At 65.1% G+C, this 57,671-nt stretch carries 52 protein-coding genes (2 of these 52 cut by a window edge); 34 read left to right on the forward strand and 18 right to left on the reverse strand.

The genetic code is table 11. The features are described from left to right. Positions 1-592, forward strand: the 3' end of a protein-coding gene (locus QCE63_RS15535) for an ABC transporter substrate-binding protein (protein ID WP_404990126.1). The gene continues 656 nt to the left of window position 1, outside the view; the window shows 592 of its 1,248 coding nt (coding positions 657-1,248); its start codon lies off the left edge, out of view; the stop codon is at positions 590-592. A gap of 34 nt (positions 593-626) precedes the next feature. On the opposite strand, the gene QCE63_RS15540 is transcribed toward QCE63_RS15535, so the two are convergent. From QCE63_RS15540 to QCE63_RS15560, 5 genes are all read right to left on the reverse strand, one after another. Next, positions 627-917 (reverse strand): hypothetical protein, encoded by a 291-nt coding sequence (locus QCE63_RS15540; protein ID WP_309834202.1) that lies wholly within the window; start codon positions 915-917, stop codon positions 627-629. A 115-nt stretch (positions 918-1,032) separates the two neighbouring features. After that, positions 1,033-1,713 (reverse strand): DUF4148 domain-containing protein, encoded by a 681-nt coding sequence (locus QCE63_RS15545; RefSeq protein ID WP_309834204.1) that lies wholly within the window; start codon positions 1,711-1,713, stop codon positions 1,033-1,035. After that, positions 1,713-1,946: a hypothetical protein gene (locus tag QCE63_RS15550; protein WP_309834206.1), complete on the reverse strand. Its 234-nt coding sequence runs from the start codon at positions 1,944-1,946 to the stop codon at positions 1,713-1,715. Before QCE63_RS15550 ends, QCE63_RS15545 begins: the two co-directional genes overlap by 1 nt. 19 nt (positions 1,947-1,965) lie before the next feature. After that, positions 1,966-2,940 carry a ferritin-like domain-containing protein gene (locus QCE63_RS15555; protein ID WP_309834208.1) on the reverse strand — a complete coding sequence of 325 codons (975 nt, stop codon included), beginning with the start codon at positions 2,938-2,940 and terminating at the stop codon, positions 1,966-1,968. Between the two features lie 288 nt (positions 2,941-3,228). Further along, positions 3,229-4,365, reverse strand: a complete 1,137-nt coding sequence (locus QCE63_RS15560; RefSeq protein WP_309834210.1) for an epoxide hydrolase — start codon at positions 4,363-4,365, stop codon at positions 3,229-3,231. 254 nt (positions 4,366-4,619) lie between these two features. On the opposite strand from QCE63_RS15560, the gene QCE63_RS15565 reads away from it, so the two are divergent. Beyond that, complete coding sequence (locus QCE63_RS15565) at positions 4,620-7,931, forward strand: PAS domain-containing protein (RefSeq protein WP_309834211.1); 3,312 nt, start codon at positions 4,620-4,622, stop codon at positions 7,929-7,931. Positions 7,932-8,468: 537 nt separating this feature from the next. Here QCE63_RS15565 and QCE63_RS15570 read toward each other — a convergent pair. Together QCE63_RS15570 and QCE63_RS15575 are read right to left on the reverse strand one after the other, a co-directional pair. Then, entirely contained in the window at positions 8,469-8,867 is a 399-nt protein-coding gene (locus tag QCE63_RS15570) for a hypothetical protein (RefSeq protein ID WP_309834212.1), read from the reverse strand. 164 nt (positions 8,868-9,031) lie between these two features. Further along, positions 9,032-9,574 (reverse strand): low affinity iron permease family protein, encoded by a 543-nt coding sequence (locus QCE63_RS15575; protein WP_309834213.1) that lies wholly within the window; start codon positions 9,572-9,574, stop codon positions 9,032-9,034. A 240-nt stretch (positions 9,575-9,814) separates the two neighbouring features. Between QCE63_RS15575 and QCE63_RS15580 the strand changes: the two genes are divergently transcribed. Beyond that, complete coding sequence (locus QCE63_RS15580) at positions 9,815-10,063, forward strand: hypothetical protein (protein WP_309834214.1); 249 nt, start codon at positions 9,815-9,817, stop codon at positions 10,061-10,063. A gap of 11 nt (positions 10,064-10,074) precedes the next feature. Here the strand turns inward: QCE63_RS15580 and QCE63_RS15585 are convergent, their stop codons facing one another. Beyond that, positions 10,075-11,295 carry an MFS transporter gene (locus QCE63_RS15585; RefSeq protein WP_309834215.1) on the reverse strand — a complete coding sequence of 407 codons (1,221 nt, stop codon included), beginning with the start codon at positions 11,293-11,295 and terminating at the stop codon, positions 10,075-10,077. Between the two features lie 110 nt (positions 11,296-11,405). On the opposite strand from QCE63_RS15585, the gene QCE63_RS15590 reads away from it, so the two are divergent. Next, positions 11,406-12,344, forward strand: a complete 939-nt coding sequence (locus QCE63_RS15590) for a LysR substrate-binding domain-containing protein (RefSeq protein ID WP_309835463.1) — start codon at positions 11,406-11,408, stop codon at positions 12,342-12,344. On the opposite strand, the gene QCE63_RS15595 is transcribed toward QCE63_RS15590, so the two are convergent. Further along, on the reverse strand, positions 12,326-13,264 hold the full coding sequence (locus QCE63_RS15595; RefSeq protein ID WP_309834217.1) for a LysR family transcriptional regulator: 939 nt from the start codon (positions 13,262-13,264) through the stop codon (positions 12,326-12,328). The genes QCE63_RS15590 and QCE63_RS15595 overlap by 19 nt on opposite strands. 126 nt (positions 13,265-13,390) lie before the next feature. Between QCE63_RS15595 and QCE63_RS15600 the strand changes: the two genes are divergently transcribed. Beyond that, the gene (locus QCE63_RS15600; RefSeq protein WP_309834219.1) at positions 13,391-14,590 is read left to right on the forward strand and encodes a M20 aminoacylase family protein; all 1,200 of its coding nucleotides are present in this window, start codon (positions 13,391-13,393) and stop codon (positions 14,588-14,590) included. Further along, entirely contained in the window at positions 14,587-15,894 is a 1,308-nt protein-coding gene (locus QCE63_RS15605; RefSeq protein ID WP_404990128.1) for an MFS transporter, read from the forward strand. Before QCE63_RS15600 ends, QCE63_RS15605 begins: the two co-directional genes overlap by 4 nt. 4 nt (positions 15,895-15,898) lie before the next feature. Here QCE63_RS15605 and QCE63_RS15610 read toward each other — a convergent pair whose 3' ends face one another. After that, positions 15,899-16,897 (reverse strand): ABC transporter substrate-binding protein, encoded by a 999-nt coding sequence (locus QCE63_RS15610; protein ID WP_309834220.1) that lies wholly within the window; start codon positions 16,895-16,897, stop codon positions 15,899-15,901. Between the two features lie 113 nt (positions 16,898-17,010). Here QCE63_RS15610 and QCE63_RS15615 point away from each other — a divergent pair, with 113 nt between their 5' ends. Next, complete coding sequence (locus QCE63_RS15615; protein ID WP_309834221.1) at positions 17,011-17,508, forward strand: MarR family winged helix-turn-helix transcriptional regulator; 498 nt, start codon at positions 17,011-17,013, stop codon at positions 17,506-17,508. Between the two features lie 10 nt (positions 17,509-17,518). Here QCE63_RS15615 and QCE63_RS15620 read toward each other — a convergent pair whose 3' ends face one another. The 4 genes from QCE63_RS15620 to QCE63_RS15635 all read right to left on the reverse strand — a co-directional run bounded on the left by QCE63_RS15620 (position 17,519) and on the right by QCE63_RS15635 (position 22,806). Further along, on the reverse strand, positions 17,519-18,892 hold the full coding sequence (locus QCE63_RS15620) for an efflux transporter outer membrane subunit (protein ID WP_309834223.1): 1,374 nt from the start codon (positions 18,890-18,892) through the stop codon (positions 17,519-17,521). A gap of 7 nt (positions 18,893-18,899) precedes the next feature. After that, positions 18,900-20,897 carry a MacB family efflux pump subunit gene (locus QCE63_RS15625; protein WP_309834224.1) on the reverse strand — a complete coding sequence of 666 codons (1,998 nt, stop codon included), beginning with the start codon at positions 20,895-20,897 and terminating at the stop codon, positions 18,900-18,902. Next, on the reverse strand, positions 20,891-22,078 hold the full coding sequence (locus tag QCE63_RS15630; protein ID WP_309834226.1) for an efflux RND transporter periplasmic adaptor subunit: 1,188 nt from the start codon (positions 22,076-22,078) through the stop codon (positions 20,891-20,893). The genes QCE63_RS15625 and QCE63_RS15630 overlap by 7 nt, the downstream gene beginning before the upstream one ends. A gap of 95 nt (positions 22,079-22,173) precedes the next feature. Beyond that, positions 22,174-22,806, reverse strand: a complete 633-nt coding sequence (locus tag QCE63_RS15635; protein ID WP_309834228.1) for a nitroreductase — start codon at positions 22,804-22,806, stop codon at positions 22,174-22,176. A 7-nt stretch (positions 22,807-22,813) separates the two neighbouring features. On the opposite strand from QCE63_RS15635, the gene QCE63_RS15640 reads away from it, so the two are divergent. From QCE63_RS15640 to QCE63_RS15665, 6 genes are all read left to right on the forward strand, one after another. After that, a complete protein-coding gene (locus QCE63_RS15640; RefSeq protein WP_309834229.1) occupies positions 22,814-23,167 on the forward strand; it encodes an iron chelate uptake ABC transporter family permease subunit in 354 nt (117 codons plus the stop codon). After that, entirely contained in the window at positions 23,128-23,298 is a 171-nt protein-coding gene (locus QCE63_RS15645; RefSeq protein ID WP_309834230.1) for an iron chelate uptake ABC transporter family permease subunit, read from the forward strand. The genes QCE63_RS15640 and QCE63_RS15645 overlap by 40 nt, the downstream gene beginning before the upstream one ends. 365 nt (positions 23,299-23,663) lie before the next feature. After that, positions 23,664-25,847 carry a TonB-dependent siderophore receptor gene (locus tag QCE63_RS15650; RefSeq protein ID WP_309834231.1) on the forward strand — a complete coding sequence of 728 codons (2,184 nt, stop codon included), beginning with the start codon at positions 23,664-23,666 and terminating at the stop codon, positions 25,845-25,847. A 60-nt stretch (positions 25,848-25,907) separates the two neighbouring features. Then, complete coding sequence (locus QCE63_RS15655; RefSeq protein WP_404990150.1) at positions 25,908-26,588, forward strand: ATP-binding cassette domain-containing protein; 681 nt, start codon at positions 25,908-25,910, stop codon at positions 26,586-26,588. An 88-nt stretch (positions 26,589-26,676) separates the two neighbouring features. Then, positions 26,677-29,109, forward strand: coding sequence for a penicillin acylase family protein (locus tag QCE63_RS15660; RefSeq protein ID WP_309834232.1), 2,433 nt, complete (start codon positions 26,677-26,679; stop codon positions 29,107-29,109). Positions 29,110-29,652: 543 nt separating this feature from the next. Beyond that, complete coding sequence (locus tag QCE63_RS15665; protein ID WP_309834233.1) at positions 29,653-30,960, forward strand: MFS transporter; 1,308 nt, start codon at positions 29,653-29,655, stop codon at positions 30,958-30,960. 30 nt (positions 30,961-30,990) lie between these two features. Here QCE63_RS15665 and QCE63_RS15670 read toward each other — a convergent pair whose 3' ends face one another. The 4 genes from QCE63_RS15670 to QCE63_RS15685 form a co-directional block, all read right to left on the reverse strand. Continuing rightward, complete coding sequence (locus tag QCE63_RS15670; protein WP_309834234.1) at positions 30,991-31,194, reverse strand: hypothetical protein; 204 nt, start codon at positions 31,192-31,194, stop codon at positions 30,991-30,993. 192 nt (positions 31,195-31,386) lie between these two features. Then, the gene (locus QCE63_RS15675; RefSeq protein ID WP_309834235.1) at positions 31,387-31,992 is read right to left on the reverse strand and encodes an HAD family hydrolase; all 606 of its coding nucleotides are present in this window, start codon (positions 31,990-31,992) and stop codon (positions 31,387-31,389) included. A 7-nt stretch (positions 31,993-31,999) separates the two neighbouring features. Continuing rightward, entirely contained in the window at positions 32,000-33,028 is a 1,029-nt protein-coding gene (locus QCE63_RS15680; RefSeq protein WP_309834236.1) for a sensor domain-containing diguanylate cyclase, read from the reverse strand. 102 nt (positions 33,029-33,130) lie between these two features. Then, positions 33,131-33,424: a hypothetical protein gene (locus QCE63_RS15685; RefSeq protein ID WP_309834239.1), complete on the reverse strand. Its 294-nt coding sequence runs from the start codon at positions 33,422-33,424 to the stop codon at positions 33,131-33,133. Between the two features lie 118 nt (positions 33,425-33,542). Here QCE63_RS15685 and QCE63_RS15690 point away from each other — a divergent pair, with 118 nt between their 5' ends. The 21 genes from QCE63_RS15690 to QCE63_RS15790 all read left to right on the forward strand — a co-directional run. Beyond that, positions 33,543-34,508, forward strand: a complete 966-nt coding sequence (locus tag QCE63_RS15690; RefSeq protein ID WP_309834240.1) for a helix-turn-helix domain-containing protein — start codon at positions 33,543-33,545, stop codon at positions 34,506-34,508. Positions 34,509-34,730: 222 nt separating this feature from the next. Beyond that, a complete protein-coding gene (locus QCE63_RS15695) occupies positions 34,731-35,519 on the forward strand; it encodes a hypothetical protein (protein ID WP_309834242.1) in 789 nt (262 codons plus the stop codon). Positions 35,520-36,757: 1,238 nt separating this feature from the next. Further along, on the forward strand, positions 36,758-37,267 hold the full coding sequence (gene tssB, locus QCE63_RS15700) for a type VI secretion system contractile sheath small subunit (protein ID WP_309834244.1): 510 nt from the start codon (positions 36,758-36,760) through the stop codon (positions 37,265-37,267). Positions 37,268-37,363: 96 nt separating this feature from the next. Further along, on the forward strand, positions 37,364-38,869 hold the full coding sequence (gene tssC / locus QCE63_RS15705) for a type VI secretion system contractile sheath large subunit (RefSeq protein ID WP_309834245.1): 1,506 nt from the start codon (positions 37,364-37,366) through the stop codon (positions 38,867-38,869). 63 nt (positions 38,870-38,932) lie between these two features. Beyond that, positions 38,933-39,424 (forward strand): type VI secretion system tube protein Hcp, encoded by a 492-nt coding sequence (locus QCE63_RS15710; RefSeq protein ID WP_309834247.1) that lies wholly within the window; start codon positions 38,933-38,935, stop codon positions 39,422-39,424. Between the two features lie 74 nt (positions 39,425-39,498). Next, positions 39,499-39,930 carry a type VI secretion system baseplate subunit TssE gene (gene tssE, locus QCE63_RS15715; protein ID WP_309834249.1) on the forward strand — a complete coding sequence of 144 codons (432 nt, stop codon included), beginning with the start codon at positions 39,499-39,501 and terminating at the stop codon, positions 39,928-39,930. 1 nt (position 39,931) lies between these two features. Continuing rightward, positions 39,932-41,689, forward strand: a complete 1,758-nt coding sequence (gene tssF, locus QCE63_RS15720) for a type VI secretion system baseplate subunit TssF (protein ID WP_309834251.1) — start codon at positions 39,932-39,934, stop codon at positions 41,687-41,689. Continuing rightward, positions 41,644-42,726: a type VI secretion system baseplate subunit TssG gene (gene tssG, locus QCE63_RS15725; protein ID WP_309834253.1), complete on the forward strand. Its 1,083-nt coding sequence runs from the start codon at positions 41,644-41,646 to the stop codon at positions 42,724-42,726. The genes tssF and tssG overlap by 46 nt, the downstream gene beginning before the upstream one ends. Before the next feature lie 5 nt (positions 42,727-42,731). Further along, positions 42,732-45,419 carry a type VI secretion system ATPase TssH gene (gene tssH, locus QCE63_RS15730; protein ID WP_309834256.1) on the forward strand — a complete coding sequence of 896 codons (2,688 nt, stop codon included), beginning with the start codon at positions 42,732-42,734 and terminating at the stop codon, positions 45,417-45,419. Between the two features lie 4 nt (positions 45,420-45,423). After that, positions 45,424-47,343 (forward strand): type VI secretion system tip protein TssI/VgrG, encoded by a 1,920-nt coding sequence (tssI, locus tag QCE63_RS15735; protein ID WP_309834257.1) that lies wholly within the window; start codon positions 45,424-45,426, stop codon positions 47,341-47,343. Between the two features lie 8 nt (positions 47,344-47,351). Next, a complete protein-coding gene (locus QCE63_RS15740; RefSeq protein WP_309834258.1) occupies positions 47,352-48,044 on the forward strand; it encodes a toxin-antitoxin system YwqK family antitoxin in 693 nt (230 codons plus the stop codon). Between the two features lie 30 nt (positions 48,045-48,074). Then, a complete protein-coding gene (locus QCE63_RS15745) occupies positions 48,075-48,461 on the forward strand; it encodes a DUF4280 domain-containing protein (RefSeq protein WP_309834260.1) in 387 nt (128 codons plus the stop codon). Between the two features lie 9 nt (positions 48,462-48,470). Next, entirely contained in the window at positions 48,471-48,701 is a 231-nt protein-coding gene (locus QCE63_RS15750) for a hypothetical protein (RefSeq protein WP_309834262.1), read from the forward strand. Positions 48,702-48,712: 11 nt separating this feature from the next. Then, entirely contained in the window at positions 48,713-49,642 is a 930-nt protein-coding gene (locus tag QCE63_RS15755) for an ABC transporter substrate-binding protein (protein ID WP_309834264.1), read from the forward strand. Positions 49,643-49,690: 48 nt separating this feature from the next. Continuing rightward, entirely contained in the window at positions 49,691-50,965 is a 1,275-nt protein-coding gene (locus QCE63_RS15760; protein ID WP_309834266.1) for a cation:dicarboxylate symporter family transporter, read from the forward strand. 12 nt (positions 50,966-50,977) lie between these two features. Continuing rightward, entirely contained in the window at positions 50,978-51,679 is a 702-nt protein-coding gene (locus QCE63_RS15765; protein WP_309834268.1) for an amino acid racemase, read from the forward strand. Further along, positions 51,676-53,100: a cation:dicarboxylate symporter family transporter gene (locus QCE63_RS15770; RefSeq protein ID WP_309834270.1), complete on the forward strand. Its 1,425-nt coding sequence runs from the start codon at positions 51,676-51,678 to the stop codon at positions 53,098-53,100. The genes QCE63_RS15765 and QCE63_RS15770 overlap by 4 nt, the downstream gene beginning before the upstream one ends. Next, complete coding sequence (locus QCE63_RS15775; protein WP_309834271.1) at positions 53,097-53,558, forward strand: hypothetical protein; 462 nt, start codon at positions 53,097-53,099, stop codon at positions 53,556-53,558. The genes QCE63_RS15770 and QCE63_RS15775 overlap by 4 nt, the downstream gene beginning before the upstream one ends. After that, positions 53,555-54,889, forward strand: a complete 1,335-nt coding sequence (gene tssK, locus QCE63_RS15780; RefSeq protein WP_309834272.1) for a type VI secretion system baseplate subunit TssK — start codon at positions 53,555-53,557, stop codon at positions 54,887-54,889. The genes QCE63_RS15775 and tssK overlap by 4 nt, the downstream gene beginning before the upstream one ends. Before the next feature lie 49 nt (positions 54,890-54,938). Then, positions 54,939-55,691, forward strand: coding sequence for a DotU family type IV/VI secretion system protein (locus QCE63_RS15785; RefSeq protein WP_309834273.1), 753 nt, complete (start codon positions 54,939-54,941; stop codon positions 55,689-55,691). A 55-nt stretch (positions 55,692-55,746) separates the two neighbouring features. Beyond that, a protein-coding gene (locus QCE63_RS15790; RefSeq protein WP_309834275.1) for a type VI secretion protein IcmF/TssM N-terminal domain-containing protein crosses the window boundary here: on the forward strand, positions 55,747-57,671 show its 5' end (the start). 2,200 nt of this gene lie beyond the right edge of the window; 1,925 of the gene's 4,125 nt are visible here — the first part of the coding sequence; the start codon lies at positions 55,747-55,749; the stop codon falls past the right edge of the window.

Genomic DNA, 57,671 nt, shown 5'->3' on the forward strand with positions numbered 1-57,671 from the left:
GCCACAGATGGTGCAGGTCTTCGAAACCGTGCAGAAGATCCGCGGCTACTTCGACAAGGCCTATCACGGCCGCGACTGGAACCTCGCGACGGCCATGGTGATCTCCGGCTCGGGCGGCATGCAGTTCATGGGCGACTGGGCCAAGGGCGAGTTTCTGAACGCGAACAAGAAGGCGGATGTCGATTTCGTGTGCGCGCCTGCGCCGGGCACGGCGCAGTCCTTCACGTACACGGCGGATGCCTTCGTGTTCTTCCAGCAGAACGGCAAGAAGGACGCGACGCCGGGACAGCTCGCGATGGCCCGGACGATCATGTCACCGGGGTTTCAGGAGCAGTTCAGCCTGAACAAGGGATCGATTCCGGTCAGGCTGGATGTGCCGATGGACAAGTTCGACAGTTGCGCGAAGAAGTCCCGCGCCGACGAGCAGGCGACGCTCAAGTCGGGCAGCTTCTTTCCGTCGCTTGCGTTCGGCGAACTGCAATCGCCGGTGACGGCGGGCGCGATCACCGACGTCGTGACCACCTTCATGAACTCGAACGAGGATGCGAAGGAGGGCGTGCGAAAGCTGGCCGCTGCGGCGCAGGTGAAATAGCGGCCTCGGGCGTTCGGCTCGCGCGCTGGTGCACTTACTCCGTGGACTTCGGCATCTGGCGCGTGTCGCGGCTTGCGGTTGTCGACGCATCGTTCTCACGCGGGCGTGCATTGCTGCTCATGCTCATGTCGCCCGGTACGCGATTCCACGGACTCGAAACGGGCTCGCTGTGATAGGTCATGCCGGCCGTGGCGGCGCCGTGCGAGCCGCCGCTGCCGTTTCCACCATTGCCGTTCCCGCCCGCAACAGCGACGGATGAAGCAAGCGCGATCAATGCGCCCGCACCGATGATAAAGACCTTGCTCGAAGCGGTTGACTGATTCATGGCGATCTCCTGATGGTGTTCCTGTGACCGATCCCAAAGCAGTGAAAGAGCGCCTGGGTTCTTCACTTGAATACGGACGGGCGCGCGTGCCGGATGCAGGAAGCCTGGCCTTCGCTTACTCGGACGATCGGTTCAGGTTGCCCGGCGAACCGCCGGGTCCAGCCGGATCCGGATTGCCGAAGCGAGGCAGGGCGCCGTTGCTTCTTGCGGCGCGCAGTTCGTCTTGCACTTGCTTGCGGGTTTTTGGACCGGTCGATGTATCGGCTGATGGAGTTGATCGAACCGGTTCGGGCGCCGTCGTGTTGGACAGCGGTGGCTCGCTTGGCAACACGGCTGGCTTCGCTGTCTCGGCCGCTTGGGGTTCATTGACGGGCAGCGGGTCAGCCTCACGCGCCGGAGGCGGTTGAGAGGCTGTCGTCGGCTTGTGAGCCTGCGCTACGTCATCGCGAAGACGCGCGGATCGTTTGGCTTGTGCTTTCGCGCTCGACGGGCGGTCCGAACGGACGCTCTTCGCCGCCGGAGCCGGTCTGGCTTCTGCATCGGGCCGATTGGCTTCGGGTGTGCTCTTGCTCTCGTCCTGCACTGCACTCGCCACACTGGGCGTTTGTACAATCGGAGCCGCAGGAACGGGCTGCTCCCGTACCGGCCCGGCGGACACCAGGTCGCGTTGCCGTGCGGATTGCATTTGATCGTCCACGCGCGGCGCATCATGTTTGAGCCACAGGCCCGCGAGCGCAACGGCCAACGCCGCAACGCTCACACCGACAAGCACGGATCGATCGAATAGCCGGATCATCAAAACGTGTTTTCCTCCTGATAAATGGATTCAAGTGAAGATTGAAAAACGATCAGTGCAACAAGGTTCACCGTAAGTGAAGCAATTGCAAAGCCACGCCCGTGAGCAGGAATGAAACGCCCATCACGAGCCGGATTCGGACACGCCATGCACCCGCGGACAAATCGCGCATGAAGAAACTCCAAAGGTTTGTTGGCCCGATCGCGAGCCTTGAAGCCCTCGCGACCGGTCATCCAGGTGATTGAATCCGTTTTAGGCGAAAGCGCTGCTCATGTGAAGCGTGCCATTGACGCCGGCAGGAAAGAACCCGCCCTGCGTCACCGCGCCCTTGTTCAGATAGACGATGTTGAGCACGTCGTCATAACTTCTGCTGAAGGCGATGCCGTTGTTATCGAGCGGCACGATGTTGGAGATATCCGCGTTCACGCCGGCGATGCCCTGATCGACATCACTGGATGAATCGAGCGAATCGCGTGCATCGGAAATGGCCTGCGTTGCAGTCACCAGACTCGGCGTCTGGATGCCTTTCGAATAGAGCACGGTCCTGACGAGGCTCGCATGATAGGCCTCGGCTGCCAGAATGCCGGCGGCCGCTTCGAGATAGGTCTTGTTGGTGATGAGCGGCGCAGCGCCTTTATAGGCAGTGACGCCCACGTCTTCAAAGATAAAGGCGCCGAGCAGAAAGTTATTGTCATTCAGATAGGGATTGAACGGCGTGCCGGCGGGCGCAAGGCCCGCAGCCTGAGCCGCGAGGGAGAACGCGCCGTTGGGATCGGTGCCGCCTACATCGAGCGCAGGCATGGCCACGGCTGACGTGCCCAGCGCCGTGCGCAGAAAGGCCACGTGCTCGAGTTCATCCTTCGCGATCTCGCGTGCATAGGCGGCCACGACGGGATCGGAGAAGGTCACCTGCTGACCCGGAATCACCTTGCCGGGCGTGCCGGTTCCGCTCATGAGATTGGCGGGCAGGCCGGCGCCAGTGGTCGCATAGGCGTAGAAGGTCGCTTCGAGATACTCCAGGTTCAGCGCGAAGTTGAGAATCTCGGCATCGGTCGGGCCGGTCGCTGCGTTGGCGTTATCGCCCGAGCCTCCCCCGCATGCGCCGAGAATGGTCCCGCCTACCAGCCCTAAACCAAGACCGCCCGCGCTGCGAAAAAACTGGCGGCGCTTCTCGCGGCGTTCGACGCGCCGCTCGAGCACGTGGGTGATTGAAGCATTGTCTGCCATGTCCGTCTCCTTGCGTGTGAGAGTTGGACGGTGTTTGCCAGCCTGTGTCGGGCTGAGCAGGAACACCGCGGAGAGCGGACGTGTTGGATAGAGCCTTCCCGATCAGCTCGTACCGCTCATTCGGCGATACGGGAAGCCGTGGCAAGCCGGATTCGCGCCGTAACAGATGCTTTCACTTCCTCCATCGCTTCGCGCATCTTTACCGGGCGGGGATGCGGCGGTCGGTATTGCGCGCCAATTCAAAAAGGCGTTCGGCACACAATGAGGCAGCTGCGCCTCGACCGTCCGCTATCGGCGTGACTCGCTCAGCCAGCCGCGCATGTCCTCGACAAAGAACGCTGGCGCTTCCATCGCGGCGAAGTGTCCGCCTTGCGGCGCCACGTTCCAGCGCCTGAGATCGTAGCCCCTGCGCACCCAGCTCTGCGGCGGCGCCGGCATGCGTGGATCCGGATAGCAGGTCACGGCCGTCGGGACATCGACGGTGTGCCCGGACGGCATCTGCCGGACGCCTTCCATCCGGCTGCCGAGATAGAAGGTCGTCGCCGATGCGAAGGCATCGTTCATCAGGTAGACCAGAATGTTGGTCAGCAGTCGCTCTTTCGAGAAGATTGCTTCAAAGCCTCTCTCCCGCCGATCCGACCAGTCGTGGAAGCGTTCGAGTATCCATGCCGCCTGTGCCGCCGCGTTGTCATGCATGGCATAGGCAAGCGAAGCGGGCTTGCTCTGCTGAAGTTGCGCGTACGCGCCGAGTGTCTGTTGCGTGCGCTCGACCTTGATTCTCCATTCGCGCTCTTCGTCCGTTTGCGGCTGGGTATCGGGATGGACGAGCACGTAGTTCAAGTGGATGCCCTCGATGGCGGCACGATGCTCGATACCCAGCCACGCTGCGATGCCTGATCCCCAGTCGCCGCCTTGCGCCCGATACCGGTCATAGCCCAGTTGCCGCATGAGCGCGTTCATGATGCGGGCGGTCGTCCGCGCGCCGATGGGAGAAGCGGGCTTCGCGCTGAAGCCGAAACCCGGCAGCGAGGGAATCACGAGATCGAATGCGTCGCTTGCGCTGCCGCCGAACCGCGACGGAAACGCCAGCGGTTCGATGACATCGCGGAACTCGACGATCGAGCCAGGCCAGCCGTGAAGCAGCAGAAGCGGATTGGTTCCGCGCGCCTCGCCGACGACATGAATGGCGTGGATATCCAGATCATCGACCCGGGCCATGATTTGAGGGAAACGGTTCAGTTCGCGCACACAGGCGTCGAGGTCGAACTCGTTGACCCAGAAATCGAGGAACGATCTCAGGTAGGCTGGATCGCACCCGTAAGACCAGCCGTCCTCGGGTGGAAGAGAAGGGACAGTGAAGTTCCTGACGTTGTTGCGGAGTTGATCAAACTGTGCTGCGGTCCAGTCGACCTTGAATGCGTTCATCTGAGCCTCCTTTTGAAAATGCGGTCAAGCGCCTCGCGCTCCAGTTGCATGAAAACACAGAAGCGCCTAGATTGACGTGGTCTCCTCCATGTCTCCAGTGACGTGGCTTGGCCCGCTGACCACGCGGGCTTTTGTTTGCCGTCTTGGCGGGGCGCAGGCATCGCGGATTTCGGCCAAAAGTGCCCGGACCGTGCTGCAGTCGCGTCGTGGGCAAGGCACTTTTTGCCAGCGAGCGTCACGCCGGATCGAACCACATGCATAACGACGAACTCACCACACTGCGTCAGCGGATCGCAGAACTCGAAGCGCTTCTGCAAGAATCCGGCGACGCGATGAGTCCCACCCCCGGCAGCACACAAACCGTTGCGGAGCAGCGCCTTCGCGCGATCTTCAGCAGCAGCGTGAACTTTGCGATCATCGCGACGGATCGGGCCGGCATCATCACCGACTGGAACCGGGGTGCAAGCCAGATCTTCGGCTGGTCCGCCGAGGAAATCCGCGGCGACGCTGCGCGACGCCTCTTCACGCCGGAAGACTGCGCAGAGAGGCGCGTCGAACAGGAAATGAGCGACGCGCTGGCCCATGGCCGCGCCGACGATGAGCGCTGGCATTTGCGCAAGGACGGCACGCGCTTCTGGGCGTCCGGCGAGATGATGCCTTTGCGCGCCGATGACGGCGCGCATCTCGGTTTCGTGAAGATCGTCATGGACCGGACGGCCGAACATCGCGCGGGCATGGCGCTCGATGCCGCCGAGCAGTCCAGACGGCGCACGCAGCACATGCAGCTCGCGCTTGCCTTGCTCAGCGAGCGCATTCGCGATCTCGCGTCGCCCGACGACATTTCATTCGCGGCAGCCGAAGTGCTCGGCACGACGCTCGAGGTATCGCTCGTCGGTTACGGCATTGTGGACAGCACGGCGGAAACGGTCACGATCGAACGGCACTGGGTGGCCGGAGATGCGCAGAAGCTGCACGGCCCGCTTCAGTTTCGCGACTACGGTTCGTATATCGACGATCTCAGGAACGGCGTGACCGTCGTGATCGACGATGTCAGGCTTGACAGCCGCACGGGCGCGCACGCGCAGGCGCTCATCGACAAGCACGCCGCGTCGTTCGTGAATGTGCCGATTCACGAGCGGGGGACGTTCGTCGCCATGCTGTTCGTCCTGAATGCGCAGCCGCGCGACTGGCGCGACGACGAGCTGATGTTCATTCGTGAAGTCGCTTCCCGGGTGCGCGTGGCGGCCGAGCGCTCGCGCACCGAACGCGCACTGCGCATCAGCGAAGCTCAGTTCGGCGCTTTTGCGCAAGCCATGCCGAATCACGTATGGGCGGCGCGCGCCAACGGTGACTTCTACTGGTTCAACGAACCGGCCTTGCTCTATACGGGCAAGACGGCAGGCAGCCTGTTAGGCCCGGCCGCATGGTTCGACATCATCCATCCCGACGACCGGCAGAGCGCGCGCCATGCATGGCAGCGGTCGCTCGAAGCCGGTACGCCGCTGCAGGTGGAATGTCGCGTGGCCCGTTTCGACGGTGCGTATCGATGGTTCCTGGTGCGGGCGAGACGGGTCATGAACACGGCGCTCGAAGTCGAAGGATGGGTTGGCACCAATACGGACATCCATCAGCAACGGCAGCAGTCTTCGGATCTCGAACGGCTGGTCAGCGAACGCACCGAGGACCGGAACGCGCTTTGGCAATTGTCATCGGACATCATGCTGCGCTGCACGTTCGAAGGCCGGATCACGGCCGTCAATCCCGCGTGGGAAGAAGTGCTTGGCTGGACCGAAGGCGAGCTGCTCGATTCGAATCTGTTCGATCTCATTCATCCCGACGACCTGGTCCGCACCGAGCAGGGCGCCCGGACCTTGTCCGAGGGCGGCGCGCACAACCGATTCGACAACCGCTACCGGCATCGTGACGGAAGTTATCGCTGGATCAGCTGGTCGACGAGGCCGGGCGGAAACCTGATCAACGCCGTCGGGCGCGACATCTCATCCGACATGCAGCAAAGCACGGCCTTGCGCGATTCAATGGATTTCACGCGCCTGGCCTTGAGCGCCGTGGGTGGCGTGGGCGTTTGGACCTATGACGTGGCGAGCGACGAGTTCACCTGCGACCGCAACATATCGGCTCTCTATGCCATCGATGCCGATGAAGGCGCGGCCGGTATCAAGCGCGAGCGCTTCCTGGCGAATGTCCATCCCGACGACCGCAAGACGCTTGCGGCCACCATGGCGGGAGGGCTCGTCAACAGCGGCGATCTGGAACTCGAATATCGCATCTGCCACCCGGACGGATCAGTTCGATGGGTGCTGTCGCGCGGTCACACTTATTTCGACGGCGACAAGAAGCCGCTGCGGCGCACCGGTGTCGGCGTTGAGCTGACGCGTCAGCGGCATCTTGAAGATCAGCTGCGGCAATCGCAGAAGATGGAAGCGGTGGGACAACTCACCGGCGGCCTCGCGCACGATTTCAACAACCTTCTGATGGGCATCACCGGCAGCCTCGACTTGCTTCGCCTGCGCATGCAGCAAGGCGATTTGAAGCACACGGAGCGTTATCTCAGCAACGCGCTCAGCGCCGCGAAGCGGGCCGCGGCGCTGACGCACCGGTTGCTGGCCTTCTCGCGGCGCCAGACGCTCGACCCGAAGGCAACCGACGTCAACCGGCTCGTCTCGGGCATGGAAGAACTGATCAGACGCACGGTGGGACCGGGAATCGTGATTGAAGTCGCCCCCACGGCGGACCTCTGGACCACGCGAGTCGATCCGAACCAGCTCGAAAACGCGCTGCTGAATCTGTGCATCAACGCCCGCGATGCAATGCCGGATGGTGGCCGGGTGAGGATTGAAACGTCGAACCGTTGCTTCGATGACGAAGCAGCGCGTGCGCAAGACGTGACGCCCGGCGAATACGTATCGCTGTCGGTCGCGGATACGGGCGTCGGAATGACGCCGGAGGTCATCGCGAAGGCTTTCGAACCGTTCTTCACGACCAAGCCGCTCGGCGCGGGAACCGGTCTTGGGCTCTCGATGACGTATGGCTTCGCGCGTCAGTCCGGCGGACAGGTCCGCATCCTGTCCGAACCGGGGCAGGGCGTGACGGTCTGCATCTATCTGCCGCGGCACGTGGCGGCGCCCGTCGAGGAAGAGCCGGCAACCATGCTCGACGAAGTACCGAAAGCGCGCACCGGCGAGACGGTGCTCGTCGTCGACGATGAGCCGGCGGTGCGCATGCTCGTCATCGAGGTTCTGCGTGAGCTGGGCTATGTGGCGCTCGAAGCGGGTGACGGTGCGGCCGGGCTCGCCGTGCTGCAATCCGGCGTGCCGATCGATCTCGTGGTGAGCGACGTCGGCTTGCCGGGCGGCATGAACGGCCGCCAGATGGTGGACGCGGCACGTGTGAACTACCCGACGCTCAAGGCATTGTTCATCACCGGTTACGCCGAGAATGCCGTGATCCGCGACGGCTATCTCGAACCCGGCATGCATGTGATGACCAAGCCCTTTGCACTCGATCACCTGGCGGCGCGGATTCGCGAAGTAATCGAGTCGACGTGAACGCGGCGCGGCCGGGCGGCGGTTTTGCGCTGTTGCGGAATCTCGTCGATGCCCGAAGGGTTCTGCGCAGTGACGCCGTTCTGTTCGTGACGGAACGTCGATAGCGCGCGGTACACCTGGAGCCGCGCCCGCATGACCGAAGCGAGCGGGCAGTAAGCGGCGAGGCCATAAGCGGCCCGACGCGGAATGCGCAGCGTCGCAATCGTTCGATACGGGCTTCCTCGACCGGCCATTCCACGGATGCGTCCTTGAACGGCTGCGTCTCCGCCTGGGTCCACCATTGCGCGTGCAATTCGAAGATCGCATCGCGCCCGGCGAAGTACGCCACGGCGGCGTGCCGGAAGCCGTCTTCGTCCTCGTGCGGATCGAGTGTCCAGTCCTTCAGTTCATCCTGCGCCGCCGGGACAGGAAACGCGCCGAGCTTCGCCACGTAGTCGCCGACGCGCACCGGCGCCTGGCTGATGTACGCATCGACGAGCGGATGGCTGTACGGGTGGCCGAAGACGTCTGTTTTGGCGCTCGGCTCCGCGACCTTTGTCAGCAGGCGGTTGAGATTGCGCGCGAGATTCGACACCGCGCTCTTCGCGCGTCACGCAAGAAGCCTTGCGCGGTGCCCGAGGGAAAGGTCGGGCCGGTCGCGAACACGAAGTCCTGCGTGTCGTCCATATGGCCCGGCAGCTTCTCGCCCTTGACGTCGAACCCCTTGACTGCAATACCGCGATGCGTCGAGACGCGAGCGCCCAGTGTCTCGCCCGGACCTTGCGCGAACCGTATCGCGACCGCATGGGTGCCCGGCGTGGCGAACAAGCCCTGCGCCAGCTCCGGCGGCAACTCGGGCATATAAAGCTCACCGGTCACGCACGCCGAACTCTTCGCGTGACTGACGCCCACCGCGTGGCCTTCGCGCTTTTCCACCGTGCTGGTCTGTTGCGTCATGCCTTGAATGATGCCGTCGATCTATTCCTGTTCGTCCGGCTGAATCTTCTCGATGTTGTCGCTATAGGGAAGGTAGGTCATCGTGTTCTCGTTTGAATGGAAAGGCATTGCGTACAGACATGGTCGTACGCAATGGCCGTTTCCACGACGAGAGCCGGGACGCTTCAGTGCTTGTTCTTTGCGGAGCGGTGCTGCGCGTCGGCCAGGCGGCGAGCGATGTCGGCGGCGGCATTGACATCGGGGTCCGCGGCGCGCGGCGCGCCGTTTTCGCCGGAGGCCAGCTTCAGGTACGCTGCCGCCAGCTTGCGCAGCTCGTCTTCGGATGCGTCCTCGATCCCGATCAGCTGATTGTTGGCCTTGCGGTTCGACGCCAGCAACTCGTTGAGTTTCAAATGGACAGCGACGCTGTCCTTGTTGGCGCTCTGCTGAATGAGAAAGACCATCAGGAAGGTCACGATCGTGGTGCCGGTATTGATGACCAGCTGCCAGTTTTCGGAATAGTGGAATACGGGCCCGGTGACGATCCAGGCCACGACCGAGATGACCGCAAGCGCAAAAGCGAGCGGCGACCCGGCCCAACGCGTGACCGCGCTGGCGAAGGTGTCGAAGGCGCGCGTGAGCGGATGACGGCCCGCGTAGGCCGGCGTAGAGGTTGAGGGAACCGTGTCGATGGGATCGGCTTCTACGAGGTGCGGCTTGCTGTTCAAGGCTGCGTCGAAAGTGGAGATTCAGGCAATAATTTAAGCTGTCCAGCTTTCGACTAACCTACGTCGACAAGTGCGCTTCGTGTTCGAGGGAAGCCACGGTCTGACGGTCGGAGCGGGCGAACAATTGATCAACGCTTCAAGAGTGTCGAGCTTTTGCTGAATGCCCAACGGAAAAAATGCGTGAGCTTTGATAAAAGTAGTATCTGGCCTTCCTGAAGACTCAGGCGAACGAGCCTCGCCATGGCACAATCACCCGCCTTGGCAACACTTTTCTTCATTGGAACGACCGTGGTCACCTCCGAAGGCTTTGACTTCTCCGAGACGGTAGTTCGCCCCCGTTCCTGCGCGGGATGGCGCATCGAATTTCCGCACGGCGACGGCTGCTTCGCGGTCGTCACGGCGACTCAGGCCGAAGCGCTGCGCCTGGCTGTGCGAGTCCGGCCCGATGTCCCCGTTCGAATGCTCCTCGACGCTTCGGCGTCGCTCTGAATCTCTTCGTTTCAGCTGCCTGTCTCGCGCAGATGCCGTCCCAGCATCAGCGCAATCGGCACGATGACCAGCGCCGTCAGCGCGGTCGCGATCGTGGCGTCCTGCACGCCGATCCTGTCGCCAAGCAGCCCATAAGCCACCGGCGCGAGCGCACCTGACGCAATGGTGCCGGTATAGAACAACGCGAAGGCGCGCTCGGTGCGTTCCACCGGCGTCAGTTCCGGCACCGTTCCATACAGCACGGACGATGTGCCGTTGAGCATCAGCCCCAGCAGCGGCAGCACGGCGAGCGCAGGCGCGAGCGGCAGATGGATGACGGCGAGAATCAGCGCCGCCGTGCCGCCTTCGGTGACGAGAACGGTGCCGATCGGACCCATGCGCGCACCGAGCCAGCCGCACGCGAACTTGCCCGCCGCGCCGCCGATGAAAACCAGCGCCAGCGCCGTGCCCATCATCGCGGGGGAGATGCCTTTGGCTTTCAGCAGGAAGGGCAGGAAGGTCAGCAGACCCATGCGCACGGCGGTGTCGAGCACGCCGATCGTGAGCAACAGCGAGAAGCCGGAACGCGCGCCTTGGGCGGCCTGCTTCGAGGGCGCGTCGTCAACGGTGGCGCTACGCGGGATCGACGGGAAAAAAAGTGCAATGACCGCCGCGATCAGCATGCCGATGCACGACATCGCCCACAGCGCGTGGCGCCATGGCATGACGGTGATGAGCAATGAGATGGTCGCGGGCAGCGCCGACTTGCCGAGGTCGCCCGCGAAGTTGTAGACGCTCAGCGGGCCGCGCGCCTGGCGTCCATACGCGCGCGAGACGGCGCCCGAAGCCAGTGGATGTTGGGTGCTCGAGCCGCTCCCGGAGATGGCCAGCGCCACGCACAAGCCCAGCAGGGTTCCCGACAAGCCCGCGACCGCATACCCCAGCGCAGCCAGCAGCGTGCCGCAGGCGAGCGTCGCGCGCGTGCCCCACGTGCGCGCGAGACGTCCGGCGGGCAACTGGAGCGTCGCCATGGTGCCCGCGTACACGCCGCGCAGGATGGCCAACGCGCCGTAGCCCAGGCCGAAGTCCGACTGCCAGACGGGCAGCAGCGCGTAGATCATGTCGGTGTAGCCGTCGTGCAGCGCATGGGCCGTGCAACAGAGCCACAGGACGCGCTTGCGCGTTTCGACGCCCGGCTGGCCGCGCTCGTCAGCCACGGGCGTGGCCGGGGAAGAAAAAGAAAAGAGTCGCATGCCTCGATAAGCGTGATGGTTCTGAGCCTCCGAGTCTAGGTCGCCCTGAAATGCACGTCACCTGACGTAAAATCGGGTGAGACGGGAGAAAAAGTCACCTCATGAGCCTGATGAGTACACGCGGACGCACCTCGAACGAGCCCGACAGGCTGCCGCCCCTGAACGCGCTGCGGCACTTCGAGGCCGTGGCGCGCCTGGGCAGCTTCGCCGCCGCGGCGGAAGACCTGCACGTCACGCACTGGGCGGTCGGCAAGCAGATCCGCCTGCTGGAAGACTGGTTCGGCGTGCCGCTGTTCGAGCGCCGTTCGCGCGGCGTCGTGCCCACCGACGAAGGCGCCGCCTTGCTCAATGACGTCAATGGCGCCTTCGCGCGCCTGAGCAGTTCGGTCACGCGGCTGCGCCACGAATCGATCACGCGCCGGATCACGGGCGTCGTGCGCGTGAATGCGCTGGCGAGCTTCGCGCTGTGCTGGTTGATCCCGCGCCTCGCCGACTTCCAGGCGCGCTATCCGGATATCGATGTGCGGCTGTCCACCACGTCGCGCAGGCTGCGTTATGTCGGCGATGCCTTCGACATCGGCGTGCGTTCGGGTCCGGAAGAAGCCAGCGGCCTGCTCTCGAAGACGCTGATGCCCGACGTCCGTCTGCCCGCGTGCAGTCCGTCCATGCTGCTGAGCCATCCGATTCATACCGTCGCCGATCTGCGCCACCACACGCTCCTGCATTCCACGAGCACGCGCACGGCGTGGTCCGACTGGCTGCGCGCGGCGGGCGCACCGGGCATGCAGGGCGCACGCCATCTCGACTTCGACCATGTTTTTCTGCAACTGGGCGCGGCGTCGGAAGGGCTTGGCGTGACGCTGGCGTCGCTGCCGTTGATCGAACGCGACATGGCGGCCGGACGTCTCGTCTGTCCGCTTGCGGGGCCGGTGTGGCGCGGACCGGATTACACGCTGGTCGTGAATGCCGAGCGCGCTGACGATGACGCCGTGATGGCCTTCGAGCGCTGGATCGGGGAGCAGGCGTCACATCACGCCGTGGAGCCGTGACGCGTTTTCTCTTCCAGAAAGCTCTGCGCAAGCTGCTTCCATAGGTGATCCGCCGCAGGCGACAAGCGACGCCCGACGCGCGTCATCATCTGGCTCGCGAAGCCCGCCGCGATCGGATGATCGATCGGCACCGCCACCAGTTCGCCCAGGTCGATGCCGCGCCGCGCCGTGATCGACGACATGAACGCCACGCCCAGTCCCGCCGCCGCGAGCGTCTGCGCCGTGTTGAACAGATCCACGCGATACGCCGGGATCACGGTGAGGCGCACGTCGTCGAGCAGGGACTGCACGAACTGCTGCACGCCGAACGCCTCCGTCATGAAAATGAGCCGCTCGCCGTCCAGCTCGGCGGGCGGCACCTTCGGCATCGAGGCGAAACGGTGCGTCGGCGCCACCACCGCGCACAGCGGGCGCGCGGCGAACGGATGGATGCGCATCGCGGGGTCGTCGGCGGAACGGGCGGAAAGGCCGATGTCCACGGCATCGTCGCGCACCATCGAGAGCACGGCGGGCGTCGGCCCCGAGCGGATCTCGACCAGAATGTCCGGATATTTCATCGAGAAGCGCTGCAGCGCGCGTGCAATCAGATTGCCGATGAATCCTTCGCCGACGCCTAGCGCCACCCGGCCGCGCCGCAGGTGGCGGTATTCCTCCAGCCGCGCGGCGAGGTCGCGCTGACGCCGCTGGCCGTCGCGGTAATGCTCGATCAGCACCTGTCCGATTTCCGTCACCACCACCTGCCGGCCGCGCCGCTCGACCAGCGGAAAGCGCAGCCGCCGCTCCAGCGCCGCAATCTGCCGGCTGATCACCGATGGATTCACGCCCAGCGTTTCCGCCGCCATCCGCATGCCGCCGGTCGCGGCGATTTCGGCGAGATAGCGCAGCGGGCGCTCGCCGATGTCCTCGATCGAATCGCTCACTTCATCCGTCCATTGTTGACCTGAAAGCAACATTCTGGATGCGTTGCAGTCATCGGTCGAGTTTTTCGTCGGTGCAATACTCGCCGTATGACTTCCGCGCAGCCATAACAGGAGGAGCCCCGCGCCATGAATCACGCCCACGAACCGCATTTCTGCCAACTCGCCGATCTCGCCGACGCCCGCCCGCAACTCGACGAAATCCGTCATCACATTCACCAGCATCCCGAGCTGTCGTACGAAGAAGCGGCGACGTCCCAATTCGTGGCCGAGAAGCTCGAAGCCTGGGGCTATGCGGTGACCCGCAATGTCGGCGGACATGGGATCGTGGCGTCGCTGACGGCCGGCACGAGCAAGCGCACGGTCGGCGTGCGCGCCGACATGGACGCGCTCCCGATCAAGGAGCTGACCGGCCTGCCCTACGCGAGCGTTCACGACGGCAAGATGCACGCGTGCGGCCATGATGGTCACACCACCGTCCTGCTGGGCGCGGCGCAGCATCTTGCGAAGACGCGCAACTTCGACGGCACCGTCCACCTGATCTTCCAGCCCGCCGAGGAAGCCGGTTCGGACAGCGGCGCGGAACGCATGATCGCCGATGGCCTGTTCGAGCGGTTCCCCTGCGAAGCCATTTTCGGTCTGCACAATCATCCGGGCGTCGCGACCGGCACCTTCGGCTTTCGCGCTGGCCCGCTGATGGCGGCCTGCGATACGGTCAAGCTGCGCATCGTCGGCCGGGGCGGTCACGCGGCGCGTCCGCATCTCGCCGTGGACCCGATCGTGGTCGGCAGCAGCATCGTGATGGGCTTGCAGACTATCGTCGCGCGCAATGTCGATCCGAACGAGGCGGCGGTCGTCACGGTCGGCGCGTTCCGTTCGGGCTTCGCGGCCAACGTGATTCCCGAAGACGCCACGCTCGAAATGAGCGTGCGCTCGTTCTCGCCCACGGTGCGCGCGACGCTGGAGCAGCGCATTCGCGCATTGGTCGAAGCGCAGGCGCAGGCGTATGGCGCGACGGTCGAGATCGATTTCATTCGCGGCTATCCGGTGCTCGTCAACAGCGTGGCCGAGACGGAGTTCGCGCGTCAGGTCGCGGAAGAACTGGTCGGGCCGGAGAAGATCATCTCGCCGTTTCCGCCGATTGCAGGCAGCGAGGACTTTGCGTTCTATCTGCAGAAGGTGCCCGGCTGCTTCGTGCGGCTCGGCAACGGCGAAGGCCAGCCGATGCTGCACAACGCGCGCTACGATTTCAACGACGACAACCTGACGGTTGGCGCGGCCTTCTGGACGCGGCTCGTTGAACGTTTCCTGAGCCAGGACCGCGCATGAACGCCACGACGCAATCGCTTTCCGGCGCGGGCGCGCACGACGTGCAGATGTCGCCCGCGCAGCAGCGCAAGATCGTCTTCGCGGCGGTCATCGGCAATCTGCTCGAATTCTTCGACTTCACGGTCTACAGCTACTTCGCGCTGACCATCGGCCGGCAGTTCTTCCCGTCGAACGATCCGGTGACGTCGTCGCTGCTCGCGTTCGCGGTGTTCGCGGTCGGCTTCGTGATGCGTCCGCTCGGTGGCTTCGTGCTCGGCCGTTATGCCGATCGCGCCGGCCGCAAGCCCGCGCTCACGCTGACTATCCTGCTGATGGCAATCGGTTCGGCGTCCATCGGCCTTGCGCCCACGTATGCGCAGATCGGACTGGCGGCGCCGTTGCTGATCGTGGTCGCGCGTCTGGTGCAGGGCTTCGCGCAAGGCGGCGAGTTCGGCGCGGCCACGGCCACGCTGCTCGAAATGGGCGGCACGGCGAGCCGCGGCTTTCGCGCGAGCTGGCAGCTGGCGAGCCAGGGCGCGGCGGCGCTGCTCGGCTCGGGTCTCGCGGCGAGCCTCGGCTTCCTGCTCTCCGACGACACCATGCACAGCTGGGGATGGCGCATTCCGTTCATGATGGGCACGCTGATCGCGCCGGTCGGCATCTATCTGCGCCGTCATATCCAGGAAGAGCCGCCTGCCGCGAAGGCCGCGGCCACACGCGACGATCCGAAGCGCGGCCTTTACGTGCGCAACTGGTTCCTGACGATCTTCTCGATCATGGGCATGTCGGTATCGACGTACGTGATGATGTACTACATGCCGACGTACTGCATCCAGTACCTCGGGCTGCCGCCGAAGATGTCGATGCTCGCGGGCGTCGCGTCCAGCGTGATCTCGCTCGTGATGTGCCCGATCTATGGCGCGTGGTCGGACCGCATGGGCAAGCGCAAGCCGCTGACGCTGATCGGACGTGTCGCACTGATCGTGCTGCTGTATCCGGCGTTCTGGGTGATGACGCATTTTCCGTCGCTGCCGGTGGTGCTTGCCGCGCTGATCGTGCTGATGCTGTGCTACACGATGGGCTCCGCGCCCGCCTATGCGCTGATGCCCGAGAACTTCCCGAAGCATCTGCGCGCGGGCTATATGTCGAGCGCGTATGCGATCGCGGTGTCGGCGTTCGGCGGCACGGCGCAACTGGTCGCGGCGTGGCTGATCCGCGCGACGGGCAACAAGATGGCGCCCGCGTGGTACATGATCGGCTGCGTGCTGATCTCGCTGATCGCCGTCTCGATGTTCGAAGAGACGGGCGGGAAGGCGCTGGACTGAAGCGTCACGTAGCCAGAAGATCCGGAATGAAGAGATCTTCGATCGTATGACGCCTGCGAGTGAGCCCCTGCTCGTAGTGATAGCGCAGGATGGCATCGAGCGCCTTGCGGTTGCGCTCGATGCCGTAGGGCCACCAGTCGTCGCCCAGCAGCGCTACGTTTTGCTGCATGAGATCGGTGAGCCAGGGCGTCATCATCGCCATGTTGTTGAAGGTCATGCCTTTCTTTAGGGCTTCGCGCGTGGCGTCTTTCGCGAGACAGAATGCGCGATAGATAGCCTTCACGATCTCAGGCTGTTCCTCCGCCAGCGAACGGCGCACCGCCACCGTGTGCATGATGGGAAAGATGCCGGTGCGCGCGAAGTAGTCACGTTCCTTTTCCACGAAGTTCTCGAAGAGCCGGCCTGCCTTGGGCGAGCCTTGCAGCACGCATGCGGGGACATCGGCGGAGATCAGGGCGTCGATCTCGCCTGCTTCGAGCAGCTTCCCCAGGTCGACTTCCTTCGATGCCCATTCCACTTCGATACCCGGCGGATGAGGCCGTTCCACGAAATCGATGGGGTCCATCGGAAAGTCGATTCCGCCTGTCAGCCAGCGGGACTGTGCCGGGTCGAAGCCGTAATCGTCGGACAGCATGCCCTTTGCCATGACGCCCGCGTCGTGTCCGTACAGCGCCAGTTCGCCGATCCGCTTGCCCGTCAGATCAGCGGGGCTTTCGATGCCGCTCGCCTTGTTGACGTAGATGGCCGAGTGGCGGAAACACCGGTTCAGGAATACCGGGAGCGCGAGCAGATCCTCGCCTGAGTCTGTCGCGCGCAGAAGATAGGTCATGCCGAGTTCGGCGACATCGAAACGCCGCGCACGAAGCATGCCCTCGAAAATCTGCGTGACGATGCGCTCGGTGTGATAGCGCGCCTCCACGCCCTCGATGCCGACCGTGCCGTCCCTCAAAGCCTGCACGCGGTCGTAGTTCCAGAATGCGATGTCGAGTGGTACCTGATTCATGAAGCGTCTCCTTCGAGATGGGCTTGAAGAACAGAATAGTAAAGATATTTACCATGCGCAAGTGCTGGTGGATGTGAGATATTCTTCACAAAGAACGATGGAGCGCAACGGAGATGAAGACCCAGGCGAATGAACTGAAGGAGATGTTCGCGAGCGTGTCGCTGGGCGCGCCGGAACGTGCCATCGGCTTCGTGCTGTGGCGCATGTTTCATCGCTATCAGCGGGCGATCGACCGGGCCATGGCTCCGCTCGATCTGACGCATCTTCAGTTCACGGTGCTGACGCTGATCGCCTGGGCCACGCGACATGGCGAAGAGGTGTCACAGGCCGAACTGAGCCGCACCAGCGACATCCACAAGATGCAGCTCTCACAGATCCTCAAGACGCTGGAAGCGAAGGGCTGGGTGCAGCGGGTGTCGAGCAGCGTCGATGTGCGCATGAAGAACGTGCAACTGACGCGTACCGGACTGACGCGGGTCCGGAAGGCGCTGCCGCTTGCCATCGACGTGCAGCGGCGCTTGTTCGGTGCAGAAGGGATGCCCGAAGGCGATCTGCTCAAGACCTTCTCGACGCTGCTTCATCGCATCGAACAAGAGACGGATGAACCGTAGCCCGCGCGCGCTAATGCCACCCGCCGCCGAGCGCCCGATACGTCGCCACCGCCGCGCGCAGCCGTTCAAGATGCAACTGCACATGCTCATCCTCCGCGCTGTATAGCGTGCGCTGGGCGTCGAGCACGGTGAGCGCCGTTTCGGCGCCCGCGCGATAGCGGCTCTGTGCCAGTTCCAGCGTATGCCGCGCCTCGCTTAGCTCGTCGTCCTGCGCACGCGTCTGCGCATCGGCGCCGGCGCTGGCGTTGAGCGCGCGCTCGACATCCGCGAACCCGCTCACGATGGCTTTACGGTACGCCGCCAGCAGTTCCTCCTGCTGCGCCTGCGCAAGATCGCGTCCGGCCGCGAGCGCGCCGGCATCGAAGATCGGTGCGGTCAGGCCCGCCGCGACGCTATAGAGCGGATTGTCGAAGATGCGCTGCGCGCGGTCGCTGCCGGTGCCAAGGTAAGCACTCAGCGTGACGCTCGGGAACATCGCGGCGCGCGCGGCGGCCACGTCGGCGTGAGCGGCGGCGAGTTGCGCTTCCGCATACGCGATATCCGGACGGCGTGTCAGCAAGGACGCGGGCACGCCCGCATCGACGCCCGGCGCGTTGACGGCATCCAGCGTGCGCGTCGTCACGGTGAAGCCGCTGGCCGGCACGCCGAGCAGCGTGGCGAGCAGCGCTTCGCTGTCGTTGCCCTGCTGATGGAGGGCAGCCGCCGCACGCTGCTGCGACGCCACCAGCGTGCGCTGCTGCGCGGCGTCGAGCGCGGTCACATAACCCGCGCGGTATTGCGATTTGACGTTGCGCAGGATCGCGCGCGCGGTTTCCAGATTGCGTTGCGCGATCTGCTCCCGTTCGCGCAGCGCGACGGTTTGCAGCCAGCTGTCGGCGACATCGGCGGTGAGCGTCATCTGCACGGTCGCCTGGTCGAAAGCGAAGGCGCGCACGCGCTCCACGGCGGCGTCGCGCGTGGCCTGGTTCTTTCCCCAGAAATCGAGCTCGTAAGTCGCCGACACACCCAGGTCGAACGCACTGCCGCTCGGTAATTGATTGTTCACCATGAGGCCGCCCTGGCGGCTGGCATCGGCGAAACCGCTTACCGAGGGCAGCAGCGCCGCGCCCGCGATGGTCGCGTTGGCGCGCGCCTGCTTCACCCGCGCGACGGCGGCGGCCAGATCAAAGTTCTGCGCCGTCGCCTGCGTGACGAGGCGGTCGAGTTCGGCGCTGTCGAAGCGTCGCCACCAGTCGGCGGTGACGGGGTCCGCCGATCCGCCTGCCATGGAATAGCGGTAGGTGGCGGGCGTCGCGACATCGGCGGGCGGGATGGGCGGCCGGCTCAGGCAACCCGCAAGCACCATACAGGCAGTCATGGATGCGAAGGAGAGGAAGCGTCTCATGGCGTCCTCATTCGCTGGCCAGCGCCACGACCGGATCGAGCCGCGCCGCCTTGCGCGCGGGCATGAAGCCGAATACGAGGCCGGTAAGCAGCGCGCATGCGAACGCAGCGATGATCGCGCGCACGGAAAAGATGGCCGGCACGCTGGCCGCAATCAAACCCGCGCCGATCAGCACGCCCGCCAGCACGCCGAGCGCGCCGCCGATGCCCGAGACGAGCGTCGCTTCGGTGAGGAACTGGCGCAGGATGTCGCGTTGCCGCGCGCCCGTCGCGATGCGGATGCCGATCTCGCGCGTGCGTTCCTTCACGGTCATCAGCATGATGTTCATCACGCCGATGCCGCCCACCAGCAGCGAAATGCCCGCGATCAGCCCGAGCATCAGCGTCAGCGTGTCCTGCGTCTCCGACTGCGCCTTCACCGACGCCGCGCGGTTATAGACGTGGAAGTCGCGCAGATGATGCGCCCCTTCGAGCACCGCGCCGATGTCGGTGGCGGTCTGCTCCGACTGCGCGATGTGATCCACCAGCACCGAAATCCACGACAGATACGTGGTGCCGAGCACGCGGCGGCTGCCGGTCGAGAAGGGGATGAGGAGGACGTCGTCGTCATCGGCGTCGCCCGAGGTCGCGCCTTTCTCCTCCAGTTCGCCGATCACCAGAAACGGCGTGTTGTTCACCAGCACGTACTTGCCGACCGGATCGGCCGGGCCGAACAGCTTCTCGCGCAGACGCTTGCCGAGCAGCGCGACCGTGGCGAGCCGGCGCTCGTCTTCCGCGTTGAAGAAGACGCCGCGCGCGGGCTTCCAGTTCAGCACGCGCGAGCCTTCGGGACCGACCGCCCACAGCGACGTGCGCGTGTCCGCGTTGCCGTAGCGCAGCGTGACGCCGCCGGTGAGGAAGGGCATCGCGTATTCGACGTTCGGCACGTGCGAGACGAGATCGACGTCCGCCACGGACAGCGTGCCGCCCGGCGCGTGCGCGGACGGCCCGTCGGGCGTCACGTACATGCGGTTGGTGCCGAAGCTCGCCATCTTCGCGATCACTTCACGCTCCGTGCCGGTGCCGATCGCCAGCATCACGATCACCGACGCCACGCCGATGATGATGCCGAGCAAGGTCAACAGCGTGCGGAAGCGGTTGATCCATACGACGCGCCAGGCGGCGCGCATGGCTTCCTGCGCGTCGGTGAGGAACGATGCGGTGTGCGCGGAACCGGTCGACATCGAGCGCAGCAGCGATGCGCCATCCAGCGCGGCGGGGTTCGGCGCGGGTTTGTCGTCATTGGCTTCGAGAGAATCGGCGACGATGCGACCGTCGCGAATCTCGATCGACCGATGCGCCCGCGCGGCCACTTGCCGGTCGTGCGTGATGAGGATGATCGTGTGACCGGCCGCCGACAGCTCGGCGAGCAGCGCCATCACTTCCGTGCCGCTTTTCGAATCGAGCGCGCCGGTGGGTTCGTCGGCGAGGAGGATGTGGCCGCCGTTCATCAGCGCCCGGCCAATCGACACGCGCTGCTGCTGTCCGCCGGACAACTGGTTCGGCCGATGATCGAGCCGCTGTTCCAGCCCGAGCCGCTCGAGCAGTTCGGTGGCGCGCGCGCGGCGTTGTTCCGGCCGCACGCCCGAATACACGGCGGGCACTTCGACGTTCTCGCGCGCGGATTCGGTCGCGATCAGGTGATAGCCCTGGAACACGAAGCCGAACGCCTCGCGACGCAGCCACGCGAGTTCGTCGGCGGACAGCGTCGCGACGTCGCGCCCGGCGAAGCGGTAGCTGCCCGACGAAGGCCGGTCCAGGCAGCCGAGGATATGCATCAGCGTGGACTTGCCCGAACCCGATGCACCGACGATCGCGACAAATTCGCCCGCCGCAATCGACAGCGAGACGCCGCGCAGCACCTGCACCGGCGGTTCGGTGCCGTCGCCGCCATAGGACTTGCAGACGTCGCGCAGTTCGATCAGCGGCGTGCCATCCTGCGGCAGCGAGGACGCCGGCGTCACCATTCGAACTTCCCGTCGGCGCCGCGCACGCGCCGGATGCTGGTCACGAGACGTTCGCCCGGCGCGAGGCCCGAGCGAATCTCCGCGTTGAGCCGGTCATGCACGCCGACGCGCACGTCGCGCGTGACGACCCGGCCGTCCGCCAGCACCCGCGCCCGGTAACGGTCGCTCGAACCGGCCACCGGCACGAGCGCGGACAAGGGCGCGAGCGGCACGTCATGCGCTTCCCGTGCGACGAAGAACACTTGCGCGCTCATCTGCGGCAACAACTGGTTGTTCTGATTCTTCACGTCGAACAAGACCGTGTAGGACACGACCTTGCCGGTGTTGATCGCGTTGGCGTTCGGCGCGGCCTGCTGGTCGCCGCCGCTCGGCGGGGCCGTGTTCGGCGGCGCGGGCAGCACTTGGCGCACCGTGCCGTTCCAGCGCGTATCCGCGCCGAGCGTCGTGAACCAGACCGGCATGCCGGGCTTCACCTTCAGCACATCGGCTTCGGAGACTTGCGTCCAGACCGTCATCGTCGAGAGATCGGCGATGCGCAGGATGATCGGCGTCTGATACGTGGCGTTGAGCGTCTGGCCTTCGCGTGCATCCAGCGTGAGGATGGTGCCGGACATCGGCGCGTAGATCTTCGTGTAGCCGAGCTGGGCTTCGTCGCCCTGCAAGGTGGCGCGCGCGCCGTCGATTTCCGCCGCCAGGTCGCCTACCGTCGAACGCGCGCTCTGCCACGCGGACAGCGCGCTTTGCAGGTCTTCCTCGCGCGTCGAGCCTTCCGACATCATGCGGCGCTGGCGTTCGTACTGATGTTGCGCGAACACGAGTTTCGCCTGCTCGCCTTCGAGGCGTGCGCGCAGGCTCTTGAGCGCCGAGGCATCGACGTCATAGCGGGCCTGCTGCACGCTCGGATCGATCTCGACCAGCAATTGGCCTTTCTTCACGGTATCGCCCGGCTGCACCGTGATGCGGCGGATTTCGCCGGAAGCCTGCGCGCCGATATCGACGTAACTGTGCGGCTGCAAGGTGCCGAGCGCGGTGACGCTCAACTGGATGTCGCCGCGCGTGATCGCGACGGTATCGACGTGCTCGACCGTCCTGAACAGCAGCGCCCACAACGTGAGCAGCACGAGCAGCGCGACGGCGAGCAGAGCAAGGGCCCGTGGGGAGGCTTTGATGGCGTGTCTCATCGATACAGTTTTGAGCCGGCGGCGTGCGTTCTGCTGGCGGAACGCCGCACGACACTGATTCTTCAAGGAACTGCCGCTGCAGGATTTGCTGCGTGTCAGGACGCGGCAGCGGGGACGGTCAGTTCGCGCACGAACTCCGCGCGCTCGGGGCGCGCGGGCGGCCGTTCGGACGAGCGCTTTGGCGTGCCGATGAACAGGAAGCCCAGCAAGCGCTCCGACGCGCCGAAGCCGAGCGCCGCGTGCATCGCGGGTTCGTAGGTATCGTCGCCGGTGGCCCAGAAGCCGCCGTAGCCGAGCGCGTGAATGGCGTTCAGCAGGTTCATCGTCGCCGCGCCGACCGACATCAGCTGCTCGATTTGCGGCACGTGCGAGGTTGCGTCGATGGCCGCGCCCAGCGCGATCACCACCGGCGCCGCGAACGCCTTCTGCCGCCGGTGCGCATGCGCCGAGCGCGGCTCCTCCGGCATGCGGGCGCAGGCGAGGTCCACCAGCACGTCGCCGAGCGCGCCGCGCGCCTCGCCGCGCACCAGCACGAAACGCCACGGACGCAGGCGCGCATGGTCCGGCGCGCGTAACGCGGCATCGAAGATCTGCGCGAGTTCGGTATCGTCCGGGCCCGGCTCGGCAAGCGGCCAATGCGATTGGCGCGACAGCAGCGAAGCAAGCACGGCCTGCGCGCGATCAGGTTGTTCTGCGATAGGTGCAGCGTTCGGAATAGGCGAGTTCATCGCGAGTATGGGCTGGTTTCGACCGCCGTCATCATGGCCGAACTCGACGTCAAACGCAAACGATTCGCATTTGGTGAAAGTCAAGATTTGCCTCGCATTCCGCTGTTTTACGGACCGCTTACAAGGCTTTCACGTGGTTTGGCGATCCGCGCGTCAGCTTGAGAAAGACCGGCGCAGCGCTCAGCGTGGCGCACTCCTGATCGTGGCGGCGCTATTGACGGCGGCATCGACGTTGATTGTCGGACCCTTGTCGTTCGTCGGCCTGATCGCGCCGCATGTCGCGCGCTATTCGGGCGCTCTTCGGGCACGCGCCGTCCCGGCGTGCAGATCTTCGTCGCCGCGATCTTCGGTGCGCTGCTGATAGGCGTTGCGGAATGGCTCGGCCGCCAACTCATGTTCCCCGAGGAAATGCCCGCGGGGCTGGTCGCGACGCTCATCGGCGGGCCTTATCTGATCGCACTGACGCTGCGCAAATCCATATCAGCCACATGACGAATTTCTCTTGCGCAGGGGATTGGCACGTCGGTTTTTTGAAGGTAAGACATAAGCTGTATCAATACGTTACAAATGCGAATCATTCTTGTATAGTGTCGATGTCGAGACGGAAACGCGCCAGAATTTCACTTCGTCTCGTCACGTCGATGACGTGTTCAGCATTCAGCATGACGTGCGCGCGACGCTGTTCCCGGCCATGACGGACAGGCGTGCACGCCGTCCGTTTGGCGCCTCGCTGTATCTCCAGATTCTCACTTGGCAATCCAGAACACGTCCATCGATGCGATGGACGCCGGGGCTTTCCATGAGTCTTCTTCGGGTCTTCAACGGGTTTCCACCATCAGGCAGATTCGATCAGCACAATGAATAACAACAGACACCGGCGCCGCGCACCGCGGCTCAACCACCGCTTGCCCGTTCGATCGGGACTCACGCCCATTGCGCTGGCGCTGGTCGCCATGTGGGGCGCACCCGTGCATGCACAGCAAGCGACGGACACGCAGCCGTCGAATCGCGACTTGCCGGCCATCGAAGTGAATGCCACGCCGGACGCCACCACCGAAGGCAGCGGGACCTACTCGGGCCGCACGGCGACGATCGCGGGCAAGACGGAGCAGTCCATCAAGGAGATTCCGGCATCGGTGTCGGTGCTGACGCGTCAGCGCATGGACGATCAGAACCTGACGACCATCCAGGACGCGCTCAAGTACGTGACCGGCGTGCAGTCGGTGGATTACGGCGACGGCACCGCGTACTACAAGGCGCGCGGCAACTTCCTGGGCGTGCAGTTCGACGGCGTGTCGACGCCTGGCGGCCTCCAATATCTGCAACAGTTCGATCTCGCGATGTACGACCGCATCGAAGTGTTGCGCGGTCCGACCGGCGTGATGGACGGCGTGACGGATCCGGGCGGCACGGTGAATTTCGTGCGCAAGCGTCCGCAAGACACCTTCCATGTATCGACGGAAACGCAGGTCGGCTCGTTCGGCAGCTTCCGTCAGATGATCGACGTGACCGGCCCGCTCAACAAGGACGGCTCGCTGCGCGGCCGTGCGGTGCTGGTGGGCAGCGACGGCTTGCAGTCCGTTGACCGCACGCGCCAGAAGGAAGTGATGGCCTATGGCGCGATCGACTACGACTTCAACCCGCGCACCACGCTGTCGCTGTCGGCGGGTTATCAGATCAACCCGATCAACGGTATCGACTACGGCGTGAGCGGCGTAACGGATCCGGACGGCAATCTGCTCGGCCGTCTGCAAAGCTCGTACACGCAGAATTTCAGCCCGAGCTGGAACTACTCGTACACGTCGCTGGAAGAAGTAAACGGCAATCTCGTGCATCGCTTCGGGAACGGCTGGAAGTCGAACACGACGCTGTTCTATCGCCACGAACTCACGAAGGCCGACTACGCCTACGCAGGTCCCGGCGCGACCGCCGAAGGCCTGAGTTACTACGGCGAGCAACGCCAGCGCAACACCTACAACTGGTGGGGCGTGGACAGCAACGTCAGCGGCCCGATCCAGGCGTTCGGCCAGACCCATACGCTGACCATCGGCGCGAACTATTCGCTGCAGACGGGCACGGCGGAATCGGGTTTCGTCGCGCTCAACGGTCCCTTCGATGGCCAGACCTTCAACGTCTTCGATCCCAACGCGGTGCCGAAGACGGACGTACCGTTCACGTTCGGCTCGAACAATCGCACCGAGCAGTACGGCATCTATGCACAGGCGCGCATCAAGCTGCTGACGCCGCTGACGCTCGTGCTCGGCGCACGCGAGGCCTTCCTGCAGGAGACTTCGCAGTCCACCATTCCGACTGTCGAGGACTGGAGCACGCAGGCGCAGGTCAATCACCGCTTCCTGCCGAGCGCGGGCCTGGTATACGACATCACGCGTTCGCTGACGGCCTATGCCAGCTACTCGCGCTTCCTGACCGCGCAGACTGCGCTGACCTACACGGGCGCGCTGTTGCCGCCGCGTTCGGGTGAGCAATATGAAATCGGTCTGAAGAGCAGCTTCCTGAACAACCGCCTGACGACGACGGCAGCGGCGTTCCACATCAACGACAACAACCGCGCGATCACCGACCCGAACAACCCGACCGGATCGATCCCCGGCGGCAAGTCGACGGACGAAGGTTTCGAGTTCGAGATCGCGGGCCAGCCGGTGCCGAACTGGAACGTGTATGCGGGCTATACGTACCTGAACGTCAACTACGAGAACGATCAGCCGGATCTCACGACCGGCACCGATCCGAAGCATCTGTTCAAGCTGTGGACGAACTACCTGTTCACGCAGGGCACGCTGCGCGGCTTCTCGGTGGGCGGCGGCATGCTGGCGCAGACGCGCATTTCGCGCGGCGTGGAGCAGGGCGCGTACGCGATCTTCAACGCGCAGGTGGGCTATCAGTTCAACAAGCACCTGCAGGCGTCGCTCAACCTGAACAACATCTTCAACCGCGATTACTACATTCGTCCGCCGGGCAACTTCTATAGCGAGTTCGGTCAGCGCCGCAATGTGATGCTGACGGTCCGGTCGGATTTTTGAGGACTTGAAGGGCGCGTCGAGCCGGCATGCCGCGACATGCCGGCCGACTGGCAGCAGCAGATGCAGATCCGGCGAGCCGTGCGAGGTCGGCACGGCTCAACACACGGATGCAACACGAAGCTCGGCCCCGCGAACCTCGCGTTCAAGCCGGGCGAACTGGCGTATCTGATCGGCGGCAACGGCAGCGGCAAGACCACGCTCGCGAAGCTGATCGTCGGACTGTATGCGCCGGAGAGCGGGACGATCGAACTGAACGGCCGGCCGGTGAACGAGGCGCACCGGGACCGTTATCGCCAGCATTTCCCGGTCGTGTTCAACGACTTCTTCCTGTTCGACGAACTGCATGGCTTCCCGATCGAAGGGCTCGATGCGCAGGCGCAGGAGCTGCTCGAACTGCTCCACCTGGAGCACAAGGTGACGACCCGCAACGGCAAGTTCTCGACCACGGATCTCTCGCAGGGCCAGCGCAAGCGTCTCGCGCTGCTGGTCGCGTATCGGGAAGACCGCCCGTTCTACGTGTTCGACGAATGGGCCGCGGATCAGGATCCGTCCTTGAAGGACGTGTTCTACCGGCGGCTGTTACCCGATCTGAGGGCGCGCGGCAAGGCTGTGCTGGTCATCACGCACGATGACCGCGAGTTCGCTTTGGCCGAACGTTATATCAGACTGGACTATGGTCAAATCGCCGCCGTGGCCGATGGCCGGGAACTGGCGCAACACTCGCTTGACGCAACAGCCTGACCGGCTGCCTCCTTCATGATCATGGACCAGGATGCAGATGCTTTTTTCGTTGGTTTGGGGACGCTGTCGTGCGGTGGCGGCCCAGTGTATGGGTATCGGTTTCCTGCTGGCGCTCGGCGCGTGTAATTCCTCGGACGGGCAGATCGCTCAGACCTCTTATGACGTAACGGTCCAACGGACACAGGACGGTGTGCCGCATATCAGCGCGGCTGACTGGTCCAGCCTCGGATACGGCGTCGGCTATGCGCAGGCGCAGGACTCGCTGTGTACCCTGGCCGAGTCGTTCGTTACGTGGCGTGGCGAGCGCGCAGCGAACTTCGGCGCGGACGGCACGGTATCGTGGCCTTCCTCATTTGGCACGCCCACCAATGTCGATTCGGATTTCTTCTTCCGCTCCGTCATCGACGACGGCGCCGTCGCGCAATTCCGTGCTGAGCAGCCGAAGCGCCTGAAGGATCTGGTGGCGGGCTATGTGGACGGTTATAACCGCTATGCCGACAGGCTTCGCGCCGGTGATTCTCCCGGTGCTCATGCCGCGTGCACGGCTGCGCCGTGGGTGACCCACATCACTGCCGATGACCTGTATCGCCGCTTCATCGCGGTGAATCTGCAAAACAGCTTGGCGCTATACGTGCGTTCCGTTGCCCAGGCGCAGCCGCCGGGCGCCGCGCAGGCCGCCGCATCGCTCCGCCGGTATGCGGCCTGGCCGGCACCCGGCCACGGCATGACGGTGAAAGGAAAGAGCGGGATCGGCAGCAATGCAATGGTCTTCGGTGCGGCGGCGACGCGCAACGGTCCCAGCATGTTGTTCGGCAATCCGCACTGGTACTGGGAAGGACCCGACAGGCTCTATCCGATGCAACTGCGCATTCCGCACCAGCTCGACGTGGCCGGCGCAACGTTTCTCGGCGTCCCGGTGATCATGCTCGGCTTCAACGAGAATGTCGCATGGACGCATACGGTGTCGACTGCGATGCGCTACGGCATCTTCGAGTTGTCGCTGGTCGCGGGCGCGCCGACGCGCTACCGCTATGACGGCAACGAAGAGGCCATGCGCGCCGTGCCCATCACGATCCAGGTCCGCGATCAGACGACGGGCGCGCTCGCTCCGCTTACGCGCACCCTGTATCGCACGCGCTTCGGTCCGGTTGTCGATCTGTCCTCGCTGGCGCCGGGATTGGGTTGGAGCACCACGCATGCCTATGCGTTCGCCGACGTGAACCTGAACAACCCCGGCACGATCTCAAACTTCCTGGATTGGAATCAGGCCACCTCGCTCGACGACTTCATCTCGATCCAGAAGCGCAACGCCGCGGCGCCATGGATGAATACGCTCGCCATCGGCCGCAACAATCCCAACGTCTGGTACGCGGATATCGGCGCGGTGCCGGGCGTCACGGATGCGCTTGCGGCCGCCTGCACGACGGAGACGGGACGGTCCGTCGATGCGACGATGCCGGGCCTGCCGTTCCTCGACGGTTCGCGCGGCGCATGCAACTGGACTTCGTTCACCTTGCCCGGCGCCGTGAGCGCGGGCCGCATGCCGGTCAACGCGATGCCAAGCCTCGAACGCACGGACTATGCCGCCAACTTCAATGACAGCTATTGGTTGACCAACCCGAAAGCGCCGCTGACCGGCTTTGCGCAGGTGCTCGGACCGACGGGCACCGTGCAGTCGCTGCGCACGCGGTTGGGCGATCAGATCGGCTCACAGTTGATGGGCGCCTCTGGAGGCGTCCAGCGGACCGTGCTGGAGCAGACGGTGCTGGGCAGCACATCCATGTCCGCGCAACTGTTCCTGCAACCGGTCATCGATTCCGTCTGCGGCACGAATACCGTGGCTGTGGCTGCCGATCCCTCGCAGCCCGACCAGACGCAGGCGGTGAACATCGAAGCCGCATGCGCGGCATTGCGCCAGTGGGACGGCACCGCGAACGCGAATTCGCGCGGCGCGAATCTCTGGGAAGATTTCTGGGGCTGGGCGGACTGGGCCGGCACGCTGCGCTATACGAAGCCGTTCGACGCGGCCCATCCGCTTGTGACGCCCGACGGTCTCGACACGACGAATCCAGCGGTCGTGAAAGGGTTGGCCGAGGCACTGGGTCGCGCGGTGCTCGATCTGACCGCCTACGGCATCGCGCTGGATTCGCCGCGCGGCGACGTGCTGTATATCAAAGATGGCCAGGCGCGCATTCCGTTGTATGGCGGCTGCGACGTGCAGGGCTACTTCACGGTCACCTGCTCCTCGAATCCGCTGGGACCCCAGGGCGAACCGATGGACAGCAACGGCTTCGGGAACAGCTACATGCAGGTCGTGAGCTTCAGCGCGGACGGTCCGCAGGCGGACACCATGTTCACGACCGGCGTATCCGAAGATCCGGCGTCGCCGTGGTATCGCGTCAGCACGCGCATCTACGCGCAGAAAACCTGGACGCCGTTCCCGTTCAGCTCCCAGGCGCTCGACTCGATGCCCAACGTGACGAAGACCGTACTGACGGGGACACGGACGTCGCAACATTGAGCGCGTCCGGCGCCTTTGCACGCCTCGCCCCGGGCCACGGCCGGCAGCCGTGCCGGCTGAGGGTTCCAGCTGTCGATGGTCGCGGTCAACGGTCTGTTGCCCGTGATCGCGGCTGGAATCGTCGTCTCCGCCATGTGGCACGCCAGGCCGGACCGGGAGCCCGTACACAAGGGGCTGCGCGATACCTTCGTTTCCGTGTCCCGGGAAGCGCCCGGGGCCTGATCGCGGGACGGCGGGAACGGGCCGCGGCCGGTCCTGTCCGGGACTCGCTCATTCGAATCCCGGACCGCCCTTCCGAAATGCAGTGAGTTCCATCGGTTTTGTTTATCGGCGGACACCGGGTTCGACATCGCCTCGCGCCCGGACGCAAGCTTGCCGATCCCGCCTGCGCCTTTGAACAGCGGCGCGCAGCGCAACTTTTCCCTCTCGCGCCGCCGCTGCCGATGCGCGCGTCCACGGCTTGTAACCATGGTTAACCCTAGCCTGTTTCCCGCGCGGGACCCGGCTAAGGTGCGCCGTTTGCAAGCAGATGAAGAGGGAAGCATGCGTCTGGGTTGGTACTCAAGCCTCAAGCCGGTGGAGCGGCGAACGTTCTGGGCGTGTTTCGCCGGGTTCGGTCTCGATTCGATGGATTCGAGCATTTTCTCGCTGGTCATCCCCGCGCTCATCGCCACCCTCGGGCTGACGCATCCTCAAGTGGGTTATCTCGCCACGGCGGCGCTGATCGGCACCGCGATCGGCGGCTGGGGCGCGGGCATTCTCGCCGACAAGATCGGACGCGTGCGCATCCTGCAGTTCACCATCGTATGGGTGGCGATCACCACCATCGCGGCGGCCTTCGCCAGCTCATTTCCCGTGCTGTTCGGCATCCGCTTCCTGCAAGGCCTGGGCTATGGCGGCGAAGCGGCGGTGGGCGGCGTGCTCATCAGCGAGGTGATCCGCCCCGTGCTGCGTGGCCGGGTCGCCGCCGCCGTGCAGAGCGGCTATGCGCTCGGTTATGCGTTGTCGGTGGCGTTGCTGCCGATCATCGCGTCGCTGTTTCCCGAGCAGTTCGGCTGGCGCGTGTTCTTCGCGCTCGGCGTGGTGCCCGCCGTCCTCGTGTTCTTCATTCGTCGGCTGGTGCCCGAATCGGGCGTCTATGCGGAAGCGAAGGTGGCCCGCGCCAACGGCGTGGCGGCCAGCCCGTTCTGGGAAATCTTCGCGGCACGTCATCTGCGCCGCACGCTGGCCGCCGTCATCATGGCGACCGGCATCTTCGGCGGCGCGTATGTGATGATCACCTGGCTGCCCACCTACCTGCGCACGCAGCTGCATCTGTCGGTCGGATCGAGCGCGGGGTATCTGGCGTGCAATATCCTGGGATCGCTGGTCGGTCCGCTGCTGTACGGGCTGCTCTCGGACCGGCTGGGCCGCCGGCCCGCGTTCATGACCTTCCTCGTCTTGCAGGCCGTCAACGTGGCCATCTATCTGCTTGCGCCGATCGGCGCCGGCGTGACCGTCATCCTCAGTTTCTTCCTCGGTGCGTTCCAGGGCGCGCTGGCATCGGGCATGTTGCCCACCTTCGCCGAGCTGTTCCCGACCACGATCCGCGCGAGCGGTCAGGGCTTCTGTCTGGGTGGCGGCCGTGGCTTCGGATCGGTCGTGCCGGCCACGGTCGGGCTGCTTGCCGCGAACCTGCCGCTCGGCACGGCGATGGGGACTTGTGCGCTGTGCGCGTATGGCGTCGCGTTCATCGCGGCCGTCTTTCTGCCGGAAACGAGCGGCAGCAATCTGCATGAGGCGACGAGCGAGCGCGGTGCATCGGTCGAGATTCGTGCGCCCGAAGCGCGTCTGGATCGCGAGCAGGTATGAAGCCGGACGGCGCACCATCCGGCTTCGATCTCACAGGTGGTAGAAGCCGTCGCTGACCGAGTTCTGCAGCGAGCCGTCGACGTACACCGACACCGGCTCGCCGTCGGGCGAGACGAGAATCGCGCCTTTGGGCTGCTGTCCGGGCAGCTTCATGCGGCCGCCGTGAATGTCCTTCATCTGCTCGCTGTCCAGATCGACGGCGACGGGAATGTCGCTGATGGTCAATAGGTTCATGTTGCGCTCCTGGCAAGGTTGAGAAAGTGAACGAATGGGCGGCCGGACGCTTGCAGCAGCAGATGCATTTGTTATGCCATTGGCGTCGGGCCGCATGGAGCGTTCTTTCGATGCGATGAAGCGCTGGCTGGTGTGGGCCGGCCACCACCATTCGACGTCATTGGGTCAGCCGCGTCCCAACAGTGCGGCGTTTCAGTCGAGCGGGATGGCGAGGTGACCGAGTACCGCGTCGAGGCTCGGGATGGAACCGGCGCGCGGGCTGACGCCACGGTCGAGATGCAGCGCCGCGAGCCCGCTGCGGGTCGCGCCGAGAGTGTCGTCCGCATACGTGTCGCCGATCATCAACGCCTCGTCCGGGCGCACGCCGAGGGTCCGGCACACGAAGTCGAACAGGCGCGGGTCGGGCTTGACATGGCCGACTTCGAACGACCATGCATAGGCGTCGAGGGTAAAGGGCAGCAGCGCCTGAAGCGGCGCCGCATAGGGGAGCGCAAGGTTCGACGCGACAGCCAGCGCATAGCCATGCGCGCGCAAGGCCCGCAGCACGCGCGGCACTTCGGGATAGAGACGGATGCTCGCGAGTTCCGCCTGGAGGTCGCGCTCCAGCGCATCGATACCGTCGAGTGCGACATCCAGTGCCGCGGCGGCCTCGCGCAGCGACAGCGGGGCGCTCATCAACTGCGCGCTTGTGCCGGGCCTGTCTCGTTGAGCGCGTGCCAGCCGGGCATAAGGCCGCCGCTTGTCGCCGATTTCGCACAACGTGCCGAACGCATCGAAGACCACGGCCTTGATGGTCATGGCCGCGTTATTCCTGCGTCGCCTGGGCCTCGCGGCGGCGGCGCTTGCGTTCACGCTTGTCTTCGTACATGGCGGTATCGGCGAGCGCGATGGCCTGATCCGCGCTGACGAAGCGCACCGCGACCACGCCGACGCTGACCCCGAACGCGTGATCCTCGACCTGCCCCGGCAGGCTCGTGCCGCTGCCCGCTTCCGCGATGCGCGCGCGGATCTCGCCGGCAATGCGATGCGCTTCGTCCGCATCGTGAGCGCCCGGTCCGACGAAGGCGAACTCGTCGCCGCCGATGCGCGCAAGCATGTCCGTGTCGCGCGTGACGCCGGACACGAGACTGGCGCAGTGCTTCAGATGGCTGTCGCCCGCGGCGTGGCCGAATTCGTCGTTGATCTTCTTGAAGTCGTCGAGATCGATCATGCCGACGAGCACATACGACCCATCGCGACCCGCGCGCGCGAGCAGCCGCCCGAGTTCGTCCTGCATGGCCCGGCGATTGGGCAGTCCGGTGAGCGAGTCCGTCAGCGCGAAGCGGGTCAGATAATCGTTGGAGCGGCGCAGTTCGCTCATCAGGCGTTCGCGTTCCACGTGCTGCGCGATGATCTTCGAGAACAGGTTGAGCGCACTGCGCGCCCGCGGGCCGATGGCCTTGCTGCGCCGGCTCGCGGCGCACAGCGTGCCGATGACCGCGCCGTTGCTGCCGCAGACCGGCGCGCTGGCATAGGTCTCGATGCCGAGCGCCTTTGCTGCCTGGGAGTCGCCCCAGATCTCGCTCACATTGGACGTGAAGCGGCGGCCTTCGTCGATGCAACGCCTGCACAGCGTGTCCGACCACGGCACTTCGAGGCCTTCGCTGATGTCGAGATCGCCGGAGTTGCGTGCGAAGTCGACGGTCTGGATGCCGGCGGCCTCGTCGATGGACGTCAGGTAGACAGACTCCAGACCGGTGACGATCTCCAGCATTTCGAGGAGCGGCCGGGTGAGTTGTTCGAGACTCTCTGCCGAGGCCACCGTCTCCGACAGCCGCTCAAGCATCAATTCCATGGATCCTGTCCGCGAGTCTTGGGGAAGCAGGATTGTAAACGGGAAAGAATAGGCCTTGCAGGACTGCGCGGCGCAGATGAACATGCGCCGCGCATATGGGTTTTACGCGCCCTGGATCAGCAGGCGAAGCGGCGCGAGCGGACCGAGCGGCATGAACTCGTACTCGGCGAAACCTTCCTCCACAAGCGGCAGCGCGCTGGTGGCCGCCCGCGCCGCTTCGACGGACTCGACGTCCATCAGGAACACGACGCCCGGCTTGTCCGAGCGAAACCAGAACTGCTCGATCTTCGCATCGAGATAGAGCTGCAGTGTGGCGGGCACTTCACGCGGCATGATCTGGCCGCGCTGTTCCGGGGTGACGGGTTTGACGATGTTGCCGATGGCGAGGACTTTCATCGAAGACTCCTTGAGGAATGAGTTGAAACGCGGAAATGCGGTGCGACGGAATGGAGTCTAGCGAAGGCATGGTCGAAGCTGTACAGTCACAAACGCCAACTTTAGAGGCGTTTACGCCATGCGTATTTCCATCCTCGCACTCGACGGCTTGTTCGATACCGGCCTGTCCGTCACCCTCGATACCTTCCTCGTCGCCAATGCGTTGTCCAAGCGGATGATGGGCGGCACGCCGCGCTTCGACGTGTCCGTCGTCGGCGTAAGGAAGCGCGTGCGCTCGCGTCACGGGCTTGCGGTGCCGGTGCAAGGCATCGTCGCGCGTCCCAAGCCGGATTGGGTCGTCGTGCCTGCGCTGGCTACATCGATGCCGGACGAACTGGTCGAATCGCTCGAACGTCCCGACGTGCGCGATGCCCGTGCGCAACTGCTGGCATGGCAGCAGGCCGGCGTGCGTCTGGCGGCGTCTTGCCTCGGCACCTTCATCCTCGCGGAGACCGGCTTGCTCGATGGTCTGGAGGCCACCACGAACTGGGGACTCGCACCGTTGTTTCGCCAGCGCTATCCAAACGTGCGTCTCGATGAATCCCGCATGCTCGTGCCGACCCGTCTGGGCGTCACAGCCGGCGCGGCGATGGGTCATCTGGATCTGGCGCTGTGGCTGGTGCGAACCGTGAGCCCCGAACTGGCGACGCTGGTTTCGCGTTACTTGCTGGCCGATATCCGTTCGTCGCAGGCGGCGTACATCATTCCGAATCACCTCGCGCAGGCGGATCCGCTGATCCAACGCTTCGAGCAATGGTCGCGGAAGAATCTGCGCTCGGGCTTCTCGTTGCAGGACGCCGCGAGCGCGCTGGCAACCAGCACGCGGTCGTTGCAGCGGCGCTGTCAGGACGTGCTTGGCAAATCGCCGCTTGCGTATTTCCAGGACCTTCGCGTGGAGCATGCACAAGCGCTGATACGCGCCGGCACGCTCGATCTCGAATCCATCGCGGCCGAAGTCGGCTATGGCGATGGAGCGACCTTGCGTTCGCTGTTGCGTCAGCGGCTGGGACGCGGCGTGCGTGAGTTGCGCACGGACTTGCTGTAAAGCAAGCCTTCCCCATTCTGTGCTTCACTCAAAGCTGATTGAAAAGTGATGTCGGCACCTTGTAATTTGTGAAGCGTGAGCTAACGTTTCCGATAGGATGCCGATTCAACCCGGTAGGCCGCATTCTTCCACGACCGATTCGAACGGCTCAAGCGGGCGGGTCGATGTGTGCCCATCGAACCGTCATGTCCCGTGGGACCGAGCCCGACGACGGAGGTTGAAATGCGAGCGAAAACGACTCTGCTGAGTGCGTGCGTGTTGATGGCGTTTTCAAGCGAAGTGCTGGCGGAAAGCGTCAGCATCTCCAATAACAACTCCACGCTGAAGGTCACGCGTGATGACCCCATCTATAACCTCGCGCTGCCCAGCGATCCCGTGCAGTTGTTGAGAACCCTCGAATGGACCGTCGATGGCCGACGCATCCTGGTCTATCCATCGGGGCCGTCGAGCTTCCTCGATATCGGACACATGCACTCGAATGCGCACGTCAGTGCGAATCAGATCCACGTGCAAGGTTTGATGCTCGGCTATGTGACGGGCGCGAATGCAGCCACGGTGGTGGGCGGCGTGGTCTATACCGTCGAGGGCGAAACGTCCGGGTCGCTCAACTCGCGCATCACCGAAAAGGTCGACATCCTGAACAAGACAGCCTCGGCCATCACGCTGTCGATGACCGGCCTCGGCTTCAAGCCGACCCAGGCGAGCCTCGAAGTGCCGAACTACAGCGGACTGGATGTCACCGGCACGACCGTCGCGGTCATCACGAACGGCCCGATCACCGAGACGCCGCCGCCGTTCGGCCAGGTGACCGTGCTGCCGGTCGTGTCGTTCACCGGCTTCAATCCGTTGTTCAACAAGGACGTCTCCGTGCCGCCCGGGTCCACCTTGTCGATGATCACGGAACTCAAGGTGTCGCGCGCGAGCAAGCTCCAGGAGTTGCTGCGCGAGAACCTGCCCGAGCGTTTCAGGAACTCGCCATTCCTGAATAGTCCGTTCATCCGCCTGCCTTGAAGCAGACCGCAACCGGCATCCAGGCGAGGCAATCGTTTGCCAATCATGCATGCGCGGCGCACTTTACAAAACGCACGAGTGTGCCGCTTCTTCGTTTGCGGATAGCGTCGGGCGTCGGGAAGGACGGCGCCTGTCACGGGTTCATCGCTATGTGTGAAATCGCACGGATTAAATCGGCGTTCGAAACGTACGCTATAGGGTTTCACGCCGCGCCTCCGACCCGCCGCATTCGCTTGATCGATCACATCTGCGCGCGCTTTAGCGCAACGCTCAGCGCGCTTAAGCATCCGCTGCTAAATCGCTAACGGCATCGTAGCGAAGGCCGCTTCGCGTTTGCGTAGCATCATATGAACAAAGAAGCACCGCATGTCCTTGCCACGCTTGGGAAACAAGCTTCCGTTGCTTGCTAAACAACGTTGAAACGCCGCCGCAAAACGCGGGCTTTAAACTCTTGTCTGCAATGTGACAAAGGTGTTAAAAGAAATAATTACCTGGTTCGCCGCGTTTGATTAAATCGATTAATCATTAATCATGGCGGCTAAAGTATTAATCTCGAGATTCACGTCCAGGCTTTAAAAGACTTCAGGCGATTCAGATAAAAAATTCAACCGCCCGGTTCTGGATCATTGGCGAATCCAGCGCGGGCTGGCAACCCGGATCCGCCCCGCAAGCCCCGCCACAGCGGACGCGGACGGCGCGTCCAAGGTAAGAAATTACAATGCGGTACGGTGTCAGTGCATAAGCAAGCTCATGCGCAAGCGTTTATGCCGATGCGCTAAAAAAAGTTATCCGCTCACGGTTTTCCGTCTTGTAGACGTAAAAAGTCTGTGCTCTAATGCAGCCGAAATCATCAGGCAAACAAACGTTCACGAGACACACTTCCGCCTGGTTCAAGCAAGTAATTTTTCCTTCATGCAGGCCATTACCTCCGACCAGGGTAGTGCTCATGGCCCTTGAGGAAACGGGGACGAGCGCTGACTCTGCTTTTCGGCGTTCTTCATGGCGGCTTGCTGTTCGCGCAAGGCTCGCTCGACCCTTCGTGTTGGGTAGTCCGGTTCCACGAAAGCTAAAGAAACATGCCCGCGCTGACGATAGCCATCGTCAGCGGGAAGGCGTTCGCGCGTCCTCTGCACCACAACGTTGCGTTCTCCACCGGCTTTTGCACGTCGTACCCAAGGCTCGCGGGCCATGCGGGCAGTCAGTCATCTAATCAGAGTCAAGCGTCTCCGGAGAGATCCATGTCGAACAGTTTGCAAAAGTGGGTGGGCCGCAACCGTCCCCCGCGTGTCCAGATCACCTATGACGTCGAAGTCGGCGATGCCACCGAAAAGCGCGAGCTGCCGCTCGTGGTGGGCCTGCTGGCCGACCTCTCGGGTCAGCCGGAAACGCCGCTGCCCAAGCTCAAGGAGCGTCGTCTGGTCGAGATCGACCGCGACAACTTCGACGAGATCATGGGCAACGTCGCCCCGCGTCTCGACCTGTCCGTGCCCGACACGATGAAGGGCGAGGGCAACCTCAAGGTCGAACTCAAGTTCGAGCAGTTCTCCGATTTCCATCCCGAGAGCATCGTCAACCAGGTGCCGCGTCTCGCGAAGCTGCTTGAAGCGCGCCAGCAACTGCGCGATCTGCTCGGCAAGCTCGACGGCAACGATGAACTCGACTCCATGCTCGAGCGCATCGTGCTGAGCAGCGAAGAACTGAAGGCGGTTCAGAGCCAGGCACAAGCCAGCGCCACGCCGGGCGCCTGAGAAAGTCCCAGGCCTCAGGCCCCAACCGCATAGCAGACACGATCGGGACGGGAAGCGTCCGCTCGTGAGCGCAACGAACTTGCAAAGGTGATTCAGATGGAAAGCACGACTGCAGCCGGCGCGGCCGGCAGCGAAGCCCAGACGCTCGACGCGGCCACCGCCGAACTGAGCCTGCTGGAGCGCATCGTCCAGGAAGGCAACATGGCCGTGGAGCCGTCGCAAAGCGGCTACGCGAAGAAGCTGATTGGCCAGCTCGCGTCGCAGATCCTCGACGAAGGCATGCGCACGAGCCCGGACAAGAGCGTCGTCGCGATGATCAACGAGCGCGTCGCCGAAATCGACCAGCTGCTCACGGACCAGCTCAACGCGATCATGCACGACCCGGCATTCCAGGCGCTCGAAGCGTCGTGGACCGGCCTGCACGACATGGTCCAGGGCACGGAAACGGGTCCGCAACTGAAGCTGCGTCTCCTGAACGTGACCAAGAAGGAACTGCTCAAGGACCTCGAAACCGCGGTCGATCACGACATGAGCACGCTCTTCAAGAAGGTCTATGAAGACGAATACGGCACGTTCGGCGGCCTGCCGTACTCGCTGTTGATCGGCGACTACACGTTCGGCCGTCATCCGCAGGACATCGCGCTGCTCGAACGCATCTCGAAGGTCGCAGCAGCGGCGCACGCGCCGTTCGTCGCAGCAGCGGCGCCGAGCCTGTTCGACCTGAAGTCGTTCACCGAACTCGGCGTGACGCGCGATCTGTCGAAGGTCTTCGAAAGCGCCGAACTCGCCGGCTGGCGCAGCTTCCGCGATTCAGAAGACTCGCGTTATGTGTCGCTGGTGCTGCCTTCATACGCAGCGCGTCTGCCGTATGGCGCGCAGACCAACCCGGTCGAGAGCTTCAGCTTCGAGGAAGACGTCGACGGCACCGAGCACGGCAAGTACCTGTGGGCCAACTCGGCCTATCAGCTCGGCCTGCGCATCACGGATGCCTTCGCCAAGTACAGCTGGTCCACGGCCATTCGCGGCGTGGAAGGCGGCGGCAAGGTGGAAGGCCTGCCGGCGCACGCGTTCAAGACCGGCGAGGGCGACATCGTCCTCAAGTGCCCGACGGAAGTGACCATCACCGACCGCCGCGAGAAGGAACTGAACGACCTCGGCTTCATCGCGCTGGTGAACTCGAAGGGCTCGAACTCGGCGACCTTCTTCGGCGGCCAGACGACCAACCGTCCGAAGGTCTACAACAAGGACTCGGCCAACGCCAACGCGCAACTGTCGGCGCGTCTGCCTTACGTGCTCGCGGCCTCGCGTTTCGCGCATTACCTGAAGGTGATGATGCGCGACAAGATCGGCAGCTTCCAGACGCGCAGCGACATCGAGTCGTATCTGAACAACTGGATTGCCGACTACGTGCTGCTGAACCCGTCGGCTTCGCAGGCGCAGAAGGCGCGCTTCCCGCTCGGCGAAGCACGCGTGGACGTGACGGAAGTACCCGGCAAGCCGGGTGCGTATCGCGCCACCTGTTTCCTGAAGCCGCACTTCCAGATGGAAGAGTTGACCGCTTCGATTCGCCTGGTCGCGGAACTGCCCGCAGCTGCAGCGTGATGGCACGGCGTGCGGTTCATGCCGCACGCCGACCCGATTCCACCTCATTGATAACAATTGGTCATGGATACGATTCTCCTCAAGATTGACAAGATCAAGGGCAACAGCGCGCTGACCGGCCACGCCGACCAGATCATCCTCAGCAGCTATTCGTTCGGCATCCAGCTGCCGATGAACCCGGACCCCTCGGCGACCGAACGTACGCTCGGCCGCGCGATGTTCAGCGAAGTGCATTGCACCAAGATCACCGACCTGGCCACGCCGTCGCTGTACCGTGCGTGCGCGGCCGGCGACAAGCTGGGCGACGCGACCATCAGCATCGGCCGCACGGAAAACGGCAAGTTCATGGAGCTGATGACCTACGTGCTGAGCGACGCGATGGTCTCGAACGTCAACACGTCGGGCGCGGGCCAGCCGAGCGATGCATTCGCGATCGGCTACTCGAAGATCACGGCGGTCTACACGCAGCAGAAGACCGACTCGACGCAGAAGGGCAAGACGTCGTTCGGTTGGGATGTCGCCGCAGACGCCGACGCTGCGCCTGCCGCAAGCTGATCCTGTCCCAACGCGGCGCGCCTCGCACAAGCGAAGCGCGCCGCGCAGTCGTGGTTTTCTGGAGTACGCGCGCCATGCCGGCAGTCAGCGGTTCACCGATGCCTCTGTTCGACCGCCTCGCCGGCGACGGCGAGGCGCAGCTCTCGGGCGCCGATGCGCTGCGGGAGTCGGTCGCGCGCGAACTCGGCCGGCTGTTCAACACGCGCTCGCCGTTGACGCTCGATGCCTTCGCCGCAAGCGACGGCACCGTGCTCGACTACGGCCTGCCTGACTTCTCCGATCGATCGCTGCAATCCGCGCCGGACCGCGAGGCCATCGCCGCCGCGCTCAGGCAAGCCATCACGCGTTTCGAACCGCGTCTCGTCAATGTCACCGTGAAGTTCGGGACGCGCGCCGTGGTGTCGGTTGGCGGCGAACTGCGCGCCGGTCGCAACGTCACGCACGTGGCCTTCGAACTGGCCGCCGACGGCGACGCCTTCGCCGTCCGCGAAGCGGAAGCGGTCTGACATGGCGCCCGACGACATCCTTCAGTACTACAAGCGCGAGCTGTCCTATCTGCGGATCCAGGGCGCCGATTTCGCGCGCCGCTATCCGAAGATCGCGGCGCGGCTTGCGCTGCATGGCACGGAATCGCTGGACCCGCATACCGAACGCCTGATCGAGGCCACGGCGTTTCTTGCCGCGCGCGTGCATCGCGATCTGGATCAGGAGTTTCCGCAAGTGGCGTCGGCGCTGCTCGACAACGTCTGCCCGACGCTCGTGCAGCCGGTGCCGTCGATGACGGTCGCGCACTTCGAACTCGATCCGAGCCAGGGCAAGGTGACGGCCGGCTTCGCCGTGCCGCGCCATACGGCGTTGCAGGCCCATACCGAAAGCGGCGACGTGTGCCGCTTCCGCACCGCGTGGGATACCACGTTGTGGCCGCTCGTCATCAGCCGCGCGCAATTCGGCGACGACGCTACGCTGCGCCTCACGCTCGAATGCACGGGCGGCGCGGACTTCAGCGAACTGGAACTGGCGCAATTGCGCGTGCATCTGCATGGCGACTGGATGGTGACGATGCCGCTCTACGAGCTGCTCGTGTCCGGCGTCGCCGATGTCTCGGTGCGGCCCGAAGGCGCGCGCGCCGCAACGCTGCTGCCCGCGCGCGCGTTCCGCGAAGTGGGCTACGGCGAACACGACGACGTGCTGCCGCGTCCGCCGAACGCGCAACCGGCCTACGCGCTGATGCAGGAATATTTCGCGTTCCCGCGCAAGTTCCATTTCTTCGACCTGCATCATCTGCAAGGGCGTCTGGGCCGTGGCCGCAGCTGCGAAATCATCTTGCACCTGACGCGCGCGCCGCGCGGTCTCGGCATGCTGAACGCGGGCAACTTCCAGCTGGGCTGCACGCCGGTCATCAATCTGTTCTCGCAGACGAGCGAGCCGATCGTCGTCGATCAGCGTCATTACGAATACCGCCTCGTCGCCGATCAGCGCCGCGAGTCGATCACCGAGATTCATTCGGTGGTCTCGGTCGTCGCGTCCGATCCTTCGCTGGAACGCGCGGAAACCGTGCCGTGCTTTTCCGCGATCGATCACGTCGAGGCCGATGGCGAAACCGTGTTCTGGTCGGCGCGGCGCGAACACAGCCTGCGCGAGAACGTGCAGGGCACCGATACCTTCCTGAGCTTCGTCAACGCGGCCAGCGCGCTCGCCGAACCCGGCGCGCCGGTGGTCTACGCGAACGTGCTCTGTACCAACCGGCGGCTGGCGGAACACGTGCCGATCGGCGCGCGCATGTTCGTCGAGAAGGTGTCGCAGAACGCCCGTGTGCGCTGCCTGTACGAGCCCACCGCGCAGCGCAGTCCGGCACTGGGCAGCGAAACGCTGTGGCGTCTGATCTCGCTGCTCACGCTGAACTATCACTCGCTCGTCAGCGGCGCCACAGGCCGCGCGCAGTTGCAGGAAATGCTGCGCCTGTTCGCCGCTGAAACCACGCGCGAGCAGGAGCAGATTCGCGGCATCCGCAGCGTGGAGGCGCGCAGCGTGACGGCGCACGTCGGCAGCGACGCGTGGCGGGGCTATTGCCGCGGCACCGAAGTGGCGGTCGAGTTCGATCCGGACACCTTCGTCGGCGGCTCGCCGCTGCTGATGGGCGCCGTGCTCGCGCGCTTCTTCGCGATGTACACCTCGGTCAATTCATTCGTGCGGCTGGTCGTGCGCCGCGGAGACGAGACATGGAAGCAATGGGAGCCGATGACCGGCTGCCAGCAGCTGCTCTGATCGCGCGTCTCCAGGCGAATCCGCAGCGTTTCGATCTGTTCCAGGCGATCAGTCTCCTGGAACGCGCCGTGCCGTCCGCGCGTCCGCTCGGGCGCGGCAACGGTCTTGGCGAAGGCGTGCGGCTGACGGGGCATGTGTCGCTCGCGTTCGAACCGAGCGATGTGCGGCGCGTGCAGGCGCACACCGCAACCGATGCCGCCACGCCCGACTACACGCCGCGCGCCGCCTGGACGCTGACCACGCCGGTGCTCACGCTGGCGGGCGCGAACGGTCCGCTGCCGGTGTCGTTCACCGAACTCGTGCTGGAACGCCGCGCGAAGCGCGATCACGCGACCGCCGACCTGCTCGACATCTTCAATCACCGCTTCCTGTCGTTCCTGTACCGCAGCCGCAAGAAGCACGCGCCGGGTCTGAACTGGCGTTCGCCGCATGCATCGGCGCTGGCGGGGGCGCTCGATGCGCTGTCGAATCTCGGCTTGCGCGCGGGCGTGCGCGGCCCGGAAGGCGTGCGGTTCTGGATGCGTCACGCGGGCCTGATGAGCGCCGCGCCGCGTTCGATGAGCGGTCTCGTCGCGCTGCTGTCCGACCGGCTCGGCCTGACCGTGCGCGGCACGCAGTTCGAAGGCGGCTGGCGCGAACTGGATCGCGCGGATGCGCTGCGGCTCGCGCGCGCCGGCTCGGGCGCGCCGCGTCTCACGTCCTTCACCGTGCTCGGCCAGCGGACCTGGGATCAGGCGAGCGGCATCAGTCTTGTGTTTCCCGATCTGTCGAAGGAACACTTCGATGCGCTCCTGCCCGGCGGACGCCTTCACGCGCTCGCCGCCTGGCTGACGCGCGCGTATCTCCAGCAGGACCTCGAGGTGCAGTTCGTTCTGCATCTCGCTCCGCAACGCACTGCCTGCGAGGCCGGCGGCCCGCGTGCGTCCCGCCTCGGCTGGACCTCGTGGCTCGGCGGTTCGCGCGGGTCCGATCACGCGCCGGCTCCGGTGCGCCTCGCCCTGCGCGAGACGCCCGCAGCCGCGCCGACGAACTCCTGAAGCGCATGGACATCGATATCCGCACCTTGTTGGGCCGTCTCAATCCCGAATGCAAGCTCGCCATGGAGCAGGCCGCGCAACTGTGCGTGCGCCAGACCCATTACAACGTCGATGTCGAGCATCTGCTGCTGGTGCTGCTCGAAGCCGACGCGCCCGACCTGAAGGCGATCCTCGGGCACTTCGGCATCAAGCCGGAGACGCTGACGGCGCAGCTGCAAAAAGCTGTCGATGCCTTCAAGCGCGGCAATGGCCGCACGCCCGCGCTGTCGCCGAACTTCTCGCCGCTGTTCCAGGAAGCGTGGCTGCTCAGTTCGATGCTGCTCGGCGAACAGCAGATCCGCTCGGGCACGCTGGCGCTCGCGCTGCTCGAAGTTGACAGCCTGCGCGGCATGCTGCTCGAATCCGCGCCCGCGCTGCTGAACATTCCGCGCGCGAACCTGCGCGAGCGGCTGGCGGCGATTCTCGCGGGTTCGGCGGAAGATGCGGGCGGTGCGCAAACGCCTGCGGCCGCGCCTGATGCCCAAGCGGCGAAAGCCATGCCGACCATGGCACCGAACGCGAACGGCCGGCAGTCGGCGCTGGACCAGTTCACCGTCGACATGACCGGCCTCGCGCGCGAAGGCAAGATCGATCCGATTCGCGGCCGCGACAGCGAGATCCGCCAGTTGATCGACGTGCTGCTGCGCCGCCGCCAGAACAACCCGATCCTCACGGGCGAGGCGGGCGTCGGCAAGACGGCGGTGGTCGAAGGCTTCGCGCAACGCATCGTGCAGGGCGACGTGCCGCCGGCGCTCGTCAACGTGTCGGTGCGTTCGCTCGATCTCGCGCTGTTGCAGGCCGGCGCAGGCGTGAAGGGCGAATTCGAGAACCGGCTCAAGTCCGTGATCGCGGAAGTGAAGGCGTCACCGGTGCCGGTGATTCTCTTCATCGACGAAGCGCATCAGCTGATCGGCGCGGGCGGCAGCGAAGGTCAGGGCGATGCCGCCAATCTGCTCAAGCCGGCGCTGGCGCGCGGCGAACTGCGCACGATTGCAGCCACCACGTGGGCCGAATACAAGAAGTACGTGGAGCGCGATCCGGCGCTGGCGCGGCGCTTCCAGGTCGTGAAGGTGGAGGAACCGAGCGAGGCGGTCGCCATCGACATGCTGCGCGGCATGGTGCGCAAGCTCGAAGAACATCACGGCGTGGAAATCCTCGACGACGCCGTGCGCGACGCCGTCAAGCTGTCGCATCGCTATATCTCGGGACGGCAGTTGCCGGACAAGGCGATCAGCGTGCTCGACACCGCCTGCGCGCGCGTCGCGATCGGCCAGAACGGCGTGCCGGAGGACATCGAGGCGCTGGGCCGTTCCATCGATACCGCCGAGAACCAGTTGCGCATCTATCGCCACGAAGCGGCGACGGGCACGGATCGCGCGGAAGCCATCGCGGCGCTGTCGAAGACGCTGGACGAGGAGCGCACGCAGCGCGCGCGCCTGACCGACAAGCTCGCCACCGAAAAGCGCGCTGTCGATGAAATCCTCGCGTGGCGCAAGAAGATCCGCGATTTCGTCGAGCAGGACACGCCCGCCGCGCACGAAGACGGCGACGATGCCGAGTCGCTGACCGCGAATCTGTCGCGTCTGGAGAAGGGCCTCGAAGCGGTGCAGAACGACGAGCCGCTGGTGCCGGTGTGCGTCGATTCGGAGACGGTCGCCAAGGTCATCTCGGGCTGGACCGGCATTCCGGTGGGCCGCATGCTCGCCGACGAACTGCATACCGTGCTGTATCTGCAGGACAAGCTGGCGGAACGCGTCGTGGGCCAGGACGAGGCGCTCGACGCCATCGCGCGCCGCGTGCGCACCTTCCGCGCCGATCTCGACGATCCGGGCAAGCCGGTCGGCGTGTTCATGCTGGTCGGGCCGAGCGGCGTCGGCAAGACGGAAACGGCTTTCGCGCTGGCGGACATGCTGTATGGCGGCGAGCGCAACATGATTACCGTGAACATGTCGGAGTTCCAGGAGGCGCACAGCGTGTCCGGGCTCAAGGGCGCGCCGCCGGGTTACGTCGGCTACGGTCGCGGCGGCGTGCTGACGGAAGCGGTGCGGCGCCGTCCGTACAGCGTCGTGCTGCTCGACGAAATGGAGAAGGCGCACCCGGACGTGCTGGAACTCTTCTTCCAGGTGTTCGACAAGGGCGTGATGGAAGACGGCGAAGGCGTGCCGATCGACTTCAAGAACACGCTGATCCTGCTCACCTCGAACGCGGCGCAGGACGTCATCACCGACGCCTGCCGCGGCGGCCGCCGTCCGCCGCCGGAAGAGATCATCGAGAAGCTGCGCCCGGCGCTGCTGCGCCAGTTCAGCCCGGCGTTCCTCGGGCGGCTCGTGCTGGTGCCTTACTACCATCTGGGCGACGCGCAGATCAACGCAATCGTGACGCTCAAGCTGGAGCGCATCGCCAAGCGTTTCGAGCGCAATCATCACGCGCCGCTGACGTGGGACGAGAGCGTCGCCACGCTGATCGCGCAACGCTGCAAGGAAGTGGACAGCGGCGCGCGCAATGTCGATCACATTCTGACGCAGGCCGTGTTGCCGGAACTCGCGCAACAGGTGCTGGAGCGCATCTCGATCTCCGAGCCGTTCGGCGGCGTGCATCTGACGCTGTCGGCGGCGGACGAGATCGTGTTCCGCTTCGCCCCGGCGGAGGCGTAAGCGCATGTCCACGCCGACCCAGACCAACAGCTTCGCCACCGTCTCCACGCCGTTTGGAGCCGACGTGCTGCTGCTCGACGGTTTCGGCGGACACGAGGCGCTGTCCGAGCTGTTTCGCTTCGACCTGCGGATGCGTTCCACCGAGATGTCGCTGGACGCGGCGCAGATCGTCGGCAAGAGCGTCACCGTGACGCTCAAGGACGGCAGCGAGACGGCGCGCTGCTTCAACGGCATCGTGACGCGCTTCGCGCATGCGGGCGCGGATGCCGGCCACGCGTTCTATTCCGCCGAACTCGCGCCGCGCCTGTGGCTGCTCGCGCTCGGCCAGGACCGCGTGATCTGGCAGAACAAGACACCGCTCGACATCATCAAGCAACTGCTCAACACCTACGCGGTGACGTTCGCGGACCGCACCAAGGGCGCGGGCAGCACGGCGCGCGAGTATTGCGTGCAGTACGACGAGAGCCCGTTCGCGTTCATGTCGCGACTGATGGAAGAGGAAGGCATCTTCTTCTTTTTCGAATTCGCGGCGGACCAGCACACGCTGGTGCTCGCCGACGACACCTCCGCGCACCTCGACGGCCCCGTGTCCACGCTGTACTACACGCCCGAGAGCCAAGTGCCGCAGGCGCAGCATCTGGGCCGCTTCTCGATGTCGCAGGGCGTGACGGCGGGCGAGCACATCACCGGCGACTACGACTACGCGTCGCCGAACGTCGCGCTCTTGACGACGAAGAAGGGCAGCTCGACCATCCAGACCGCGCCGCGCTATGTGTTCCCGGGAAAGTACACGGACACCGGGCGCGGCGGCACGCTGATCGGCACGCACTTGCAGGCGCATACGCTCGACGCGCAGACCGGCCATGGCGAAGGCGGCTGCTACAGCCTCGCGGCGGGCGCGAAGTTCACGCTGAGCGGCCATCCGAGCAGCGCGCTCAACACCAGCTACGTGGTGCGCGCGGTGCGGCATACGGCATCGAACGCGTCGTATCGCAATACCTTCGACGTGTTCCCGGCCACCGTGCCGTTCCGCGCGCCGCATGCGAGCAGTCGTCCGCTGGTGGCGGGCACGCATACGGCGAAGGTCGTCGGGCCGTCGGACGAGGAAATCTGGACCGACTCGCAAGGACGCGTGAAGCTCAAGTTCCACTGGGACCGCTCCGAAGGCGCGAACGAAGACAGCTCGTGCTGGGTGCGCGTGGCGCAGTCGATGGCCGGCGCGGGTTGGGGGCATCTGTTCCTGCCGCGCATCGGCCAGGAAGTGGTCGTGAGTTACGTCGATGGCGACCCGGACCGGCCCATCGTCACCGGCTGCGTCTATAACGGCCAGAACGCGCCGCCCGTCGCGCTGCCCGACAACCAGACGCAGAGCGTGATCCGCTCGCGCTCGTCGAAGAACGGCGCGGCGGGCAACGAGATCCGCATGGAAGACAAGCTCGATGCCGAGGAGTTGTTCTTTCACGCGCAGAAGGACATGAAGGTCGATATCGAGAACGCGCTGACCACGACGGTCATCGCGGGCGCGGAGACGCACACGGTGTCGAAAGGCGACCGCACCGTGGCGGTGAGCGAAGGCAACGAAACGCATTCGGTGAAGGGCAAGCGCACGCTCTCCGTGACCGGCGACGAAGCGCACACCAACGACGCGAAGTTCACGCACACCGTGAGCGGCGACCACGCCCACACGGTGAATGGCAATTACACGCTCAAGGTCGGCGGCAATCTGACGATAGAGGTGACAGGTTCCGTCAGTATCAAGGCCGGAACGTCGTTCGCGACGGAAGCGGGCACGACGCACGCGAGCAAGGCAGCAACGACGCTCAGCACTGAAGGCGCAATGATTTCGCACAAGGCTTCGGCGACGCAGACCGTCGAGGCATCGGCGCAACTGGCCCTGAAGGGCGGCGTCGTGCAGTTGAACTGAGGCACGTGATGACCGAAGCCGCTCCGGTGGAAACCACCTTGGTCGAAACGCGCGATGCGCTTGGCAATCTCGTGGGCCACATGCACTTCGCGAACGGCGTGCCGCACGGCGAAGCCATGCAGTGCACGCCGGAAGGCACGACGCTGCTGCGCGCGATGTACGCGCACGGCGTGCTGGACGGTCCGACACAGACCTTCGGCACCGAAGGCGCGCCGGTGCAGGCGTCGCACTATCGCGGCGGCAAGCTGGACGGCGTGATGTCGCTGTATCAGGACGGCCGGCTCGCGGCGCGCCAGCACTACGTGCTCGGGGTGTTGCACGGCGAGAGCGTGACGTATGCGCCGTCGGGTCTGGTGACGTCGCGGATGAAGATGGAAGCGGGCAAGCCCGAGGGCGAAGCGGTGTTCATGCATGACGGCGTGGTCACGCGCCGCGTGCGCTACGCGCGGGGCCAGTTCGAAGGCGAAACGCGCGAGTACGACATGCACGGCGGGCTGGCGGCGAGCCTGCCGTATCGCGCGGGACTGCTGCACGGCACGGCGCGCCGCTACGCGCCGGACGGCGCGGTGACGCACGAGCGCAGCTACAAGCTCGGCAAACCGCAAGGCGAATGGCGCGCGGTCGAGGCCGAGGCGCAGCCCGGCGACGGCGCGCGCGGTCCGCGTCTGGTGAGCAAGCTGGAAAAGTGGGTGCGCGGCTGATCGGCCCGCACGTGAACGAGGAACAGGGACATGGGAATCCAGGTGACAGCGGGGGCGACGTTGCAATGCAGCTTTGGCGCGGCGCCGGGCACGCTGCAAGTGTTGCCCGTGAACCGCGTGCTGTGCGGCACGCCGGCGGCGACCATCATGGACAACGCGCCGATGGTCAACGTGCTGCCGTTCGGCACGTGCACCTCGATGGCGAATCCGGTCGTGGCCGCCGCGACGGCCGCCGCGCTCGGCGCGCTGACGCCGATGCCGTGCGTGCCCGCTACTGTCGCGCCGTGGGCGCCGGGTTCGCCGACGGTGCTGATCGGCTCGCTGCCCGCGTTGCAGAACTCTTCCAGATTGATGTGCATGTGGGCCGGCGTGATCCAGGTGGTTGCGCCCGCCCAGGTCACGACGATGACCGCCTGAGGACCGACGATGCAATACGTTTTTTCGATGACCTCGCGCATGGTGACGATCGCCGCGGCGAGCGCGTTGCTGCTGTGTGTGCTGCTGTTCCTGCTGGGCGTCGAGATCGGCGCGCGCATGGGGCATCCGGCGGCGGTGTCGGCGGGCCCTGTGCCTGCCGTCGCCGCGTCCGCGCCCACTGATGTGTTGCCGCCGCAAGATCCGTCCGCGGCGTCGAGCGCTTCTGCTTCTTCCAATTGAGACCGTCTTTCATGCCGTTGACCTTCATTCGCCTGCTGTTGAAACACCTTCGCCGCATCGGCGCGCTGGCCGTCGCCGTGCCGATGCTGTGCGCGATGGCGAACGTGTTCGCTGCAACGCCTCCGCTCGCTGCTCCCGTCACCGCCGCGCCCGCCGCACCGCAAGTGCTCACCTCGACCGGCCTCGTGCAGATGCCCGATGGACGCCTGCTCGCGCCGGAGTTCGCGCGCATCATCGGGCGCGGTGAACTGGTGGTCGCGGTGCTGAGCGTCGATCAGCCGCCATTCTTCGAAGAGAAAAACGGCACGCTGACCGGCCTCGATATCGATCTCGCCAAGGACATCGCTCAAAAGCTGCGCGTGAAGGTCCGCTTCAACCGCGACGCCAAGACCTTCGACGAAGTCGTCGATCTGCTCGCGCGCGGCCAGGCCGACATCGCCGTGAGCAAGCTCTCCCGCACGCTGACGCGCGCGACGGTGATCTCCTTCAGCACGCCCTATCTGCGGCTCGAACGCGCACTGCTGCTGAACCGCGTGAAGTTCGCGCAACTGGCGCACGGCCGCTCGGTGCCGGAAGTGATCCGCAACTACGACAGCACCATCGGCGTGGTCGCGAATTCGTCGTATGCAGGCTATGTGATCAACAACTTCCCGCATGCGCAAGTGCGCAGCTTCGCGACCTGGGAAGACGTGCTGAAGGCGCTCAACGCCGGCGAAATCACCGCCGCATACCGCGACGAATTCGAAGTAAAGCGCGTGCTCAAGGTCGATCCGACCGCGTCGCTGCGACTGCGCGTCGTGACCTTGCAGGACCTGGAAGATACGCTCGCCATCGGCGTCAATGTGAACGCCCCGGCGCTGCTGTCCTTCATCAATCAGTTCCTCGCGGAACGCAGCGTGAAGCTGAACGTGAGTTCGGTGCTTCAGGCGACGGACCACTGAGCGTTGGCGGTACGCGACGAGACCACAAGACTTCCATAAGAGAAAGCCATGAATTCCAGCAGGATCTACGCATTCGTACTCAACCCGTGGGTGGTGATCGGCAGCCTTGCGCTCGGCGGCACGTTCGGCCTGCTGATGCCCGCCGAAGCCCAGAAGCTCGGCCTGCTCGGCGACATCTACGTCGATCTGCTCAAGATGACCACGCTGCCTTTCATGATCTCGGCGGTGATCTTCAGCCTGCAACGCCTGTTCCGCGACGGCGGCACTTCACGCCTGCTGGTGCGCGTGCTGACCGTGTTCCTCGGCGCGTCGGCGACGGTCGCCGCGGTGGGCGCCATCGTGTTGCTGGTCATGCATCCGGGCGCGAACATCTCGACGGCGACGATGCAGACCTTCGGCCTGATGGTGGGCAGCGACAGCTCGTCGAGCGACACGGTGATGAACCTCTACGGCGCTGACCTGCCGCAGAAGACGCTGAGCCTGGCCGACGTGCTGTCGAGCCTCGTGCCGACCAACATCTTCGCGGCGCTCGCCAGCGGCGACGCACTCAAGGCGCTGGTGTTCGCGCTGCTGTTCGGCCTCGCGGTGGGCCGCGTGCCGGAGCGCATCTCGGCGGGCCTGAGCCAGTCGCTCGAAACGGTCTATCACGCGTGTCAGAAGCTGATGCACTGGCTCAGCTACCCGCTGCCGCTGATCCTGTTCTGCATGAGCGCGACACAACTCGGCAAGTCGGGCGTCGGACCGCTGCACGCGATGCTGCAATTCGTGATCGCGTTCGTTATCGCGACGGCGCTGCTGATCGTGCTGGCCGCCGCGATCATCTGGAAGCGTTCGAATCACAGCCTCGGCAAGACGCTCGATGCGCTGCGCGCCCCGTTCGCGCTGGCGCTCGCCACGCGCAACAGCGCCGCCTGCATGCCGAGCATGATCGAGAGCCTCGTCGATGACCTGGGCTTCGCGCGCTCGCGCGTCGAACTGCTCGTGCCGCTGACCATTTCGCTGCTGCGCGTCGGCCCGATGGTGTACTACGTGTGCGCTACGCTGTTCATCGCCCAGTTGTACGGGCATTCGCTGGGCGTGGTCGAGATCGTGACGGTGTTGCTCGCGTCGGTGCTGGCGGGCTTCGCGTCGGCGGGCATGACGGGTCTGGTCACGGTGTCGCTGGTCGGCATGACCTGTTCGTACCTGCAACTGCCGTTCGAAGCGGCATTCATCCTGTTCCTCGCCGTCGATCCGATCTGCGACATGCTGCGCACGCTGGTGCTGGTGATCGGCAACGCGGCGGCGGTTTCGGTGATCTGCCCGCGTCCGCTGAAAATCTAGGAGCCACCGCTCATGGCACTGATCGGCATTCTCGGCGGCATGGGACCGCTCGCCACGGTCGACTTCATGGACAAGGTCGTGCGGCTCACGCAGGCGAGCCGCGACCAGGACCATCTGCCGATGATCGTCGCCAACCTGCCGCATATCGACGACCGGTCGAGCGCGATCATCGACAACGGCGCCAATCCGCTGCCGGCGCTGCTGGACGGTATCGACCTCCTGAACCGCAACGGTGTGGGTCTGATCGCGATTCCGTGCAACTCGGCGCATCACTGGTACGAGCCGATGCGCGCGCGCAGCGCCGCGCCGGTGCTGCACATCGCGCAGACCTGCGTCGCGGCGGTGCCGCGCACGGCGCGTCGCGTGGCGTTGCTGGCGACCGGCGGCGCGCTCGTGTCGGGTTTCTATCAGCAGGCGCTGACCGAGCTCGACATCGAACCCGTCGTGCCCGACGCGGCCATGCAGCCGCTGGTGCGCGACTGCATCCGTGAAGTGAAGGCCGGCGATCTCGACGCCGCCGCCGCGCATCTCGAAGCCGCGCTGACGCTGCTCGCGGAGCAGGGCATCGGCACGGCGCTGATGGCGTGCACGGAGATTCCTTTGGCCGCGCGGCGCATCGACAAGCCGCCGGTGACGCTGATCGACAGCACGCTGGAACTCGCGCGCGCCACCGTCCGTTACGCGTGCGAACGCGGCTGGAACCGCCCGCAATGAAGGCACTGCATACGCTCTCGCAAAGCACGCTCGGGCTCATCGTGTGTATCGCGGTGGGCGCGCTGTGCGGCGTCTTTGCCGAGCCGGCCGGCGCGGCGGCGTATTTCGTCGGCCAACTGTATCTCGCGGTGGTGAACATGGCGGCGATTCCGCTGCTGGTCGTCGCCACCTTCTTCGGGCTGCGCCAGGTAATCGCGCTGCCGCGTCCGCGTACCCGCATCGGCATGATGCTGCTGGTTGCGCTCGGTCTCGTGGTGCTGGGCAGCGTGGCGGGCACGCTGATCGGCGTGGTGGCCGGTCCGGGACAGGATCTGTCCGACGCGGCGCGCGCGCAACTCGGCCGCCTCGTGCTGCAAAGCGCGAGCAGCGCCGAGGACATGCAGGTCACGCTGTTCGATCACGACGCCGCTGCCGCAACAGGCGCGAGCTTCGTCGGCGTCGGCGACATCTTTCCGGACAACTTCTACCGCGTGCTCGCGCAGGGTCATTCGCTCGGCATCTTCACCGCGACGATCCTGTTCGGCCTCGCGTTCGCGGCGCTGTCGCGCGAACAGACCGGCACCTTGAGCAGCGTGTTCGAAGGCGTCTATCGCGCGCTCGAAACCATCATCGCGCGCGCCAATCTGCTACTGCCGGTGCTCGCGTTCGGCGTCGCCGCGCATCTGGTCGCCAACACCGAAGCCGCCACGCTCCACGCGATGAGCAGCTTCCTCGTGTGCTTCGGCCTGGCCGCGTGCGCGCTCGGCGGGCTGGCGCTCGTGACCATCGCGGTGCGCGCTGGCCAGCCCTTCATGCAGGTGCTGAGCCAGTTGAAGGCGCCGCTGCTGGTCGGCCTTACGTCGGGCAGCGCGACCGCGCCGATCCCGCACACCATCGAAGCGCTCAGCCAGCGGCTGGGCTTCTCGCGCGGCGTCGTGGAACTGGTCGTGCCGTTCGGTTCCGTGTTCGTGCGCGCCGGCGCCGCGCTGTATTACGCGCTCGCCGCCGTGTTCGTCGCGAACCTGTATAACCGGCCGCTCGGCGCGGGCGAAATCCTGATCGTCTGCGTGGCGTCGGTGATCGCCGCGCTGGTGTCGGCGGGACAGGGCGGCGTGGCGTCGGTGGGCTACATGGGCATCGTCCTGTCGATGTTGAACCTGCCGGTGGAAGCGGCGGGCGTGCTGTTCGTGACGCTCGACCTGATTTGCGAAGGGCCGCGCAATGCGCTGAGCCTGTTGTCGGCGTGCATGGTGATCGCGCTGGTGTCGGCGGGCCTGCCTTCGGAGCGCCATGCGGCGGTCGAAGCGACAGGCGGCGTGGCGCGCCTCGATACGACACTGCGCTTCACGTTCACGCGTGGCCAGCTCGCGCTCGCGACCGGCTGCCTGATGACGGTGGCCTCGCTGATCGTGCTGCTGGGAATTGGAGTGGGAGCAAGATGAAGAAGGTGAATCTGATCGTGACGCTGCTGCTGGCGGCCGCGCTTTCGGGCTGCGGCGCGCTGGGCTTGTCGGGCGACAAGGCGAAGTGGTCGGAAGTCACGCTCGACGCGAGCGACGACGTCAACAACAACAGCCCGGTCGCGGTGGACATCGTGCTCGTCAGCGACGAAGCGATGCTCGCGCGCATCGCGGAACTGCCCGCGTCGAAATGGTTCGCGGGCCGCGAGGATCTCGCGCGCACCTTCCCGAAGGCGCTGCGCTACAAGAGCTGGGAGATCGTGCCGGGCTTTCGCATCGAGGTGAATGGCGAGACGTTTGCGGGGCCGCGCGTCGCGGGCGCATTCGTGTTCGCGAACTATCGGGATCCGGGCGCGCATCGCGTGCGGATCGAGCGCTTCAGCGGCCGCATGGTCGTGCAGCTGAATGCCAACAACCTTATCGTGACGGATTCGAAATGATGCATGACCGCACGCCGGCGGTGACCGAGCGTATCGAGTGGTACGAGGGCATGCTGCTCTCGCCGCAGCATTTCCAGCAGATGGCTGCGCGCGTCGATACGCTCGTCGCGTGGCAGACGCTCGCCGCCGCGCCGTTCAGCTGGGGCGTGCGCAAGCTGAGGTTCGATCAGGGCCTGCTGCCCGCGGGCCTGCTGCGCGTGCTCGAACTCGACGCGATCCTGCCCGACGGCACCGCCGTCACCTACGATGCGCAGCACAGCGACGGCGCGCGCCTCGAACTTTCGCTGGAGCCGTTCGCGGAGCAGTTGTCGAACGGGCCGCTCGATTTCTATCTGACGCTGCCGGGTGCGGGCGCGATGCGCCGCGCCGCGCAGGTGCGCCGTTTCCGTTCCACTTCCGGCGAGCCGGTGGACGACCAGGTCTCCGATGCCCCGCCCGCCGATATCCCGCGCCTCGTGCCGAACCTCGCGCTCTCGGCAGGCGAAGTGCCTTCCGCGATGCATGTGTGGCTGCGCCTCGGCTCGCTCTACAAGGACAATGAAGTGGTGCATCTCGGCGAGCATCAGCCGCCGCTGCTCGAAATCGCCCGGGACAATCCGCTGTGGACGAGCGTTGCTTCGCTGCTGGGCCAGTTGCGCGGCAAGGCGGCCTTCGTCGCGCGCCAGACGGCGAATCCTTCGTCAAAGGTCGATGACCGTCTGACGCAGCTCGAACTGAAAGACCGTCTGCGCAGCCTGATGAGCGCGTTGCCGCTCGCGGAAGCCGTGTTGCGCACGCCGCATCTGCATCCGCTCGGGCTGTATCACGCGCTCGCGGCGCTCAACGGTTCGCTCGCGACGCTCAAGCCCGGCGGCCTGCCGCCCGCGCCGCCCGACTACGATCACGCGGATCCTCTGGGCGTCTTCACGCCGCTGCTGCGCTCGCTGCGCGAATCGATGTCGGAAGTGAACGAGGAATATCGCGAGCACAAGTTCGAATTCCGTCATGGCGCGTTCGAACTGGCGCTCGATCCGGACTGGATCGGCGAGCGGCTCGTCGTGGGCCTGCGCGGCCAGTCGGACCGCGACCTGCTCGCGTGGATGGACGGCGCGGTGATCGGCTCGCAGTCGGTGTATGCGTCGCTGCGCAGCCGGCGCGTGCTGGGTGCGGCGCGTCGCGGGATCGACTACGCCGAGGATCTCGGCTTGCGCTCGGGCTCGGGCTATCTGCTGTTCGAGCTGATGGCGGAGCCGGCGCTGGTGCTCGCAAGCGAACTGCTCGTGATCGGCAACCCGAATGAAGGCGCGAGCGCGCAGCGACCGCAGGAAATGCTGCTGTTCGTGAAGGGCTGACGCGCGGCGTATCCATATAGATGAAAGCAGAGACGAAAGCAGGCTAAGCATGGCACGCAACCGACCCGAACCCGAAGAAGACGACGTCGTCACGGAGCAGTTCCGTACCTTTCTCGATGAACTCGTGAAGGCTCAGGCGCGCTTCTCCGAACTGCCCGACGCCGATCCGGACCTCGCCGCGCAAGGCATGAGCCGGCACCTGATCAACCTGCTCGAAATCCAGACGCTGCAATCGCGCCGCGACACGACGCGCTTCGAGATGGAGACGGTGTCGGACGCACGCTATCTGAAGGCTGTCCTCGCCGACGAACTGCTGCTCAACACGCCGTGGGCCGGGCAGGAGCGCTGGACCGCGTATCTGCTCGAATCGACGCTGTTCCGCACCAATGTCGCGGGCGACCTGGTGTTTCGCCGTATCGAGCAATTGCTGTCGGACCGCGAGCCGTCGCGCCGCAATATCGCGCGGCTGTATCTGTTCACGCTGGCGATGGGCTTTCAGGGCCGTTTTCGCGGCACCGACGCCACCGCGCGCCTGCGCAGCTATCGCGAGGAACTGTATGAGTTCGTGTATCAGCGCCGCGCGGATCTCGGCGGGCGCGACCGCGTGTTGTCCGAAGCCGCGTATGCGAACACGCTGTCGCACGTCGCGCCGCGCAAGCTGCCGACCGTGAGCCGCTGGACCGTGATTTTCATGCTGGCGGCGGTATCGCTGCTCGCGGTGTCGGAATTGTTGTGGCTGTGGCAGTCGTGGCCCGTGCGCGAAGCGCTGCATGCCGATCCGGTCGCGGGAGTGAGCCAATGAAGCGCCTGAATTCAACGATGAACATGGCGCGCCGCGCGCAGCAAGGAGCGCGGCCATGCTGACGAGCAATCTCTTTCTGCTGTCGATCGGCGTGCTGACGCTGGTCGTGCTGGCTGTGCTCGGCGCGGTCGTCTACTTCGCGCTGCATGGTTCGCATGCAAAGCCGCAGGCCGAACGCAAGATCGTGCGGCTGCGGTCGGATTCGCTGCGTAGCGCGTTCCGGCAGGCGGTCGAACTGATCGAGGGCAACATCGCCACGCGCGCGGAACGCTACAACATTCCGTGGGTGATGATCCTCAACGAAGGCGACGATCCGCGTCCGCTGCCGATCGCGCAGGCAGGCGTGGCGAGCGTGCTCGGGGCGGATGCGTCGAGCCTCGCGGCGACCGATGGCATCTCGTGGCACTTCTTTGATCGCGGCATTGTCGTGGATATCAAGGCGGCCTATCTCGGCTCGCCTGATGACGACGAAGGCAAGCCGTGGGACGAGTTCCTGAGCCTGTGCCGGAATTATCGGCCGCAGCGTCCGTTCGATTCGGTGGTCATCACGGTGCCCGCTGCAACGCTGCTCGCGGACGACACCGATGCGCGCCTCGAACTCGTGCGCCATGCGAAGTTGGCGCACCGCCGCCTGTGGCTCGCGCAGAACCGCTTTGCGATGCGTTTCGCGGTGTATGTCGTGGTGACCGGTTGCGATGCGCTGCCGGGCTTCGCGACCTTCGCGCGCGCGTTGCCGGAGCCGTTGCGGGCCAGCATGCTCGGCTGGTCGTCGCCTTACGATCTCTCGACCACGTATCAGCCCGGCTGGGTCGATACGGCGATGAACAGCGTGATGCGTTCGGTGTCGGACGCGAGCGCGGAACTGTTCGCGCTCGATCCCGCGCATCTGGACGCACGCCAGTTCCTGCAACTGCCTTCGCGCATCGACGCCATGCGTGCGCAGCTCCAGTCCTACGTGGATGAACTGCTGCGCGCGAGCGCGTACCACGAGCCGTTCTTCTTTCGCGGCATCTACCTGACCGGCGATGCAAGCGAGTTCGCGCAATGGAGCGTCGCGCAGGAAGCCGTGAACGCCGCGCCGGAAGCCTTGCTTGAAGAAGCCCCGGAAACGGAACATGAACTCGGCGATGGCCGCCGCGAGCCGAACGCGCACATCAACGACCTGATGTTGCAGCCCGCGTTCCTGCGCGATCTGTTCGAGAAAAAGATCTTCTCCGAGTACGGTCTCACGCGTCCTTCGCGTTCGCAGCATCTGACGCGGCCGGTGCTCAATCGCGCGCTGCGCTGGGGCGGCGTGGCGTTGCTGGGCGGCTGGGGTATCGGACTGGTGGTCGCGACGGCGCAGCTGAGTCATCGCAATGGCGAACTCGTCGCGGCGCTCGGTTCGCTGCATCGCGATTCGGCCGAGCGTGCCGCCGCCGCGCAGCAAGGCCAGGACATGCCCGCCGACTGGTATCGGCGCAAGGCGCTCGGCCTGATTGCGCTGAACCAGAACATCAAGACGGGCACGGGCTGGACCGTGTTCATGCCGGGCTCTTGGTCCTTCATCGACGATCTCAACGCGCGCGTGAAAGAGCGCTTCGAGCGCGAGTTCGGCGAGATTGCGGTGGCCGCGCTCGAGCGCCAGATGGTCGCGCGCGTCGGCACGCTGACCGGCGTGGGACGCGACCCGAGCACGGGGCAACTGATCATCGGCGACGACTGCGCCGCGCCCGCGGGCGCGCGCAGCGATGCGCTCGCGCCCGCGAGCCTCGCCATCGACGATCTGCCGCAGATGCGCGCGCTTCAGCTGTACGTGAACAACGTCGATCAGTTCGACGCCGCCTTGCAGGCTTTGCAGCGCTTGCAGCAGCCCTCGTCGGGCAACGCCGACGCGCTGCGGCTCGTCGTGCGCTACGCGCTCGGCGCGGAGTTGCAGGGCAGCGTGGCAGACAGCGTGCCGTACTTTCATCGCGCGCGCGCGAACCGCGACGGCGTGGC

Source organism: Caballeronia sp. LZ065, assembly GCF_031450975.1.
Taxonomy (GTDB): domain Bacteria; phylum Pseudomonadota; class Gammaproteobacteria; order Burkholderiales; family Burkholderiaceae; genus Caballeronia.

Coding starts and splice junctions, on each gene's coding strand:
- QCE63_RS15540 (WP_309834202.1), bottom strand. CDS start 917: ATGAATCAGTCAACCGCTTCGAGCAAGGTCTTTATCATCGGTGCGGGC.
- QCE63_RS15545 (WP_309834204.1), bottom strand. CDS start 1,713: ATGATCCGGCTATTCGATCGATCCGTGCTTGTCGGTGTGAGCGTTGCG.
- QCE63_RS15550 (WP_309834206.1), bottom strand. CDS start 1,946: ATGACCGGTCGCGAGGGCTTCAAGGCTCGCGATCGGGCCAACAAACCT.
- QCE63_RS15555 (WP_309834208.1), bottom strand. CDS start 2,940: ATGGCAGACAATGCTTCAATCACCCACGTGCTCGAGCGGCGCGTCGAA.
- QCE63_RS15560 (WP_309834210.1), bottom strand. CDS start 4,365: ATGAACGCATTCAAGGTCGACTGGACCGCAGCACAGTTTGATCAACTC.
- QCE63_RS15565 (WP_309834211.1), top strand. CDS start 4,620: ATGCATAACGACGAACTCACCACACTGCGTCAGCGGATCGCAGAACTC.
- QCE63_RS15570 (WP_309834212.1), bottom strand. CDS start 8,867: ATGACGCAACAGACCAGCACGGTGGAAAAGCGCGAAGGCCACGCGGTG.
- QCE63_RS15580 (WP_309834214.1), top strand. CDS start 9,815: ATGGCACAATCACCCGCCTTGGCAACACTTTTCTTCATTGGAACGACC.
- QCE63_RS15585 (WP_309834215.1), bottom strand. CDS start 11,295: ATGCGACTCTTTTCTTTTTCTTCCCCGGCCACGCCCGTGGCTGACGAG.
- QCE63_RS15590 (WP_309835463.1), top strand. CDS start 11,406: ATGAGTACACGCGGACGCACCTCGAACGAGCCCGACAGGCTGCCGCCC.
- QCE63_RS15600 (WP_309834219.1), top strand. CDS start 13,391: ATGAATCACGCCCACGAACCGCATTTCTGCCAACTCGCCGATCTCGCC.
- QCE63_RS15605 (WP_404990128.1), top strand. CDS start 14,587: ATGAACGCCACGACGCAATCGCTTTCCGGCGCGGGCGCGCACGACGTG.
- QCE63_RS15610 (WP_309834220.1), bottom strand. CDS start 16,897: ATGAATCAGGTACCACTCGACATCGCATTCTGGAACTACGACCGCGTG.
- QCE63_RS15615 (WP_309834221.1), top strand. CDS start 17,011: ATGAAGACCCAGGCGAATGAACTGAAGGAGATGTTCGCGAGCGTGTCG.
- QCE63_RS15620 (WP_309834223.1), bottom strand. CDS start 18,892: ATGAGACGCTTCCTCTCCTTCGCATCCATGACTGCCTGTATGGTGCTT.
- QCE63_RS15625 (WP_309834224.1), bottom strand. CDS start 20,897: ATGGTGACGCCGGCGTCCTCGCTGCCGCAGGATGGCACGCCGCTGATC.
- QCE63_RS15630 (WP_309834226.1), bottom strand. CDS start 22,078: ATGAGACACGCCATCAAAGCCTCCCCACGGGCCCTTGCTCTGCTCGCC.
- QCE63_RS15635 (WP_309834228.1), bottom strand. CDS start 22,806: ATGAACTCGCCTATTCCGAACGCTGCACCTATCGCAGAACAACCTGAT.
- QCE63_RS15640 (WP_309834229.1), top strand. CDS start 22,814: ATGGGCTGGTTTCGACCGCCGTCATCATGGCCGAACTCGACGTCAAAC.
- QCE63_RS15650 (WP_309834231.1), top strand. CDS start 23,664: ATGAATAACAACAGACACCGGCGCCGCGCACCGCGGCTCAACCACCGC.
- QCE63_RS15655 (WP_404990150.1), top strand. CDS start 25,908: ATGCAGATCCGGCGAGCCGTGCGAGGTCGGCACGGCTCAACACACGGA.
- QCE63_RS15660 (WP_309834232.1), top strand. CDS start 26,677: ATGGGTATCGGTTTCCTGCTGGCGCTCGGCGCGTGTAATTCCTCGGAC.
- QCE63_RS15665 (WP_309834233.1), top strand. CDS start 29,653: ATGCGTCTGGGTTGGTACTCAAGCCTCAAGCCGGTGGAGCGGCGAACG.
- QCE63_RS15670 (WP_309834234.1), bottom strand. CDS start 31,194: ATGAACCTATTGACCATCAGCGACATTCCCGTCGCCGTCGATCTGGAC.
- QCE63_RS15675 (WP_309834235.1), bottom strand. CDS start 31,992: ATGACCATCAAGGCCGTGGTCTTCGATGCGTTCGGCACGTTGTGCGAA.
- QCE63_RS15680 (WP_309834236.1), bottom strand. CDS start 33,028: ATGGAATTGATGCTTGAGCGGCTGTCGGAGACGGTGGCCTCGGCAGAG.
- QCE63_RS15685 (WP_309834239.1), bottom strand. CDS start 33,424: ATGAAAGTCCTCGCCATCGGCAACATCGTCAAACCCGTCACCCCGGAA.
- QCE63_RS15690 (WP_309834240.1), top strand. CDS start 33,543: ATGCGTATTTCCATCCTCGCACTCGACGGCTTGTTCGATACCGGCCTG.
- QCE63_RS15695 (WP_309834242.1), top strand. CDS start 34,731: ATGCGAGCGAAAACGACTCTGCTGAGTGCGTGCGTGTTGATGGCGTTT.
- tssB (WP_309834244.1), top strand. CDS start 36,758: ATGTCGAACAGTTTGCAAAAGTGGGTGGGCCGCAACCGTCCCCCGCGT.
- tssC (WP_309834245.1), top strand. CDS start 37,364: ATGGAAAGCACGACTGCAGCCGGCGCGGCCGGCAGCGAAGCCCAGACG.
- QCE63_RS15710 (WP_309834247.1), top strand. CDS start 38,933: ATGGATACGATTCTCCTCAAGATTGACAAGATCAAGGGCAACAGCGCG.
- tssE (WP_309834249.1), top strand. CDS start 39,499: ATGCCGGCAGTCAGCGGTTCACCGATGCCTCTGTTCGACCGCCTCGCC.
- tssF (WP_309834251.1), top strand. CDS start 39,932: ATGGCGCCCGACGACATCCTTCAGTACTACAAGCGCGAGCTGTCCTAT.
- tssG (WP_309834253.1), top strand. CDS start 41,644: ATGGAAGCAATGGGAGCCGATGACCGGCTGCCAGCAGCTGCTCTGATC.
- tssH (WP_309834256.1), top strand. CDS start 42,732: ATGGACATCGATATCCGCACCTTGTTGGGCCGTCTCAATCCCGAATGC.
- tssI (WP_309834257.1), top strand. CDS start 45,424: ATGTCCACGCCGACCCAGACCAACAGCTTCGCCACCGTCTCCACGCCG.
- QCE63_RS15740 (WP_309834258.1), top strand. CDS start 47,352: ATGACCGAAGCCGCTCCGGTGGAAACCACCTTGGTCGAAACGCGCGAT.
- QCE63_RS15745 (WP_309834260.1), top strand. CDS start 48,075: ATGGGAATCCAGGTGACAGCGGGGGCGACGTTGCAATGCAGCTTTGGC.
- QCE63_RS15750 (WP_309834262.1), top strand. CDS start 48,471: ATGCAATACGTTTTTTCGATGACCTCGCGCATGGTGACGATCGCCGCG.
- QCE63_RS15755 (WP_309834264.1), top strand. CDS start 48,713: ATGCCGTTGACCTTCATTCGCCTGCTGTTGAAACACCTTCGCCGCATC.
- QCE63_RS15760 (WP_309834266.1), top strand. CDS start 49,691: ATGAATTCCAGCAGGATCTACGCATTCGTACTCAACCCGTGGGTGGTG.
- QCE63_RS15765 (WP_309834268.1), top strand. CDS start 50,978: ATGGCACTGATCGGCATTCTCGGCGGCATGGGACCGCTCGCCACGGTC.
- QCE63_RS15770 (WP_309834270.1), top strand. CDS start 51,676: ATGAAGGCACTGCATACGCTCTCGCAAAGCACGCTCGGGCTCATCGTG.
- QCE63_RS15775 (WP_309834271.1), top strand. CDS start 53,097: ATGAAGAAGGTGAATCTGATCGTGACGCTGCTGCTGGCGGCCGCGCTT.
- tssK (WP_309834272.1), top strand. CDS start 53,555: ATGATGCATGACCGCACGCCGGCGGTGACCGAGCGTATCGAGTGGTAC.
- QCE63_RS15785 (WP_309834273.1), top strand. CDS start 54,939: ATGGCACGCAACCGACCCGAACCCGAAGAAGACGACGTCGTCACGGAG.